Genomic DNA, 43187 nt, shown 5'->3' with positions numbered 1-43187 from the left:
TGCCCACAAGCTCCACAGCGCTCAATCCAATCGATATAAAATCCGGGAAAGTCAAAACCAAATCCCCGGCACCGGCCTTAGCTTATTCCTCCCCGGTGACTGTCCAAACGACCGGGACCACCGCAAAAACCGCTCGGACTTCATGCTGGAGGCCGCGTGTGAGCGTGCCCAAGCGGTGCTGCTCGACCAGGTTTTTTTCAAACTGGACGCGGACAAATTCGAACAGTTCGTGGCGCTGCTCGATGCCCCGCCTAAACCCAATCCGGGTCTTGAACGACTCATGGCCGTGAAACCCGTTTGGGAGACACCCCCCGCATGAGCCAGACGCTTTTGCCACCACAGCCTTTGGTGGCTGAGCACCGACTCGAGGATTTTTCTTGCTGGGAGCCGTCGCTCGATGAGTGGTTGCGACGCCGCGCATTGGTCAACCAAGCCACTGGTGCGAGCCGCACCTTTGTGGTGGCCAACGAATCGGGCCAGGTTCTGGCCTACTACGCTTTGGCAGCCGGTGCGGTCTCGCACCAGGAGTCCCCGGGCAGCATTCGTCGCAACATGCCCGATCCCGTGCCGGTCATGGTGCTGGCCCGCTTGGCGGTCGACCAGCGTTTGCAGGGCCAGCAAATCGGCGGTGCATTGCTCAAAGATGCTTTGCAGCGCGCCGTGTCGGTGGCGCAAAGTATCGGCGTACGTGCCTTACTGGTACACGCCATCAACGAAGGGGCCCGCCAGTTCTACAGCCATTACGGCTTTGTGCCGTCACCGGCCAACGCAGATCAAAAAGGTGATGGAATGGTAGATCGGGATAAAACGTGGTCTGTCCCCTATTGCTGCTATTGCTGGTTTGTCCCCTATTGCTGGTTTGCTATTGCTGGTTTGGAAGCTACGCGTGATGACTCCGTGCGCGCTTGCGGAAAATCCGGAACACATCGCCGCAAAGCAGCCCTGCGAGCGAGATGACGCTGGCGATGGGGAAAAGGAAGAGGCAACCGACGAGAAACCAGCTCTCCTCGCCATCCGTCTGTGGCGGCGAAATCAGCGCCAGCGAGATTGCGAGCAGATAGAACGCGCCGGTGCCGCCGAGAAAGGTGACAAGCCGGCCGACCCCCATGACTCGGAAAGCAAGTGCTGTAACGTATCCCGCGACCACCGGCATCCACTGTTGCCAGGAGCAACCGTTGATGGCGAAGGGCCAGGAAACCAGCTGGCAGACAAGACTGTCGACGATGAACATGTTCAGCATGACGGTGACACTGTGTTGATACGGTCAGTCCGGGAAAACGCGCTCGCCCGTGCATGGCTCGGGGTGGATCGCAGGCTTGCCGCCAACCGGATTGTCCTGCTCCGGCGGTAGCCAACCAATGGTATCGCAGCGTCTGTCGACACCGTCAATAGACGAATCGGTCGTCGCGTCCGGAAAATCGCCAACTGAGCGATTTTGTCCATGTTTTCACCGCCGGATGACAAGCCCGACGCTGACCCGAACCGACCGCATCGTTTGCCTGACGCGGCTCCCGGCGAAATCGACTGATGTCCTTGTTTCAGTTGTACTTTTGCAACACTGAAAACTATATTGAAAGTGCTTTCACAACAAAAAGAAGGAGTCGATCATGTTCAAGCGCATTCTCGTTCCGACTGATGGCTCCCTGTTCTCTCGGGACGCCGTTCGCAAAGCCGTTTCAGTCGCCAAGGACAACGGGGCGAAGATCTCTGCCCTGTACGTCAAGTTGCCGCCGCCAGCACACTATTGGAGCCACGTCATCTGGGTCAATCTGCCCGAACCATCGGCGTTCGAAGAGTTCTCGGAAAAAGAGGCGCAGGAAGCTCTCGATTTCGTCACCGGTATCTGCCAGGAAGAGGGCGTCGAGTGCACCAAGACCTCTGTGACGCACGAGCATATCTATCAGGCGATCATCGACCAAGCGGCCAAGGACAACTGCGACCTGATCTTCATGGCATCGCACGGCCGGCGCGGTATTGATGCCTTGGTGCTCGGCAGCGAAACGCACAAGGTGCTCACACATTCAAAGATACCGGTGCTTGTTTTCCGCTGAGAGCGATCCGCGGCCTCGGCAAAGGCCGGGGCTGACCACTCCTTCAGCCTGCCGGAAAAGGGTTTGCGTAACGTCCAGTTCCTCGCGAAAGCGCTGGTTGAGGCGCCTTAAGTTTGTGTAGCCGCAGGCGTCAGCGAGCGACTGGCCGTAGGTGAATTTCCGGTATTGACAGCCAGGTTACCGGCCTGTGGTTACCACCGTCCCTGACAGGGACCTTCTCTGAATATTTTTCACCCGCCCGGCGGCAACGCTCGGCGGGTTTCGATTATTTATCGGACAGCAAGCGTTCGATGGCGGATCGATACACGGCCTGGTCTTCGCGTTTAGCTACGGCCAACACCAAGACCACGAGCACATCGTCTTCCACCTGGTAGACCAGGCGATAGCCCTGTTTGAGCAATTTGATCTTGTAGCAATCGCGCAGCGCCCCATGCAACTCGGCACCGGGAACATGGGGTTGTTCCAGGCGCTTCTTGAGCAACTTGCGCAGCACGCTTTTGACACTGCCATCAAGTGCATTCCACTCGAAATCCAGGAGGAACTTATGCAAGACAAAACGGAGCGTGGCGTGATTGAAACCCTTCTTCGGGCGACTCAAGAAAAGCGGCTTTGGGGCGGGCGTTTGATGTCACCGGACGAGACTGCTCAAGCGCAAAGCGCTGGCCTTAGCAGGGATGCGAGAGTGACCGGCTGGTTTCTCTGTGGGACGGCGCATCCGGCAATGTTCAGGTGTTGCGCTACAGACGCGATTCACACGCAGCTGCTGCCGCTTGGCACGGGCCATAGGCTCCAGTTTATGGTCGTCGTGCAACAGTGCCGTGACTGGCAATCGCGAATGATTTTGCCGATGGTGGGCGCTATCGTGGAGTAGTTTCTTGAGACATTACGTCGCGGCGACGCGTTGCAAGTGTCGCTGGCCGACGGCGACAATGACGACGCGATTGTCAGTCAGTTGACCGTGGGGGCGAATTCTTCACTGACCGAGCTCAGCGCGATGCGTGTTCAAGCCGAGTTTGATACGAACGAGGTCGTTGCCTTGATGTCATCGCTGATTGACGAGCGTAGAAGCATTTCGCCACTCTGATAAATCATCTGGCCGTTCAGATAAGGACTGTTGTCGCGTCGCGCCTTAGAATTGCCCTATCAACCCGTAGCTCCGTGATCTCGTTTGCCGGCGTGGGTATTCCGGCCAGGAATCGGGTGGTTGAAAAAAGTTCATTGGACAGAATGGCGCCGTGGTGTGAGTGTTACGCTCGGCGCTCAGGTAGATCGGACAGAAAAGCAGAAGCCACAAACGGAAGAGGACGATATTGATCGAGTGCGCATGAGTGGAGTCAGGACTCATGGTTGTTCAACAGTTACACGCTAAACATCATCAGGAGAGAATCGGATGGCAACGCCCGTAATCATGCCGCGGCAGGGGCAGTCGGTGGAAAGCTGCATCATCGGCAAGTGGTACAAGAAGGTTGGCGACAAGGTCTCGGTTGGCGAAGACCTGTTTACGTACGAAACGGACAAGGCCGCCTTTGATGAAGCGGCGAAAGTGGATGGCGAGGTGCTCGCCATTTTCTTTGAGGAAAACGACGATGTGCCCTGCCTGACCAACGTCTGCGTCATCGGGCAGAAGGGCGAGGATTTCGGCGCGTTCGATCCGCGTGGTGCGTCGGCCGCGCCGGCGGAAGCTGCGCCTGCTGCCGCTGCTCCGGTGGACGCTCCAGCCGCCGCAGTGCCCGTTGCCGCCGCCGTTGCGGCGCCGGCCGCGACCATCGCCGGGATCTCGCCGCGCGCCAAAGCGACGGCCGAGAAGCACACGGTCGATCTGCGCCAGGTTGAGCCGACCGGTCCCAAGGGCCGCGTCATCGAGCGTGACATCTTCAAGCTGATCGACGAAGGCAAGTTCGCCACCGGCGCCGTCGGCAGCGACTTCGCCGCCGGTACGGTCGGCAGCGGCATCGGCGGCCGTGTTTCGACGGCCGACCTCGGCGCTGTACCAGCAGCCGCCGCCGCAGTTGCCACGGCAGCACCGGTCACCCCAGTCTTCGATACCACCACCGAAAAGCACAGCAACATCCGCAAGCTCATCGCCAAGTCGATGGTGAATTCGCTGTCGACGATGGCGCAGCTCACCTACAACATGAGCTTCGACGCCACCGACATCCTCGCTTTCCGCGCCAAGGTCAAGAAGGCCAAGGACGCCGGCCTGACCGAAAAGCTTGGCCTGCCGGACAGCATCACCATCAACGACATCATTCTCTACGTCGTCTCGCGTGTGTCCCTGAACCACAAGATGTGCAACGCGCATTACATGGACGACCACATGGTGTTCTTCAACACGGTGAACCTCGGCATGGCCGTCGATACGCCGCGCGGCCTGATGGTCCCGACGATCTTCAACTCTGACCGTTTATCGATCGCGGAAATCTCGCGCCAGGCCAAGGACAAGGCGGCTGCCTGCCAGAAGGGCACGATCTCGCCGGATCAGCTGAAGGACGGCTCGATCACCGTCACCAACCTCGGTTCGCTCGGCATCGAGTCCTTCACCCCGGTCATCAACCCGCCGCAGACCGCGATCATCGGCGTGAACTGCCTGACGACCAAGGTGCGCGACGTGAATGGCGTCGCCGTGCCGTATCCGTCGATGAGCCTGTCGCTGACCGCCGACCACCGTGCCGTCGATGGCGCGCCGGCCGCGCGTTTCCTGCAGGATCTGACCAAGGCGCTCGAGAATTTCTCCCTGTTCCTGCTCAAATAACAACGAGGGATCACGAACATCATGTACGACATCATCGTATTGGGCGGCGGTCCGGCCGGTTACTTGGCGGCGGAACGCGCCGGCCATGCCGGGCTGAAGACCCTGCTCATTGAAAAACGCGCGCTTGGCGGCGTCTGCCTCAACGAAGGCTGTGTGCCGTCTAAGGCACTGCTGAACAGCGCCAAAATCCTCGACTACGCCAAGCACGGCGACAAGTACGGCGTCATTGTTCCCAATGCGACCGGCGCCGCGATCGACCAGAAGGCGGTCATCGCGCGCAAGGACAAGGTCGTCAAGACACTGGTCGCCGGCATCAAGGCGCAACTCAAGGCCAACCATGTGACGGTCGTCAATGGCTTCGGCGAAATCGTCAGCCGCGAAGGCAACGTCATCACCGTGGCCGTCGGCGGCGAGAAGTACCAGTCGTCGAAGCTGCTGATCGCCTCCGGCTCGGAAGCCATCGTGCCGCCGATTCCCGGCGCCAAGGAAGGTCTGGAAGCCGGCCTCGTCATGACCAACCGCGAGATCCTCGACGTCGACGTGATTCCCGAGTCGCTGGTCGTCGTCGGCGGCGGTGTCATCGGCCTGGAAATGGCGAGCTACTTCAACTCGGTCGGTTCCAAGGTCACCGTGATCGAAATGCTCGACAAGATCGCCGGCCCGACCGATCGCGAGATTTCCACGATCCTGCAGAAGAACTACGAGAAGAAGGGCATCACCTTTCATCTCAAGAGCAAGGTCACCGCGATCACGACGAACTCGGTTGAATTCGAGAATGCCGAGGGTGAACGCTCCAAACAATCCGTGCCGGCCGCCAAGGTGCTGCTGTCGATCGGCCGTCGCGCCGTGACCACCGGTTTCGGCCTGGAAAACCTCGGCGTCCTCGTCGAGCGTGGCCGCATCGTCGTCGATGAGAAGGGCCAGACCAACGTGCCCGGCGTCTATGCGACGGGCGACGTGAATGGCGTCTGGATGTTGGCGCACGTGGCGTATCGCGAATCCGAGGTCGTCATCAACAACCTGACCGGCAAGAAGGACGCGATGCGCTACAACGCTGTACCGTCGGTGATCTACACCAACCCGGAAGTCGGGACGGTCGGCGAAACCGAAGAGTCCTGTGCCGCGAAGGGCATCGCCTTCAAGGTGGCCAACATCTCGATGAACTACAGCGGCCGCTACATGGCCGAGAACGCCGGCGGCGACGGGATCTGCAAGGTGATCGCCGACACTGCCAAGAACCGCCTCATCGGCTGCCACATCATCGGCAACTACGCGTCCGAAATCATCACCTCGGCGGCGATGCTGATCGAGTCTGAAATGAAGATCGACGACATCAAGGAATTCATCTTCCCGCACCCGTCGGTCGCCGAAATCATCCGGGAAGCCATCTTCCAACTGTAAAACTCCAGGTTTGACCTTTTATTTTTTGGGAAACGAACGAAATGACCAAGCACCTTCATATTGATCCGGACCAGATGCGCAAGCCGGGCTTCATCGAATTCAACAAGATTCCGGTCAACCAGTACAAGAAGACGATCGCCCAGGAGGAGAAGAACTTCTCGAAGGATGATTTCCTGCGCATCTACCGCGACATGCGCTACATCCGCGAATTCGAAACGATGCTGTACACGATCAAGACGACGAACGCGTACAACGGCATCGAGTACAACAATCCCGGCCCGGCCCACCTGTCGATGGGTCAGGAAGCCTCCTCGGTCGGTCAGGCCTACCTGCTGACGGTCGACGACTTCATCTTCGGCTCACACCGCAGCCACGGCGAAATCCTCGCCAAGGGTCTGTCGTCGATCCATAAGCTGTCGGACGCCGAACTGACCTCGGTGATGGAGCAGTTCCTCGGCGGCGATACCTACAAGGTCGTCGAGCAGTTCAACAAGGGCAAGGGCAAGTCGGTCAAGGATCTCGCCATCGACTTCTTGCTCTACGGCGCACTGGCTGAAATCTTTGCCAAGAACACCGGCTTCCACAAAGGCCTCGGCGGCTCGATGCACGCCTTCTTCCTGCCCTTCGGCATCTATCCGAACAACGCCATCGTCGGCGGTTCGGCCGACATCTCGGTCGGCGCGGCGCTGTACAAGAAGATCAACAGCAAGAACGGCATCGTCATCTGCAACATCGGCGACGGCTCGATGGCCTGCGGCCCGGTCTGGGAAGGCCTGATGATGGCCACCATGGATCAGTACAACAACCTGTGGGAAGGCGACATGAAGGGCGGCCTGCCGCTGCTCGTCAATGTCATGAACAACCAGTACGCGATGGGCGGCCAGACGCGCGGCGAGACCATGGGCTACGACTTCCTCGCCCGCATCGGCGCCGGCGTCAATGCCGACCAGATGCACGCCGAACGCATCGACGGCTACGATCCGCTCGCCGTCATCGAAGCGATGGGCCGCAAGCTCGAAATCCTGCGCGGCAAGAAAGGTCCGGTCCTGCTCGACACGCTGACCTACCGCTACTCCGGCCACTCGCCGTCCGACGCCGATTCCTACCGCACGCTGGAAGAGAAGAATGCGTGGATGGAGCACGACTCGATCGTCGCCTACCGCGCCAAGCTGATCAAAGCCGGCGTCGCCAGCCAGGAGGATTTCGACGCGATCGACGCGACGATCATCGAGAACGTCACCAACGTCGTGCAGATGGCTTCCGATCCGGTCATGTCGCCGCGCATGGACCTCTTCAAGACGCCGGGCGCGATCGAGGACATCATGTTCTCGAACCAGAAGGTCGCCAGGATGGAAGACCGCAAGCCGGACGTTAACCACGCCAAGGAAGAAAACCCGCGCGTGATGGCCATCGCCAAGAAGGAACGTTTTGCCTTCGACGCCGCCGGCAAGCCGGTCTCCAAGAACAAGGTTTACCAATACCGCGACGCCGTGTTCGAAGCGCTGATCGACAAGTTCTACGAAGATCCCACGCTGGTCGCCTACGGCGAAGAAAACCGTGACTGGGGCGGTGCGTTCGCCGTCTATCGTGGTCTGACCGAAGCGCTGCCCTACCACCGCCTGTTCAACTCGCCGATCGCCGAAGCGGCGATCGTCGGCTCGGCCGTCGGCTACGCCATGTGCGGCGGCCGCGTGGTGGTCGAACTGATGTACTGCGACTTCCTCGGCCGTGCCGGTGACGAAGTCTTCAACCAGTTGCCCAAGTGGCAGGCGATGTCGGCCGGCATCCTCAAGATGCCCGTCATCATCCGCGTCTCGGTCGGTTCCAAGTACGGCGCCCAGCACTCGCAGGACTGGACCTCGCTGTGCGCGCAGATCCCGGGCCTCAAGGTCGTCTTCCCGGTCACGCCGTACGACGCCAAGGGTCTGATGACCGCGGCGCTGAACGGCACCGACCCGGTGATCTTCTTCGAAAGCCAGCGCCTGTACGACATCGCCGAGCAGTTCCACGAGGGCGGCGTGCCGAAGGAGTCGTACGAGATCACCATCGGTGAGCCCGACATCAAGCGTGCCGGCAAGGACATCACGATCGTCACCATCGGCGCCACGCTGTACCGTGCGCTGGAAGCGGCGACCGAGCTCGAAGCCAAGTACGGCATCAGCGCCGAAGTCATCGACGCGCGTTCGATGGTGCCGTTCAACTACGAGAAGGTCGTCGAATCGGTCAAGAAGACCGGCCGCGTGCTGCTCTCGTCCGATGCTTGTGATCGTGGTTCCTACCTCTCCGACATCGCACGCAACATCAACGACCTGTGCTTCGACTACCTGGACGCGCCGGCCGTGGTGCTCGGCTCGCGCAACTGGATCACGCCGGCCTACGAACTGGAAGAGCACTTCTTCCCGCAGAAGGACTGGTTCATCGACATGATCCACGAGCGCATCCTGCCGATCCCCGGCTACACCCCGACGCGCAGCTTTACCGATGTGGAATTGATGCGCCGCTCGAAGTTGGGCGTTTAGGAAGCTAACCGCTTTTGACGCAGAGGGCGCAGAGACGCGGAGAACGCAGAGAACAGCAAGGCATTTTCTCTGCGCCTCCGCGTACTCTGCGTTGAAAGCGGTTTATCGAAATTCGACCAAGGAATCAGGAGAACACATGTCCAAAGAACAACTCGGTTCTTTGATCGAGCAACTCAACGCAGCAACCAAAGCGGAGCGCCTCGCCGCGCTGACCGCCATCCGCAAGCTGGTCGATAGCGGCGACATTCCGCAACCGGCGCGTGGCAAGGATGTGAACAACCACATCCACACCTTCTATTCCTTTTCGCCGTACTCGCCGGCCAAGGCCGTCTACCGCTCGTGGGATGCAGGTCTGGCGACGACCGGCATCATGGATCATGACTCGATCAGCGGTGCCGAAGAGTTCATCGAAGCCGGCCGCATCCTGGGCATCGCGACGACGGTCGGCGCCGAGTTGCGTGCGGATTTTTCCGGTACGCTGCTCGAAGGTCGCCGGGTCAATAACCCCGACCAGAACACGGTGACCTACGTCGCCATGCACGGCATCCCGCACACCGAGATCGCTGCCGTGAAGAAGTTCTTCGAGCCGATCGGCGTCGAGCGCGGCAAACGCAACCGTGCGATGGTCGAGCGCATCAACGCCGTGCTCAAGCTGCCGGCGATCGCCATCGACTACGACCGCGACGTCGTGCCGCTCTCGATGGCGCAGGAAGCGGGCAGCATCACCGAACGCCATTTGCTGTTCGCCGTCGCGAAGAAGATGAGCGCACATTTCGGGCGCGGCCAGGCCGTTCTCGATTTCCTGAACGATCAGCTCGGCATCCAGGTGAGCGGCGGCGCACGCGGTTTCCTGCTCGACGCCGCCAACGAGATGTACGACTACGACCTGCTGAACGTGCTCAAGGCGCAGCTGGTCGAGCAGTTCTACGTGCCGGCGACCAGCGAAGCGGTGCCGATCAAGGCCGTCGCCGATTTCTGCGCGCAGCACGGCGTCGTGCTCGCCTACGCCTATCTCGGCGATGTGGGCGATTCGGTGACCGGCGACAAGAAGACGCAGAAGTTCGAGGACGACTTCCTCGACGACGTATTCACGACGATCAAGTCGCTCGGCTTCAAGGCCGTGACCTACATGGCGGCGCGCAACAGCAAGAAGCAACTCGACCGCCTGCGCGCGATGTGCGTCGAGAACGCAATGTTCCAGATCAGCGGCGAAGACATCAACCAGCCGCGCCAGAAGTTCATCTGCGAGGCGATGCGTAATCCCGAGTTCGACAATCTGGTCGACGCAGCCTGGGCGTTGATCGGCCACGAGCTGAGCGCCACGCAGAACCTAGCGCAAGGCATGTTCTCGGCCGAGACGCTGGCGAAGATGCCGTCGCTCGACGCGCGCATCGAGTACTTCAAAAACTACGCGCTGCAGAACGCGGTCAAAAACTGACCGCCCATTAACGATCTCTTTTACGGATTCCAGCCATTTCCATGAATGCCCCTGAACAAGTCCAGCAACTGATCGAGATTTCCCGCCATTACGGTGTCGACAGCCGTTTCGTCATCGCCGGCGGCGGCAATACGTCGTACAAGAACGCCGAGAAACTGTGGGTGAAAGCGAGCGGCTCGTCGCTGGCGACGATTACCGAGGACGGTTTTGCCGTGCTCGACCGCGCCAGGCTCAAGGTACTGTCGGAGCGGACCTACAGCAGCGACAGCGCCGAGCGCGAGGAGCAGGTCAAGAACGATCTTGCCGCGGCCTGCATCAGCAAGGGCCGTCGTCCGTCGGTCGAGACGTCGATGCACAACGCCATCGACTACGCCTTCGTGATCCACCTGCACCCGACGGCAGCGAACGGCCTGATGTGCGCGAACAACGCGGAAAGCGATCTGCGCCGCCTGTTCGGCGAGCAGGCCCTCTACATTCCCTACACCGACCCGGGCTACGTGCTGTTCAAACTGGTCGACGAATCGATCGTTGCGTACCGCAAGGCGCACAGCGCCGAGCCGCAGGTGATCTGGCTGCAGAACCACGGTATCTTCGTCGCCGCCAATACGACCGACGAAGTGAAGGCAATCTACACCGACGTGCTCGCCAAGCTCGAAGGCGCGGTCAAGGAACCGCTGCCGGTCGGCGAAGTTGAACTTGCGCCGGCGATCCTGAAGACCGTCCCCGGTCTGCGCATGCTGCTCTCGACGCAAGGGCTGAAGACCCTGAAGGTGCGCGCCAACGCGCTGACCGCGTACTACAGCGAGAGCGAAGCAAACCAGAAGAAGATCGCGCGTCCGTTTACGCCGGATGCGATCGTCTATTGCAAGTCGAACGTGATCTTCATCAACGAGAGCGAGCCGGAAGCGATCCTCGCGCAGGCGAAGCAGGTCATCCCGGCCTTCGCCGAGAAGTTCGGTTACCTGCCGAAGGTGCTCGTGATCAAGGGCATCGGCCTCGTCGCCGTCGGCGACAACGCCGCGCAGTGCGACACCATCCTCGACGTCTTCGAGGACGCGATGAAGGTGGCCTGGATCGCCGGATCGTTCGGCGGCGAACACCCGATGACGCAGGCGCAGATCGACTTCATCGACAACTGGGAAGTCGAGAACTACCGCCGCGCCGTCGCCGCGGGCGGGGTGCGCGGCCGTGCCGAGAACCGCACCATCATCGTTACCGGGGCAGCACAGGGTTTTGGCGAAGGCATTGCGCGCTGCCTCGCACAGGAAGGCGCCAACATCGTCATCGCCGACATGAATGACGCGGTCGGCAGCGAAACGGCCAAGCGCCTCACCGCGCTGGCCAAGAGCAACCGCGTGATTTTTGCCAAGACGAACGTCGCCGATCTCGTCAGCCTCGAACAGATGGCGCTGGCCACCGTCGCCCAGTTCGGCGCCATCGACTGCTTCGTCAGCAACGCCGGCGTGCTGCGCGCGGGCGGGCTCGACGACATGACGCCGGAGAACTTCGAGTTCGTGACCAAGATCAACTACAGCGCCTATTTCTACTGCGCCAAGGTGATCTCGCCGGTGATGAAACTGCAGACGCGCTTTGCGAGCGAGGACTACTTCGCCGACATCATCCAGATCAACTCCAAGTCCGGCCTGCGCGGCAGCAAGGCGAACTTCGCCTACGCCGGCGGCAAGTTCGGCGGCATCGGCCTGACACAGTCCTTCGCGCTCGAACTCGCGCCGTTCCGCATCAAGGTGAATTCGATCTGCCCGGGCAATTTCTACGAAGGCCCGCTGTGGAGCGACCCGGTGAATGGCCTGTTCGTGCAATACCTCAACGCCGGCAAGGTGCCGGGGGCGAAAACGATCGACGACGTGCGCGCCTTCTACCTCGCGCAGGTGCCGATGAAGAAAGGCTGCTCGCCGGAGGACGTCACCAAGGGCGTGCTGTACCTGATGGATCAATGCGGAGAAACCGGCCAGGCGCTGCCGATCACCGGCGGCCAGGTCATGATCAACTAAGGCAGTCAAGGGGTAAATGTAGGAGCGCAGCTCGCTGCGCGATAACGGCGTTTCTTCGTGGAGACGCTGCCTTCGCCTGATAAAACCGGGCTCCTACGACAAACAAAGGTTTACGGAGAGCGCAAGATGTTAACCGGATGTCCTGGTCGTTCGCGTTTTTAACTTATTACGTCATTCAAGGTTGAACTCAAGATGAAAACTACTGCCGTCCGTCTCTACGGAAAAAAAGACCTCCGTCTCGAATCCTTCGAGCTGCCGCCGATCAAGGACGATGAAATCCTTGCCAAGGTCGTCGCCGACAGCCTGTGCATGTCCTCGTACAAGGCCTCTTCGCAGGCTACCGACCACAAGCGCATCCCCGACGATGTCGCCGATCACCCGATCATCATCGGCCACGAGTTCTGTGGCGAACTCGTCGAAGTCGGCGCCAAGTGGGCCGATAAATTCAAGGCGGGCGACAAGTTCTCGATCCAGCCCGCACTGAACTACGCCGAAGGCCCGGTCGGCATCCTCAGCGCGCCGGGCTACAGCTATCAGAACATCGGCGGCGACGCGACCTACGTCGTCATCCCGGCTGAAGTGATGCAGCAGAACTGCCTGCTTTCCTACACCGGCGAAGGCTTCTACCCAGCCGCACTGGCCGAGCCGCTCTCGTGCGTGATCGGCGCGATGCACGCCAACTACCACCTGACGCCCGGCAGCTATGTGCACAAGATGGATATCGTCGATGGTGGCAAGATGGCCATCCTCGCCGGCGTCGGCCCGATGGGGCTGGCCGCAATCAACTATGTGCTGCGCCGCGAAGATCGCAAGCCCAGCCTGCTGGTCGTCACCGACGTCGATCAGGCCCGCCTCGACCGCGCGGCGACGCTCTACACCGTCGAATTCGCGGCCTCGCGCGGCATCGATCTGCGCTATGTGAATACCGGAACGATGGCTGACCCGGTTGCCGAGTTGAAGGCGATCGCCGGCGGCGAGGGCTACAACGACGTCTTCGTCTTCGCGCCGGTCAAGCCCGTCGTCGAACAGGGCGACGCCATCCTCGCCTTCGACGGCTGCCTCAACTTCTTCGCCGGTCCGAGCGATCCGAAGTTCAGCGCGTCGTTCAACTTCTACAACGTGCACTACGGCTACACGCACGTCGCGGGGACGAGCGGCGGCAACACCGACGACATGGTCGAGGCGCTCGAAATGATGAGCAAGGGCCTTGATCCGGCGGGCTTGGTGACGCATATCGGCGGCCTCAACGCCGTCGCCGAAGCGACCAACCATCTGCCCGAGATTCCCGGCGGCAAGAAGCTGATCTATACGCACATCGACATGCCGCTGACGCCGATCGCCGACTTCGCCAAGCTCGGCGAAACGAATCCGCTGTTCAAGCAGTTGGCCGAAATCTGCACACGCAACAAGGGGCTGTGGAGCATCGAGGCCGAGAGCTACCTGCTCGCCAACTTCCCGCAAAAAGCCTGACGTCGGGCAATAGTCGTAACTCTCCTGCGGCCGCCTCCGGTTTGCTTTACCGGTGGCGGCCGTATAACATTTTTGCCTTTTCCAACAAGACTCAGGGGCGACCATGCTTGAACGAATCAAAGCGATTATCGAAGCCGAAGCAGCCGCGGTGCGCAGCATCCCGATCGATGCAAGCTTCGAAAAGGCGGTCGCAATCATCCACCGCCAGGTGCATGAAAAGGGCGGCAAGCTCGTCACCAGCGGCATGGGCAAGGCCGGCCAGATCGCGCACAACATCGCCACGACGTTCAGCTCAACGGGTACGCCGGCTGCCTATCTGCACCCGAGCGAAGCGCAGCACGGCGACCTCGGCATCCTGCAGCCGAACGACGTGATGCTGGTCATCTCGAACTCAGGCAAGACACGCGAGATCGTCGAGCTGATCGAACTCAAGAACGACCTTTACGCCGACGTCCCGGTCATCGTCATCACCAGCCAGGGCGACAGCCCGCTGGCCGGATGTGCCGACTGCGCGCTGCTCACGGGCAATCCCCCCGAAGTCTGCGCGCTCGGCCTCACGCCGACGACCTCGACGACGATCATGACCGTCATCGGCGATGCGCTCGTCGTCATGCTGATGGAGAAGATCGGCTTCGATGCGACCGAGTATTCCAAGCGTCACCATGGCGGTTATCTGGGGGCGAAATCGCGGAGCATTTCCGGGCGAGGTTGATGCGGCGCTGCGTCGAAATAGCAGAGGGGCGGCGATTTACGCACTAGATCGTCGTCTTTTGGCAAAAAAAGCAAAAAAGGACGTGCCAAAGCGCTTGGTGCGTGTAGCCCGCTCCCGGGAATGCTGCGAAAATCGAGGGCATTAGAACTCCTGCCATCGCCGCGCATCGACCGAGAACGAGCATGCCCAAAACCGTTGAGGAAATCGCCCGGGAAACCGGCTTTTCCATTACCACCGTCCGTTTCGTCATCAACGGTCAGTCTGAGAAATACCGGATCAGCGAAAAGACCCGCAAGCAGATCGAAGACTACGTCGCCATTCACGGCTATTCGCTCAATCACGCCGCGCGCAGCCTCAAACTCAAACGCAGCGATACTATCGGCCTCGTCGTTCCCGACCTGGCCAACGCCTTCTTCGCACGCTTCATGGCTGCCTTCGAGATTCGCTGCCGCAAGCGCAACCTGCTGCTGCTCACCGTCTCGTCGCACGACGATCCCGATCTTGAAAGCCGCGCCGTCACCAGCCTGCTCGCCCGCGGCGTCGATGGACTCGTCATCGCACCGTGTCAAGGAAGCTCGCAGCCGCAGCTGATCAAGAATCTCGATCGCAAGTCGATCGTCATGTTCGACCGCGACTACGGGACGCACCTCTTCCCGACCGTGATCAGCGACAACTACCAGGGGGCACTCGAAATGGCGCGGCGCATGCTGCGCGAGGCGAAGGGCCCGTGCTACTTCATGTGCGGTGACGCCGAGCGGCCGGCGGTCGAAGGCGTCATTCGCGGGCCGAGTATCAAGGAGCGCTTGCGCGGTTTCTTGGACGCGAGCGCGGAGGCCGGGATCAAGAACGGCGAAAGCCTCGTGCGCATGGCGACCGAAAGCAGCCCGGAAGCCGGTGCCGAGATGATGCACGAACTGATCGACGAGCTTGGCGCGCCACCGCACGCCTTCATGTGCTCGGCGCTCCTCCTGCTCGAAGGTGCCCTGCAGCAGATCCGCGCGCAAACGGGAAAGATCGACAAGAAGATCCTGATCGGCACCTTCGACGACCACACGATGCTCGACTTCCTGCCCAACCGCGTGTTCTCCATCCGCCAGAACGAAGACGCCCTCGCACGGCGTGTCTTCGAACGGCTGATCGAACCGCTCGGTAGCAGCAAGCGGTCGAGCGCGGTTGATACTGTCCCGACCGAGCTGATCTGCCGCAATTTGTAGGCTTCGACGGAACCCGTGGCGGTTCCGCAGCGTCAACCCGGCTCCGAAAACGCTGAGGATGAAAATGATCTCCGCTCTGCGCAGTTTGATGAAGCGAAACGTCGGCGCAGCTTCCGCCCGTTGGCGTTCGGCTTGCGCGGTATTTCTAGTGGTTGCCGCGCTGCCAGTGCTCAATGCATGTTCCACACAGCCGCCTGCCGGCATGACGCCAGTCAGCCCCTTCCAGATCGAACGCTATCTCGGCAAGTGGTACGAAATCGCCAGGCTGGATCACTCGTTCGAGCGCGGCCTGAGTGACGTGAGCGCCACCTATCGCCTGCAGGACGACGGCAGCGTGCAAGTCGTCAATCGCGGATTTGACGGCACGCGGAACGAATGGCGCGAGGCGGTCGGGCGAGCACTATTTACGGGCGACCCAACGCGCGCGTCGTTGAAAGTGTCCTTCTTCGGCCCGTTCTATGGCGGTTATCACGTCATCTCGCTCGATCAGCAGGATTACCGCTGGGCGATGGTCGTCGGTCCCGACCGCGACTACCTGTGGATTCTCGCCCGCGACCGCCAGTTGGCTCCGGAGGTTAGGCAACAGTTGCTGCGCCTAGCCCGCGAGTCGGGATTCGACGTCGCTTCGCTGATCTGGGTCGATCAGGCGAGGGATGACGGCTAGGCCGTCCTGACGCGGCTATTCGCAGTCTGCGTTCCCGTTTGGCAGAGGTAGCGAGTAGTGGCAAAGAATCTCCAGCGGGATGAGGACCTGCGTATTCTGGGGTGCTCCGCTGAGAATCGCGTTGAGTTGATCCGTAGCTTCAAGCAGCATGTGTTTCATGTTCTGCGTGATCAGGTAGTCCACCTCGTTTCTTCTGATCAAGGCTTCGGTGACCCGGTTGTACTCGTGTGTCACGAACAGCGTTTTTCCGGTCAAGCCGCCTTCGGCGAGCGCCATCGCTACGCCTTGGTTGCCCCCGGCGGTGTTGTAAACACCGTCAATCTTCGGATAAATCTCCAATAGCGACTTGATGGCCGCATGGCTGGCTTCGGCCGAGTCGCCGTGCTTGACTACCTCGATCACGTTGATAGCCGGAAAGCGCTGGCGCAGCACCGAGCGGAAGCCCATTTCCCTCTCTTCGTGGCAGCGATAGTTCATCGCCTCGACGACGACGGCGAGGTTGGCCGGCGCGTCGGCTGGCATATGCCTACCCATGAGAAAGCCGACGGTTTGGCCTGCTGCGCGGTTGTCTATGCCGACGTAGGCATGGCGCGCGGCGAGATCGAGATCGGTGTGCGAGGTGACGATCGCTTTGCCTTGTTCCCGGAACAGCGCGGCTGCATCGACAATTTCTGCAGAGTTCTTGGCAATGATGATGAGTCCGTCGGCATCGCTCTGCGCGGCGATGAGGCCGGCAACGCGCTTGCTTGGAATCCCAACGCACGGCAGCACTTCGAGCGTGCAGTTGCGTGCCGCCAGCGAAGGCGCCAGGCGGTCGGCCTCGTCGACGATCGACTGCGTAAAGGCATCACCGACCTGGATGATCGCCTTGTAGTGCTTGCGGCGATCTTCGCGATGCGCATGGAATGATGCATTGCTTGTCTCTCGCAGCTGTCGAAGTGCGGCATCTACTATCGCCTGCGTACGCGTATGTACCCCTTCGCGTTCGTTCAGTACGCGATCGATTGTCGCCCGACTCAGCCCGGTGAGACGCATGATCTCTTTGATTTGTGGTCTTTTCTGCTTCACTGAGCCCCCGCTATTTTCTCTAAGTGATGCAAATGCATCACGAAAAGAGTCATTGTATTTTACGGTTGTCTCAATTGCAACTCGACAAAATATCTTGAATTCAGCCTAGTAAATTGAAAATTAACAGATAGTTCTGGTGTTGCCTTGGTAGCGTGTTCAAAATCCATAATTTGTGGAAAATTTTTTCTAAAAATATTCGTTCTACGGTATTGCATTTTCGTTTTTGTTTTGATTCAATGTGAGCCATTGGTTCATGGTTATTTGCCTCACGTGAGTCAAAAGATTCTTTTGTGAGGTTCTGGCTGCTTGCTGAAGTGAGTGTCAGGTCCGTGAGCAAAGACTCGGGGTTGTCCGGAAGAAGCGTTAAAGCGCTCATGAGGCAGCCCGATTGGCAAGGGCGCAGTAACAACGATGGGGGCGGCACTTTCTATGCACGAGAAGCAAGATAGCGGCGGGCAGGGCGCTTACGTCCTGGAAATGCGCGGCATCACCAAGGCCTTTCCGGGCGTACTGGCTCTGGACAAGGTGAACCTGAAAGTCAGGCCGGGTTCGGTGCATGTGTTGGTCGGCGAAAATGGTGCCGGCAAATCGACGCTGATGAAGGTCTTGAGCGGCGAGCACGCGATCGACTCGGGCGAGATCTGGTTCAAGGGCGAGAAGCTCGACCACCAGGACACCAAGGCCGCGCTTGAGATGGGCATCTCCATGATCCATCAGGAGCTGAGCCCCGTCCTCGACATGACCATCGCCGAGAACATCTACCTCGGGCGCGAACCGATCATCGACGGCAATCCGCTGTTGTCGCCGTTCAAGACCTTCGTCGACTTCAACCGCATGTACCGCGAGACGCAGGCTCTGCTCGACAAACTCGGCCTCAAGTACAACCCGCGCATGCAGATGCGCGAACTCTCGATCGCCGCCATGCAGTTGATCGAGATCACCAAGGCCATCTCGCGCCAGGCCTCGCTCGTCATCATGGACGAACCGACCTCGGCGATCAGCGACACCGAAGTCGCCATGCTCTTCAAGCAGATCGACGATCTCAAGAAGAACGGCGTCGCGATCATCTACATCACGCACAAGATGGACGAGATCTTCCAGATCGCCGACGACATCACCATTATCCGCGACGGCCAGTACGTCGACTCGAACGTCGCCGCTGCCTACGACGAGAACAAGCTCATCTCGCTGATGGTCGGGCGCACCATCTCCAACATCTTCCCCAAGGAACATGCCGAGATCGGCGAGACCGTCCTCGAACTCAAGAACGTCACGCGTTACGGTGTCTTCAAGGACGTCAGCTTCTCTGTGCGCAAGGGCGAGATCCTCGGACTGTCGGGCCTCGTCGGTGCCGGGCGCACCGAAGTCGCGCGCGCCATCTTCGGCCTCGACCCGATCGACGAAGGCGAAATCCGCCTCGAAGGCCAGCCGATCAAGCTCAAGACCTCGTCCGATGCCATCAGCCACGGCATCGCCATGGTCTCGGAAGACCGCAAGGCAGAAGGGCTGGTGCTCTGCCGCTCGGTCAAGGAAAACATCTCGCTCGCCAACCTCAAGAAGTTTGCCCCCGGTCTGCTGCTCGATTCCGGCAAGGAGCAAACGGAAGGGATGCGCATGCGCGAGATGCTGCGCATCAAGACACCGAGCCTGATGACCGCCGCAGGCAATCTCTCCGGCGGCAACCAGCAGAAGATCGTCATCGCCAAATGGCTGCTCGGCGATCTCAAAGTCCTGATCCTCGACGAACCGACACGTGGCATCGACGTCGGCTCCAAATCCGAAATTCACAAACTGATGACCCAGTTCGCGCAGCAGGGGCTGGCGATCATCATGATCTCGTCCGAACTCCCGGAAATCCTTGGGATGAGCGACCGGGTCATCGTCATGCACGAAGGCGTTGTGCGCGGCGAGATCGAGCGCAAGGACGCTTCACAGGAAAACATCATGGCCTTGGCCACGGGAGGAAAGCAATGAGCAGCATGGCACAAACGACACCGGTCGCCGACAAGTCGGCATTCGCCAAGATCCGCGAGATGGGGTTTGCCGAGATTTACCGGCGCTACGGGACGATCCTCATCTTTGTCGGTATTTTTATCCTCGCCTCGCTGGTTAGCCCGACCTTCCTCACCGAAGGCAACCTGACCAACGTGCTGCGCCAGGTCGTCGTTGTCAGCCTCTTGGCCTGCGGCGTCACCTTCATCATCATCCTCGGCCACATCGACGTCTCGCTCGGCTCGGTGCTGGCGTTGACCGGAACGATCGCGGCGAGCGTCATGTCGATGACGCAGAGCTTGCCGCTGGCGCTTGCCGCAGGCGTCGGGCTCGGGATGGTCACCGGACTGATCAACGGCTTCGTCATCACCTACTTCCGCATCCCGGCCTTCATCATGACGCTGGCCATGACGACCGTGGCGCGTGGCGCGGTGCTGCTCTACACGGGTGGAGTGCCTGTCACCAACCTTGGCGACTTCAAGGTCATCGGCCAGGGTTCGCTCGGCATCATCCCGGTTTCGGTGGTGATCCTGTTCTTCGTCATCGGCGCGACCTGGGTCCTGCTCAACAAGACGAAGTTCGGGCGCTACGTCTATGCCGTCGGTGGCAACCCGAAGGCGGCCATCGCTTCCGGCATCAACGCTGACCGCGTGGTGATCAAGGCCTTCATTCTCAATGGCGTGCTCTGTGCCGTGGCCGGCATCGTCTATATGTCGCGCATCAACTCCGGACAACCGGCCGGCGGGCTCTCCTACGAGTTCGACGCAATTACCGCGGTCGTCGTCGGCGGCACCAGCCTGATGGGCGGTACGGGAACGATCACCGGCACCATCGTCGGCGCGCTGATCATCGGCGTCATCAACAACATCCTCAATCTGCTCAACGTCAGCTCCTACTGGCAGCAGATCATCAAGGGTTTGATCATCGCCGTCGCTGTCATCCTCGACGTCAAGACCAAGACGGCGAGAACGAAGAAAAAGGCATAAGTGGAAAGAAGCGTGCAGGGAAGAACGTAGCAATCGCAATCACTACAAGGAGGGCGCCATCAAAACCGAAGAAGTTGCAGCAAGTGTTTCATGTTGAACAGGCAGTGGTAGTCAAACAACAGGTCTTATTCACGCCCTGAAAAGGCGAAAACCACAGATGAGGATTCAATGATGAAAAAACTGACCAATTTGATCATGTCGTGTGCTGTTGCCCTGACCGTTATCCCGGGGAGCGCGATGGCTGCGAAATTCGTGGTTGGCTACACGAACCTGGCCGATACCGACGTCTTCACAATGAGCCGCAAGACGGCCTTCATCGAAGCGGCGAAGGGCGACCCGAACATCGACATTCGCTTCACCGATGCCAACGGCGACATCAGCAAGCAACTCGACCAGATCGACAACTACATCGCGCAGAAGGTCAATGCCATCATCGTCGTTCCGGTCGACTACCAGGGCATCGTCCCCGGCGTTGAAAAGGCTAACAAGGCGGGCATCCCCGTCATCGCGCTCGGAATCGAATCGGCCGGCGGCAAGTACACCTTTGTCGGCTCGAAGAATATCGATGCCGGTCGTCTGCAAGGCGAGTTCATGAAGGCCAAGTTGCCGAAGGACGCCAAAATTCTCTATCTCCAGGGGACGCCTGGCCTCTACCACTCGCAAGAGCGTCTGCAGGGCTTTACCGAAGCGTGCCTGAAGGCACGGCCTGACGTGAAGGTTCTGGCCAACCTGACCGGTAACTATGACCGCGCCGAAGGCATGAAAGTGACCGAGGACTGGGTGCAGAGTTTCAAGCAGTTCGACGCGATCATCGCAGCGAATGACCAGATGGCGCTCGGCGCATTGCAAGCCCTGAAAACGTCGAACCGCCTCAAAGGCGTGATGATCTCCGGCATCGACGGCACGGGTGACGCGCTCAAGGCGATCAAGGACGGCGAGATGTCGCAGTCGATCTTCCAGAACGCCCGCGGCCAGGCCGAAGGCGCCTACGCTGTCGTCAAGACGATCATGTCGGGCCAGCCAGCGCCGGATGAACTGTTGATTCCGTTCGAGTCGATCGTTGCTGAGAACGTCGACAAGTACATGAAGAAGTAAGGATCTGCTGCAACACGCTTGACCAATCCGCGTCGCACCGGACTTCGTCTGGCAACCGACCGGCTTCTGATGGAGCAGCGAATATCCATCAGGAGCCGTCGGCAGCACCGAAGCGAGGCGGCGGGTGGTGTGAATGATCAAGGCGCTTCACGCGGAGAAGCCAAAGAACACGAAGACTGGGTTGAGTCGTTCCGGAATTTCCGAGAGATCGGAGCCCCGGGCAGGGGACGCCTGCGCCCAGTGTTTGAGATGAATTGAAAAACTGAAACGTAAGGGAAGACCACCATGACTCTGAGAATCGGCGTAATCGGCTGCGGCGCCATCGGCCAGGATCACGCGCTGCGCATCACGCGCAAGCTGACCGGCGGGCGCATCGTCGCGCTTAACGACATCAACAAGGAACAGACCGAAGCTTTTGCCAAGGCGGCGGGACTCGACGCCAAGGTCTATGCGAACCCGCATGACCTGATCCAGGCCAACGACGTCGATGCGATCCTCGTCGCCTCGTGGGGGCCTTCGCACGAAGAGTTCGTGCTCGCCTCGATCGCGGCCGGCAAGCCGGTCTTTTGCGAAAAACCGCTGGCAACGACAGCAGCCGCCGGCCTGCGCATCGTCGAAGCGGAAGTGAAGCACGGCAAGAAGCTCGTGCAGGTCGGCTTCATGCGCCGCTACGACGCCGGCTACCGCGCGCTCAAGAAAACGCTCGACGCCGGTACGATCGGCGACGCGCTGATGGTGCACTGCACGCACCGCAATCCGTCGGTTCCCGAGATCTACACCGGTGACATGAACATCACCGACACCCACGTGCACGAGATCGACGTTCTGCGTTGGCTGCTCGATGACGACTACGTTACGGCGCAGGTGATCGAAGGACGCAAGACGCGCAATGCGCACGCCGGCCTGCACGACCCGATCATGGTCCTGCTGGAAACACGCAAGGGTATTCGCATCGACACCGAGATCTTCGTCGCCTGCCGCTTCGGTTACGACATCCAGTGCCAGGTCGTCGGTGAGATCGGTACGGCGAATCTGCCCGACCCGGCGAGCGTTCCATTGCGCCTCGCTGGTCGCGCATCAACCGAAATCCTCATGGACTGGAAGCTGCGCTTCATCGACTCGTACGACGTCGAACTGCAGGAATGGATCGACTCGACGCTACGCGGCGAAGTCAACGGCCCGACCGCGTGGGACGGTTATTTCGCGTCGGCGACCGCCGAAGCCTGCGTCGAAGCGCGCGTCAGCAAGAGCATCGCGCCGGTGCGCATCGCGGAGCGTCCGGCGTTCTACGGCCGGTAACTGGATTGTGGCCCGGCGGCTGTGAGCTAGCGGCCGTCGGTGGCGCGTGGCGAAGACAGAGAGAGCATCGCGACGCGTCCTTGGCTGAAGGTGTTTTTCAGTGTCTCTCCTTAATCGGAGTTCGGCGCGGTTCGCCGGAATGACGAACCGCGCCACCTTTTTCCCGAATGAGGAACAGCTGTGGCCGATGTTCGCCCGGACATCGGAGGCATTGAAGTTGAACAAATGGATAGTGAAAGGATCGCGCCATGAAAATCGCCCTGGACCCCTACATGCACCGCCATCTTGATCTGCCGGGCATTTGCCGGCTGACGAAAGAGCTTGGCTACGACTACATCGAACTCTCCCCGCGTGCCGACTTCCTCGAATGGTGGTCGATGCCGCGCGTCTACCCGGAACGCATCGCCGCCTTCAAGGAAGCGCTGAAGGAGTACAACGTCGGCCTCGCCACCTTGCAACCGATGTACCGCTGGGCCAGCCCGCTCGAAGACGAACGCCAGATCGCCATGCGCTACTGGAAGAAGGCGATCGAAGTCGCCGTCGAAATGGGCTGCGACACGATGATCTCCGAGTTCGGCCGCGGCGGCTCAGCGGAAAGAACGGTGGGCAACCCCATCAACAACAAGGAATCCTGCGAAGCTGCCTGGTGGCGTTCGATGGACGAACTCGTCCCGATCTTCGAGAAGGAAGGCATCGTCCTCTCGGTCGAACCGCACCCGGAAGACTGGGTCGAGACCTTCCACCCGGCGGTCGACATCATCCGCAGCATAGGCTCCAAGTTCGTCAAGATGTCCTACATCGCCCCGCACACCTTCTACTACGGGGATGACATGGCCGCCATGCTGAAGGAAGCTGCCCCGGTCCTGCATCACGTGCGGGTGGCCGACACCTACAACCACAAGGCCTCGTCGCAACTCAGGTATATCGTCAATCCACCGGGTTCCAACGTGCGTGTGCACCAGCACCTCGACATCGGCCAGGGCGAAATCAATTGGGATCTGTTCTTCAAATCCCTAAGCGAGATCAAGTTCGACGGCGTGCTCTCCTCCTGCGTCTTCGCCTGGGAGGACCGCGCCGAGGACTCCTCGCGCTTCATGCGCACGGAGATTCAGCGCTACCTCGACAAGTATCGCAGCTAGGTGGCGGGCAAGGCGAAGGCAGCAGAGAAGCGTCGATGAACTCCACGATTATTCAGCAAGCGTCGTTTTGCGCGAGCGGCTTCACGAAACTGCTCGCCACACAATCCGGTGCCAAGGGCGCGAGTGGCGAAAGTGACGATTTGCAGGCCCTACGAGCGTGGTTGGTGCAGTATTCGGCGAATCCATCGACGCTCGCCTGCTATCGCCGCGAGGCCGAGCGCCTGCTCTTCTGGGCCTTGCTTGATCGCCAGAAGCCGATTTCCTCGCTCACCGCCGAGGACATGGCGGCGTATCCGTCCTTCCTCGCCAATCCGATGCCCTGCACGCTATGGGTTACCGAGCGCGGGCGGCGGGTCGCCCGCGACAGCCAGGGTTGGCGTCCGTTTGCCGGACCTTTGTCGCCGAACAGCGTTCAGCAATCGCTCGCCGTTGTCAACCGCCTGTTCGCCTGGTTGTCGGACACCGGCTATTTGTCGCGGAACCCGATGCGCGATCCGGCCGAGGCTGCAGGATCACCATCGGTGCTCGCCGTCGAACTGATGCGGGAGGATTTTCTGCGCATCATCAAGGTCGTCACCCGCGCTCATCCCGCTGCGACGGATCGTGAACGCGAACGGATTGAGCGGTCGCGCTGGCTGTTCTCACTGATGCATTACGGTGGGCTGCGCATTCCCGAGATCGCTCGGCACACGATGGGCGTTTTTCGTGTACGCCCACTCGGCGATTCGGGTGAGTGGTGGATGGTGCTTGACGAAAGCCGGGGCGTCAGGCGCCGCAAGCCGGCATCGCCCGAGCTTATGAAGGCGCTGATTCGCTACCGAATGTCGATCGGCCTGACGCCACTACCCGATACGCACGAATCGACACCGCTGGTGCTGCCGATTGGCGGGCGCCACGAGCATCTCAAGCCACGGGTTCTGCATGAAATCGTGAAGACGCTGTTCGACGCTGCGGCGCGTTTTGCTGACGAAGTGGCAATGGCCGGCTCCGGCATTGATGACGGCACACGATTGAACTGCGGCGGCGGACGACGGTTGCGGCAACTCGCCGAGGCGTTTTGCCTGGCGGAAGCCGACGAGTCTGCGATCGCCGCCGCCTCGTGTGATGAAGTCGATGCCATGGCGCTTGCGATAGCGGGTGCCGAACAGCGTATCGATTGTTCTGCGCATGAGTTGCGCGTCCTCGCGCCGACCGCAGTGCCTCGATGCGCCGACGCACGTCCAAGGTGTCGGTCGGATGGGTACCGGTTCGAAACGAAGGCCGGATGTGGCTGTAAACCATTCAGTGGTGAGGGGTGCGGGGGCAGAACTGCGCACGAAAGAAGCGAAGGAAAACGATACGAATGAAATTTCCCCGGATCTTGCCGCCTGATCCGTCCTGTTTTGGCTAAATCGCAGCAACTCTTTCTCGGAGAACCAACATGAAACTCGCAATCTGCACCGACGTCTATGGCAACCTTCCGTTTCCGGAAATGCTCGACAAGGTCAAGTCACAAGGCATCACTGGCGTCGAAATGACCGCTGGCGGCTGGGGCGGCTGCCCGCACGTACCGACTCAGGCACTACTCGCCGATCCCGCCAAGCTCACTGCTTTCAAGGCCGAGTTGGTCAAGCGCGGCATGGAAATTGCCGCCCTCAACTGCTCTGGTAACCCGCTCTGCCCGGGCGAGATGGGCGAGAAGCACACGAAGTCGACCTACGACACGGTGGTTCTGGCCGGCAAGCTTGGCGTCAAGAAGATCGTCATGATGTCCGGCTGCCCGGCCGGCGCACCTGGCGACAAGACGCCGAACTGGATTACCTCGACCGTATCCTGGCCCGATTACATGGCCCCGGCACTCGAATACCAGTGGAACGAAGTCGCCATCCCTTGGTGGAAGAAATTCGTTGAGCACTGCAAGGCGCACGGCGTCGAACAGATCGCCATCGAGGAATTCCCCTGCATGCTCGTCTACAACCCCGAGACGCTGTGGAAACTGCGCAACGCCGTCGATTCCATCGTCGGCATCAACCTCGATCCGTCGCACCTGATGGCGATGGGCGCCGACCCGATCGCCTCGGCACGTGCCTTGAAGGGCGCCATCTTCCACATCCACGGCAAGGACGCCCGTATCGAACGTGGCCTGGCCGACGTCAATGGCCTGCTCGAAACCAAGCCGGTCACCGACAGCGAAAACCGGACCTGGAACTACGTCGCCGTCGGCTGCGGCAAGGATCTGCAGTGGTGGAAGGAGTTCTTCTCGGTGGTCGGCATGATGGGTTACCAAGGCTGGGTCTCGCTTGAGATGGAAGACCTGACCATGTCGGTCGATGCGGGCGTGACGACCTCGATCGCTGCGTTGAAGCAAACGATCAGCCAGTAACGCCTGACAGGCTCATGGTCTCCGGCAGGCGTGGAGCTTGCCGGCCGAACCAGTGATTCGAAAGGGAACCTCGCCATGTACAAGTTTCTGATCACCATCCAGTTGCAGCCCGGCACTCGCGACCGGATTCTCGAGGCGGCGGCGTCCGTCCAGAAACAGACGCGCGCTGAGCCGGGTTGCATTGCCTACGACTTCTTCACCTGCACCGATGACCCAGACCTGCTCGTGTTCATCGAGTGCTTCCAGTCGAAGGAAGCGCATGAGCAGCATTGCGCGCAGGAATACACCAAGCGCTTCATCGCCTTCCATGAGCAATTCCACCGTTCGCTGACCTTCGAGATCGTCCATGTGGCGCAGCCGACTTGACGAAAATTCGTCAAGATTTTGATGGCATATCGGCGTGAGCGGTCTAGTCTGGTTCGGCTGCTATTTCCTCTCGACCAACCCAGGAGCAATCCCATGAAGAAAACCCTGATCGCCGCACTTTTGGCGACGCTTGCGGCGAGTCCCGCCGCGTATGCCGAGAAGATCGGCGTCACCATCGCCAACTCGAATCCCTGGCTGACGCTGGTGCGTAACGGCATGCAGGCGAAGGTGAAGACGATGAAGGGTGTCGATGCGCAGTTCGAAGACGCGCAGGACGACATCGGCCGCCAGCTTAACCACATCCAGAACTTCATCGCCCAGAAGGTCGATGCCATCGTCGTCGTCACCGTTGACTCGCAGGCGACGCCGAAGATGACCAAGATGGCGACAGACGCGGGCATCCCCCTCGTTTACGTCAACCATCCGCCCGGGGACAAGACGCTCCCGGCGAAGGTTTCGTTTGTCGGCTCCAACGAAGTCGACTCAGGAACGATGCAGACTAAGGAAGTCTGCCGGTTGCTCAAGGGCAAGGGCGACATCCTGCTGATCATCGGCGACCTGTCGAACGAGTCGGCGCTGCAGCGCACGGAGGACGTCAAGGACGTCATCGCCAAGCCGCCGTGCGACGGCATGAAGATCGTCGACGCGCAGGCGGCAACGTGGAGTCGCACGCAGGCGGCCGATTTGATGAACAACTGGCTGTCGGCCGGCCTCAAGTTCGACGCCGTGATCTCGAACAACGACGAAATGGCGATCGGTGCCATCCAGTCGCTGAAGGCCGCCGGCAAGATGAAGAAGGACACGATCGTCGCCGGTATCGACGCCACGCGTGACGCGCTGGCGAGCATGAAGGCCGGCGAACTCAAGGTTACCGTCTTCCAGGATGCCTACGGGCAGGGCGGCGGCGGCATCGAGGCGGCGGTGAAGATGGCGCGCGGCGAGAAGGTGCCGGCGAACGTCTGGATTCCGTTCGAACTCGTGACGCCGGCGAACGTGGATAAGTATCTGTCGAAGAACTGATCGCCGTCGCAACAGGCCGTCATGTCACTCAGGCCCGGCGCCGCCGCCCCGCGGGAATTCCGCGCGACGCGGGCGTCGGGCCTTTCCTTGTGCGGTCGGCAGGGCAGTCCTCCTGTTATCATTCGGCGCTGGCTGCGCCGCGTCGCTGGGCAGCGAAGATAACCTGAAAAACAAGGATAAGAGGCATGCCGCGCAACCGCCCCCCGCTCAAGGACATCATGCGTCTCACCGGTTTGAGCCGCGCGACCGTCGACCGCGCCTTGAACGCGCGCGACGGTGTGCGGCCGGCGACCTTGGCGGCCATTGAAGCAGCGGTGGCGAGCCTGCAGCAGGCGGAAGCGAGCGGGACTCCCGCGGTCACAAGAACGTCGTCGCGGCCGAAAAACTTCAAGTTCGTCATTCAGGCTGATGACGAGTTTACCCAGTCGATCATCGAGCAGACGGCGATTCTCGGCCCGGTCTTCGCAGCCAAGGGCTGCCAGCTTGAGGTGATCCCGTTTTCCAATCGCGGCGCTGACCTGGTTGCCCCCGTTATCGCCGAACAGGCGTTGTCCGACGGGGTGGCAATTCTCGTCGAGAACTCGTTCGCTGTCTCGCGCGTTACGTCGGCGCTCAAGGCGCGCGGGGTGCCGGTCGTCGCGACGAACACCGACATCGATCTCGCGGCACGCCACGCATTTGTCGGCATCGACAACCGGGCCGCAGGGCAGACGGCCGGTTTCATGATGGGACGCCATCTGTGCAACCAGCCGAGCGCGAACGTTGCCGTCGTCGTCGAGACGCTTTCGTTCCGTTGCCATGAGGAGCGCGAGATGGGGTTCCGTGCGGTGATCCGGCAGCGCTTTCCGTCGATCAACATCATCGACGTTGTGCGCTGGGACAGCAGTCGTCACGGCACCTACGAATCGGCAAAGAGCCTGCTCAAGGACTGGCCGGAGATCGACGGCATCTACAACACTTCCGGCGGCAACCACGGTCTTGCGCAGGCGCTGGAAGAGAGCGGCCGTCTCGGCAAGACGTTGTTCATCGCGCACGAAATCAACCCGGTGACCGAGCCGCTGGTCCGCGCGGACGCGCTTGACTACCTGATCACGCAGAACCTCAAGGCGCTACTCACTGGCACCGTCGATGAACTGCTGCTTGTCGCCACCGGTGGCCAGCCGAGTCCGAACCGCATGCTGCGCCCGGAGCTGCTGTGCAAATACACCTTGCCGCTCTGGGTTGAGTAGCGCAGTACTCCGAGTTCGCGTTACCGCCCCGGCAGCGCCAGATACAAGGCGAGCGGGACGAAGACGAGCGAGGCGATGTTGCCGCAGACCACGATAGCGGCGACGAGCGCCGGCTCCTGGCGGTACTTCTCGGCGAGCACGTAGTTGAGCACGGCGGGCGGCAACGCGCCGTAGAGCAGCAGGATGCCTTGCATCGGTTCGCTGAGCGGGAGGATGCGGGTGAGCGGCCAGGCGACAAGCAAGCCGGCGATCGGGCAGAGCAGTGCGCCGACAAGGCCGATGCGCCAGCGGTCGATGTGAAAGCTGGCGAATCCGACGCCAAGCGAGAACAGCCCGAGCGGGATCGCACTTTCGCCGAGCATACGGGCGCTGATGCCGAGCCACGGCGGCAGGGCAAGCCCGAACAGGCTCATCAGGAGCCCGGCCAACATCGCCCACAACATCGGCCCGCGCAGGATGCCGCCGAGTCGTGCCTTCGGGTCGAAGATGCGGATGCCGACGGTGAAATGGCCGAGGCTGAAGACGATGAACAGGGCGACCGCGGCTGGCAAAAGGTCGGCGCCGAAGGCGAACAGCGTGAGCGGAAAGCCCATGTTCGAGGTGTTCGTGAATACGACCGGAGGTATGAAAGCGTGCGGGTTGTAGCCTAGCAGGCGTGCGACGAGCCAGCCTGCCAGGCCCGAGCCGAGCATGACGAAAAGACCGCAAGCGATCAACGGCAGATAACGGACGAGATCGAAGTCTTTCGACGCCATCGAGGAGAACACGAGCAGCGGTGTCAGGAGATCGACGTTCAGCTGATTGATCGCTGACATGTCCGGCTTGCGCAGCCGGCCATAGACGTAGCCAATCGCCGCGATCAGCAGGACAGGCGTGATGATGCCGACGATGCGTAGCGCGGTTTCCACTCGAGGATTTTCGTAGATGGCCCCGGACGGTGCCGGGGCCGTTGATCAACGATAGCGGTTGATCAGGTCGCGCGTCTCGACGGCGGCCTTGCGCGCGGCGGCGGCGAAGTTCTCGTCCTTGCCGGCGTAGAGGATGGCGCGCGAGGAGTTGATCATCAGGCCCGTCTTGGCAACCGTCTTGCCCGCGTTCAGCGTCGCCTCCACGTCGCCGCCCTGCGCGCCGATGCCCGGTACCAGCAGCGGCATATCGCCGACGATCTCGCGCACGCGGGCGATCTCGCCGGGGAAGGTGGCGCCGACGACGAGCGCGCATTGGCCGGTGGTGTTCCACTGGGTGGCGACGAGTTCGGCGACGTGCTCATACAGCTTCTTGCCGCCAACGTCGAGAAACTGCAGGTCGCTGCCGCCGGGATTGGACGTGCGGCAGAGCAGAATGACGCCCTTGTCGGCGTAGGCGAGGTAGGGCTCGACCGAATCCTTGCCCATGTACGGATTGACCGTCAGCGCGTCGGCCTGGTAGCGCTCAAAAGCTTCGATCGCATATTGCTCGGCGGTGCTGCCGATGTCGCCGCGCTTGGCATCGAGAATGACCGGAATTCCGGGATGCGCGGTGTGGATGTACGCAATCAGATCCTGCAGCTGGTCTTCCGCACGGTTGGCGGCGAAGTAGGCGATCTGCGGCTTGAAGCAGCAGGCAAGGTCGGCGGTGGCGTCGGAGATCGACTTGCAGAACTCGAAGATCGTGTCCGGCCGGTCCTTGAGATGCGCCGGGAACTTGGCGGGGTCGGGGTCGAGGCCGACGCAGAGCAGCGAGTTGTTCTTCGCCCAGGCTGCGGTGAGCGATTCGATGAACGTCATGCCTTGCCTCCCCAGGAATCCTTGAGCGTCACGGCGCGGTTGAACACCGGGGCGCCGGCCTGGGTGTCGACGCGGTCGGCGACGAAGTAGCCGTGACGTTCGAACTGGAAGCGCTGTTCGGGTTTCGCGTCCTTGAGGGCCGGTTCGAGCTGCGCGGTGATGACCTTGACGCTGTCCGGATTGAGGTCGTCGAGGAAGTTGCGCTCCAAGCCTTCCGCGTCGCCCTCGCGCCGGTTGCCCGGTGCCGGGTAGGCGAACAGGCGGTCGTACAGGCGCACTTCGGCGGCGTAGGCGTGGGCGGCGGAGACCCAGTGCAGGTTGCCCTTGACCTTGACGCTGTCCGCACCCGGTGTGCCGCTCTTGGTGTCGGGCAGGTATTCGCAATGCACGGCAATAACGCTGCCAGTCTTTTCGTCTTTTTCGCAGCCGATGCATTTGACGACGTAGCCGTGGCGCAGGCGCGCCATGTTGCCGGGGAACAGGCGGCGATAGCCCTTGCTCGGTACCTCCATGAAGTCTTCACGCTCGATCCACAGTTCGCGCGCGAACGGCATGATGCGCGTACCGAGTTCGGGCTTGAACGGGTGGTTATGCACGACGCAGTCTTCGCTATGGCCTTCAGGGTAGTTGTCGATGATCAGCTTCAGCGGGTCGAGCACGGCAAAGCGGCGTTCGTCGGACTCGTTCATCACCTCGCGCATGCAGTCTTCGAACAGCACGTAGTCGATCAGCGAATCGGCCTTGGAGACGCCGATGCGTTCGGCGAAGAGGTGGAAGCCCTCCGGCGCGTAGCCGCGGCGGCGTGCGCCAACGAGCGTCGGCATGCGCGGGTCGTCCCAGCCGTTGACGTGTTTCTCCTCGACGAGCTGGATCAGCTTGCGCTTGGAGAGGATGACGTAGGTGAGATTCAGTCGCGAGAACTCGATCTGCTGCGGCACCGGGCGCTGCAGCAGGCCGCCCTCGGCGAGGTGGTCGAGCAGCCAGTCGTAGAACGGGCGCTGGTCCTCGAATTCGAGCGTGCAGATCGAATGCGTGATGTTCTCCAGCGCGTCCTCGATCGGATGCGCGAAGGTGTACATCGGGTAGACGCACCACTTGTCGCCGGTGTTGTGGTGCGTGGCGTGGCGGATGCGGTAGATCGCCGGGTCGCGCAGGTTGATGTTCGGCGAGGCCATGTCGATCCTGGCGCGCAGGATCAGCGCGCCGTCGGGGAATTCGCCGGATTGCATGCGCCGGAAGAGCTGCATGTTCTCTTCCGGTGTACGGTTGCGGTAGGGCGAGTCCTTGCCCGGCTCGGTCAGCGTGCCGCGGTTGGCGCGCATTTCCTCGGCGCTCTGGCTGTCGACGTAGGCGAGGCCGGCCTCGATCAGGTATTCGGCGCTGGCGATCATCCAGTCGAAGTAGTCGGAGGCGTAGTAGAGGTTGTCTTCCTTGTCGTCCTTCCACGCGAAGCCGAGCCAATGCACGGCGTCGACGATGGAGTCGACGTATTCCTTCTCTTCCTTCTCCGGATTCGTATCGTCGAAGCGCAGGTGACAGCGGCCGCCGTAGTCGCGGGCGAGGCCGAAGTTCAGGCAGATCGACTTGGCGTGGCCGAAGTGCAGGTAGCCGTTCGGCTCCGGCGGAAAGCGCGTGCGAATCTTCGCCGGATCGAGCGGGCCGGCAAGCTGCTGCTCGGCGAGGCCGGGCTGGCCCGACCAGCGGCGCTGGGCGTGCTTGCCGGCGGCGAGTTCGGCGTCGATGATGTTGCGGATGAAGTTGGTCGGCGCGGCCGGGGCTTTGGCGGCGTCTGCGGGGGCGGTCTTGTTGTCGTTGGTGGCGTTGCTCACGGCGCTGTCCTAGGTTCCAGAAGAGCGCCATTTTAACCGGAGGATGCGCTAAAGCAGAGCGCTTGCCGGCCGAAAACCAGAGATTTGCCGGCATTTGTGCGGGCTGCGGCGGCTGCGTTTCCGCTGCATCGGAATCTTGCGATTCATCGGTCATTTCCTGTTGCGCCATCGGGGCAACGCACGCTACGCTCTGTCGTGCAAGCACGCGAGAAACGGAGGCGTTCTCGGCGTTTGAATGTCTATCAGGAGAGAGTTCGACCGTGACGACCGAGAAACGCAGCGCAGCGGGCGAAACCGCGTACGCGCAAACGGATGATGTGGACGGCTTTCCGGTCAAGGAGGCCATCCGTCGACTGGGGGCCACCGAGGATATCCGCGCCTACGTGTATCGAACGCTGATCGACATCATGCCGGATCGCATCTACGCCAAGGATCGGCAAAGCCGTTTCATCCTTGCCAATCGCTCCGTTGCGCGGTTGATGGGCGAGCGCGGCCCTGAAGATCTGATCGGCAAGACCGACTTCGACTTCTATCCGCCGGAAATGGCGGCTGAGTACATCGCGGTCGAACGCGACATCTTCCAGACCGGCGAGCCGCTGATCGCCATCGAGCAGTTCGTCCCGAACCTGCCCAACGGCGAACCGGAATGGTTGCAGACGACCAAGGTGCCGCTGCGCGACTTTGAGGGCGAGGTCATCGGTCTCGTCGGCATTGCGCGCGACGTGACGCAGCGCAAACTGCGCGAGGAAGAGTGCCGGCGACAGCGTGAAGAACTCGCGGAAAGCAACGCGAAACTGAGTTTCGCCTACGAGCAGCTCTTGCGTTTCGAGCAACTGGCGGGCGTGGGGCACCTGGCCGCCGGCGTCGCCAACGAGATCAGCGAACCGCTGGGGAAAGTGCTCAATGCCTTCAGCGCGATCGAAGCGCGGCTCGATGAAGTCGGCGCGATGCTGAGGACATTGGCCGCGGCGTCTGCGCAGGAGTGCAAGGCACCCGAGGTACCACACGCGCTGCGCAACCTCTGCGCAAAGGCCGATCTGGGCGATCTGCTGAGTGAGACGCGGGGCGGCCTGGCGCGCGTGAGCAAGATCGTCCAGGACCTCCGGGAGTTTTTCGACACGAATACCGCCGCCGAGCCGGGCGAGATGGATCTCAATCACGCAATTGATTCGGCGCTCAACATCCTCGCCCGGGAGATTCGGCAAAAGGCCGACGTGGTGACCGAGTTCGGTGATGTGCCTGTCGTGGCGTGCGTCGTCTCGCAGATCCATCAGGTGATCGTCAATCTGCTGACCAATGCGGCGCAGGCGATCGGCGAAGCGCGAGGCACGATCACGGTGCGTACCGGGATGGAAGGTGACGACGTGTGGTTTGAAGTGAGCGATACCGGTTCGGGCATCGCGCCGGAAGTGCTGGAGCGGCTCTTCGAACCGTTCTTTACGACCCGGCCCGCGGGTCAGGGCGCAGGCCTCGGTTTGCCGCTCAGCAACGGCATCGTCCAGCGCCATCGGGGGCGAATCGAAGTCGAGAGCGAGGTCGGGCGGGGAAGCGTCTTCCGCGTCTATCTGCCGGTTGGAAAAGCCAGAAACTGAGAGATTTTCCCGCGCTTGCCGGCGAGCGCGGGCGGCGGCTGCTAGACTCTCTGGTCTTTCCTGTTGCCGTGCCTCGCCCCATGTCCGATTCTGCAAAGACCCTGCCGCTGTCTTCTACCGCCGCCTCACGTACCGGGCTCGCCTATGCGCTGCTGGCCTTCGTCATGTGGGGGCTCTTTCCGCTCTACTTTCATGCCCTGGCCGATGTGCCGTCGATCGAAGTGCTCGCCCATCGCGTCATTTGGTCGGCGCTCCTGCTGATCGGCTGGGCGGCATGGCGCGGTCGTCTCGGGCCGATTTTTGCCGAATTCGGCAAACCGCGTCGCATGGGCTTCTATGCATTGACGACGGTACTCATCTCGGCCAACTGGTGGATCTTCATCTGGGCGATCCAGAACGGGCGCGTGCTCGAAGGCAGCCTTGGTTACTACATCAACCCGCTGGTGAACGTACTGCTCGGCGTCGTCTTCCTGCATGAGCGCCTGAATCCCCGCCAGTGGCTGGCGATCGCCATCGCCGCCGGCGCCGTGCTCTGGCTGGTGGCGATGAAAGGCGTCGTGCCCTGGGTCTCGCTCAGCCTCGCGCTGTCGTTCGGCAGCTACGGCCTGATCCGCAAGATGGCCGGCTTCGACGCGATGCTCGGCCTGACCGTCGAAACCCTGCTGCTCGCACCGCTGGCGCTGGCCGGCATGGCGTGGTGGATGAGCACCGGGCAGGCGGCCATGGGGCGCCTCGGCCTGACGACCGACCTGCTGCTGCTCGTCGCCGGCGTCGTCACCGTCGCGCCGCTCCTGTGCTTTCTCGAAGCCGGCCTGCGCCTGAAACTGGCGACGCTCGGCATCGTCCAGTACATCACGCCGACCATGCAGTTCCTGATCGGCGTCTTCGTCTTCCACGAACACTTCGACCACGAGCGCGGCATCACCTTCGTCCTGATCTGGGTCGCTTTGGTTATCTATACGCTCGATGCCTTGAGGCAACATCGTATGCGCCCGAGCGCCGGCGAGGCGGAGTAGGGCGGGCCAGCCTTAAGCGCGCGCGTCGACGTAAACCCAGGCCGTGCGGCCTGACGCCAGCGGCGCGGCGACGCGCTTGTAGTCGGCCACCTCGTACTTGTCGGCGTTCGCCAGTTCCTCGTCGCTGATCTCGAACACCATCCCGGCGACGCGGTCGGTCGCGATGCCGGTCTGGCGCACGATCGGGTGATGCGTCTTGCCGCTCGTCTTCACCACTTCGGCGTCCTCGATCTTGACCATCGACCGGGCAAACCCCACCAGCGCATCCGCCGCACCGCGCAGCTCGCGGCCAAAGGTCGCCAGTTGCACGTCGCGCTGCTGCAGCGTGCCGTAGGAAAAGAGGAGCTGGGTCATCGAGTAGCCTCCGTGAGGTCTGCGAATCAGGCGTTCACCACGCCAAGAATATGGTGGTGCAGCATCTCCAGCGCCCGCTCGTTCTCGAAGCCGGTGGGCACGATGAGATCGGCCCAGCGCTTGCTCGGCTCGACGAACTCCAGGTGCATCGGACGGACGGATTCCAGATATTGCTCGATGACGCTTTCCAGCGTGCGACCGCGCTCCACCGTGTCACGCTGGATACGCCGCAGGATGCGGATGTCCGCGTCGGTGTCGACGAAGATCTTTACATCCAGCTGATCGCGCAGCTCGGGCAAGGCAAAGAGCAACAGCCCCTCCAGCACGACCACGCGCCCCGGCAATACCGGCTCGCTCCAGCCCGTGCGGTCGCTGATCGAGAAATCATAGACCGGCTTCCTGATCGCTTGCCCGCGCTTGAGCGTCGCCAGATGCGTCGCCATCAGTTCGAGGTCGAACGCATGCGGATGGTCCCAGTTGATCGGCCGCCCGCCGAACCGCCCGCGCACCACCTCCAGCGGCGCATAGTAAGCGTCCATGTCGAGCAGCAACGTTTCAACCTGCGCCTGACCAAGACGCCGAATCAGCTCATGCGCGATGGACGTCTTGCCGCTCCCGCTCCCGCCCACAATCCCGATGAGCAACGCCTCTTTTAACGGGTTTAACGGGGACAGACCACGTTTTTTCATCGCTCAAACATCTCCGGCAAAGGTTCGTCATCCTGTTTGCGTGGCCCCCCCGGCCTGCCGCACGTATTCCTTGAGGCAAGCCAGGTAGATGGCGTAGTCGTCATCGGCGAAGAAACACACCCGCCGGTTGTTGCCGCGCTGAATGACGTGCATCGGTACGTTCGGCAACGTCAATCGAGCGCGACGCGGCATGAGAGCCCCTGAGTCGGAACGGGACATGGCGAAGTAGACTACCAGAAAACGTGGTCTGTCCCCCATGGCAGTTCCCCCGTCCCCCATGGCAGTCCGCCATGGCAGTTCCCCCCACGCAGGGCGCCAGATGCTTGAGCGCGCGGCGCAGACTTTCGTCGCTGATGATCTGCGTCATGCCCAGGATCTCGGGCGCGACGCCATCACCGCGCAGTCCAGTGATGTGTGCATAGCGGCGCTGTCCATCAAGGATCGATAGCAGCCAGGTGCCCAGAACATCACGCACGTCGGGCGCATTGTTGCTGGTGTAGCTCATGGGACAACCGACGACCCACCGCTCGAACAATCCACTGACGTCGAGAAACTCGGCAAAGAACGCCAATTGCCCAAGCGCACTGGCGTTGCCGTTCTCATCCCAACGTACTTGAAACCGACCGCCGGGCGTAATGACGCGTAGATCGCCGCTTCCTCGCTCGGCAAGCGCGCTATCCACCGCTTCGGCCATCGCCGTTTGCTCAAATGTCATTTCACCCATCGGGTGTTTCTCCATGTCCATTGCAAACCCTTGCCACAGCAAAGTTTGCACGGGTTTCGAGGCGGCCAGCTGAGGAAAATAGGATGATGACATTCTGCAAATCCAGACTTGCCTGAAGCCGGGCACTGCGCGGCTTGGCCGCACCGGCCGCGCTCGTTTTGAGGCGGCGGGCGATCGGTTTATAGTTACGCCTATGTCACTCAAGATCGCAATCGCCCAAATAAACGCCACCGTCGGTGATCTCGCCGGCAACGCCGCGCGTATCCTCGACTTTGCCCAACGCGCCCAGGCGCAAGGCGCCGACCTCGTTCTGACGCCGGAACTCGCGCTCTGCGGCTATCCGCCGGAAGACCTGCTGTTCCGGGAAGATTTCTACGAGGCCTGCGAGCGCGAACTCGAGGCGCTGGCCGCACAACTCACCGGGATTTCGCTCCTTGTCGGGCATCCGGTCGCGCGCGACGGCAACTGCTACAACGCCGCCACGCTGGTCAGCAACGGCGTGCGCGTCGCGACTTACCACAAGCAGCGCCTGCCCAACTACGAGGTGTTCGACGAAGAGCGCTACTTCGAGTCGGGTGATGCGCCGTGCGTCGTGACGATCAAGGGCGTGCGCTGCGGCATCAACATCTGCGCCGACGTCTGGGAAGCCGGCGCCGCCGATCTGGCGCGCGACGCCGGGGCCGAGATTCTCCTGGTGCTCAACGCGTCGCCCTATCACATCGGCAAGCAGGAACTGCGCGCCCGCGTCCTGCGCGAGCGCATCGCCGCCACGGGCCTGCCCGTCGTCTATGCCAACCTCGTTGGCGGGCAGGATGAACTGGTGTTCGACGGCGGCTCGTTCGCGCTCGATTCGAAAGGCGAGATTCGCTGCCAGCTGCCGAAGTTCGACGAGGCGCTCGCGCTCGTCGACATCGCCGCCGGCGAACCGCTGCCCGGCGACGTCGCCGCCGAGTGCGCGGTCGAGGAAGAGGTCTACCGGGCGCTTGTGCTCGGCGTGCGCGACTACATCGGCAAGAACGGTTTTCCCGGCGCGATCATCGGATTGTCGGGCGGGATCGACTCGGCCCTGACGCTGTGCGTGGCGGTCGATGCACTTGGCGCCGACAAGGTGCGTGCGGTGATGATGCCATCGCCGTACACCGCAGAAATCAGCCTTGCCGATTCGCGCCAGATGATCCGCCTGCTCGGCGTGCGCTACGACGAAATCGCCATCGAGCCGGCGATGCAGACCTTCGCCGCGATGCTCGAAAAGGAATTCGCCGGCCTTCCCGCCGATACGACCGAGGAAAATCTGCAGGCGCGCATCCGCGGCATGATCCTCATGGCGCTCTCCAACAAGAGCGGTTCGCTGGTGCTGACGACGGGCAACAAGTCCGAGATGGCCGTCGGTTATTGCACGCTCTACGGCGACATGGCGGGCGGCTTCGCGGTGATCAAGGACATCGCCAAAACGCTCGTGTACCGGATCTCGAACTGGCGCAACACGGTGTCGCGCGTGATTCCCGAGCGCATCATCACGCGTCCGCCGTCGGCCGAGCTCAAGCCGGGGCAGACCGACCAGGACAGCCTGCCGCCGTACGAAGTGCTCGACGCGATCGTCGAGGGCTACATGGAGCAGGACCTCAGCCCGCGCGAGATCATCGCCAAGGGCTACGCCGAAGCCGACGTGCGGCGTGTCGTCCGCTTGCTCAAGATCAGCGAATATAAGCGACGCCAGGCACCGGTCGGCATTCGCGTAACCCAGCGCGGTTTCGGTAAAGACTGGCGCTATCCGATCACCAACCGCTACCGCGACCCCTTTTGAGTTGTAACGAGTAAGTCATTCCAGACCAAGACTAAATTCACCTGCCGTTTTCAAGACCCTCCGGAGCTCTAGCAATGAAGAAGATCGAAGCCATCATCAAACCCTTCAAACTCGATGAAGTACGCGAGGCCTTGTCGGACATCGGCGTTTCCGGCCTGACCGTCACGGAAGTGAAGGGCTTCGGTCGGCAAAAGGGGCACACCGAGCTCTATCGCGGCGCCGAGTACGTCGTTGATTTCCTCCCCAAGGTGAAGATCGAGATCGTCGTCGCCGACGACGCGGTCGAAGGCGCGATCGACTCGATCGTCAAGGCGGCGCGGACCGGCAAGATCGGCGACGGCAAGATCTTCATCTCCAACGTCGAGCAGGTCGTGCGCATCCGCACCGGCGAGACCGGCGAATTGGCGATCTGAGCATAAGGTTTCGCGCACAAACGGCTCGCGCCCAAACGCGAGCCGTTTGCTTTGGTGCGCCCGGCACGGGCGCACTCCTGTGGGTGCAAGTCCCGCCGTAAGTTGATCACAGTGAACGAAGTGAAGCGCAACTGCGTGAGGGTGACCGAGTGTGGGGAGGAAGCGTGGATCGTAATCTGCGGGCAGATGGATAACGGATCGACTGATCCAGCAGCGTCTTCGGACGAAAGTTTCCTGGTTTCAGTTTCTGGGCCGCGCCGAAAGGCGAGATCAAATGCACGGTGGCGGCGAAGCCGCTGGCGACCTACAAGCAGCGGATCAGGCAACTGACCCTGCGCCCAGGCGGTCGCAGCATGGCAGAAGTTGTCGAAAAGCTGCGCCCCTACGTGTTGGGCTGGAAAGCCTGCTTCCGGTTATCGCAAACGCCGAAAGTCCGGCGCACGCTGGACGAATGGATGCGACATCGGTTGCGGGCGATCCAACTCAAGCACTGGAAGCGCGGCACGACAATGTATCGGGAATTGAAAGCCCTCGGTGTGCCGGAAGTTGTGGCGTGCAGGGTGGCTGGAAATGCGCGTAGCTACTGGCGAAACGCCGATCGGCTACTGAAAACGGTACTGACCATTGCCTACTTTGATCGACCCGGAGCTCCTCGTCTCTCATGACCTCAACGTCTCGAACCGCCCGGTGCGGACCCGCATGCCGGGTGGTGTGGCAGGGGCGCAGCCTGGAAGGGCTGCCCCCTATGCCGATCCGGTGGCGCTGCCTGAACGATTACTTGACGCTGTGCTCCTTGATCAAGCCCTCGCGATAAGCGTGCAGCAGCGCCTGCAGCTCATCGATCTGCGCCTGAATCTCGCGTCCACGATCCGTATCGCGCACGCGCATGCGGTAGGAATGCGAGTGGATGACTTCCATTTCGGAATCGATGTCGAGTTCCTCGGAGACCGCCTTCTGCGTTGATTCGAACGGCTGGTGCGCGGCGAGCAGCAAACCGCGCGAGTTCGAGATCAGCGTGTAGCCGGCGATGCCGGTCTGCTTCTGGTAGGCGCGCGAGAAGCCGCCGTCGATAACGATCAGGCGGCCGTTGGCCTTGATCGGGCGCTCGCCTTTGACCACCTTGACCGGTACGTGGCCGTTGACGATGCGGCCGGTGTCCGGATCGAGACCGAATTCCTTGAGGATCTTGCGCGCGGCGTCTTCGGTGTCACGCAGCGCGTAGTAGGCGTTGCGCTTTTCGGCGTGCGTCGCCTTGTCGGCGATGAAGTAGCGCTCGAAGGTCGTCATCTTCTCCTTGCCGAAGAGCGGCGACATCGGCGCGCACCACAGGAACCACATGACGTCCATGCCGTAGCGCTTTTGCTCCGGGTTGTCGGTGGCGAAATAGCCTTGCCGTGCGAGGCGGTCGACGCGGTCGAGGAAGGCCTTGCCGGCGAATGACTTGCCGTCGACGTTGAAGGCGCGGAACTCGGTGTTGTCATCCATCGCGATACAACCGTGGTAGAGCAGGTTGCCGTCGTGCGCGAGGTAGATGCTGCCGGTGGAGAACAGGTAGCGTACGTGCTGCTGCAGCTTCTTGCTGTTGGTGAAGGAGAGCACCAGCCGTTCCATCACGGCCTGTTCTTCCGCCGTCAGTACTTCGGGATTCTTCGGGTCGATGGTCGGGAAGAAGGTGTCAAGCAGCGGGTATTCGTTGCCATTGAGCTTGATCACGCCGCGTTCGTAGTCGATCTTGTCGAGCAGCAGGCGGTCGTCCATCTGGTAGTGCGGCCGGCGTTTGATGACCTGCGCCTCGACCTTGAACTGGATGATCGCCATCGCCTTCTGCATCTGCGCCATCAGGCGGATTTCCTGCGCGGTAAAGCCGCTGTCGGCCGGAACCTTGGGAATGAACAGCTCGCACGGGTCGTCCTTGTAGGTTTCCAGCGCGAACGAGGCGAGCGGCAGGATGCTGATGCCGTAGCCGTTCTCCAGCGTCTCCATGTTGCCGTAGCGCAGGCTGGCGCGGATGACGTTGGCGATGCATGCCTCGCTGCCTGCCGCCGCACCCATCCACAGGATGTCGTGGTTGCCCCACTGGATGTCGACCTGCGGGTGTTCCATCAGCATGTCGAGGATGATGTGCGCACCGGGCCCGCGATCGTAGATGTCGCCGATCACGTGCAGACGCTCGACGGCGAGGTGGCGGATCAACTCGGCGAGGCAGGTGATGAAGGTCAGCGCGCTGCCGGTCGTGACGATGGTGTCGATCTGGCTCTGGTAGTACGCCGCCTTGTGCTCGACGCCTTCCTGATCGTAGAGCAGTTCCTCGATCGTCTCCGAGACGGCGGGTGGCAGGAACTTGCGGATCGCCTCGCGGCGGTACTTTGAACTCAGGCGGCGGCTGAACTTGACCAAGCGCACCAGCGCCAGCCGGCTCCACTCGTCCTTGTCGGGCACGCTGTTCAGCATTAGCGGCGCTTTCAGCTCCGGGTAGTAGATGAGCGTCGCGAGGTTCCGCCGTTCCGACTTCGACATCGAGTTGGAGAACATCTCGTCGATCTTGCGCAGGATCGAGCCGGCACCATTGCGCACCACGTGCTGGAAGGCCTCGTGCTCGCCGTGAATGTCGGAGAGGAAGTGCTCGGTGCCCTTGGGTAATTGCAGCAACGCGGAAAAGTTGATGATCGCCGTCGATGCCGCCTGGATCGACGGGTATTTCTCGGAAAGCAGTTGCAGATACTTCAACGGGTGGGTTTGCATGGAGATCTCGTCTTCGCTAGTTGGGTTATGCCGGCCTGCGTTCGGAAGTGCCGCGCCTCGACGTTGCTCATGGCATCGTCAGCGCGTCGGGTGCAAGTCAAAAAGGTTCTGCTGCTCATCCTGTGGTTCTTATAGTGTTTTGAGCGACCTGCCGGCTTCCGCGATCACCGCCGCCGTCAGCGAGTTGAGGACGGCGGAATCGAGGTTCCAGCAATGCCAGTACAAACTGACCTGCAAGACCGAAGTCGGGGCCAGGTTGATCAAACGCCCCTCTTCGAGCATCGGACGCACGAGAAGTTCAGGCACGACGCTCGCCCCCCAGCCGTCGAGCACCGCGCGCACTTGCCCCTCGGAACTCGGGACGAAGCACTGGTTGAGGTGTACCTGCTTCAAGCGGAAGGTGCGGCTGATGAATTCCGTCTGCAGATCATCCTTCCGGTTGAAGGCGATGAACGGCATCTTGCGGAAACTGTGCTGCGTAAAGCCATCCGGGCAGTATTTCTGGATCGCCTCGCGGCTGGCCACGGCGACATAGTCCATCGCCCCCAGCGAGACGACCTTGCAGCCGCGCAGCGCCTTCTTCAGCGTCGTCACGCAGCCGAGCACCTGGCCTTCGCGCAACCATTCCTGCGTGAAGTCCTGGTCGTCGACGATGATTTCCAGCGGCAGCCCCGACTTGATCAGTCCGGCAAAGGCGGGCAGCGCCCAGGTGGCGATGCTGTCGGCGTTGACCGCGATCGATACGCGGTCCTCGGTCTGCGTCGTACCGGTCGTGCTCGGGCTCAGCTTGCGCAGATCGTGTTCGAGATCGGTGTGCAAAAGGCGCATCTGCATCGTGTGCTTGAGCAGCAGGCGGCCTGCGGGCGTCGGTTTGAGCGGCCGCCCGCGCACGATGAGCACGGTGCCGGTCTGGGTTTCCAGCGTGCGCAGCCGTTGGGAAACGGCGGACTGGGTGATGGAAAGGCGTTTGGCGGCCTTCTCGAAGCCGCCTTCTTCAACAATTGCGGCAAGGCATTCGAGCAGGTCGGGGGTGATCGGGGTCATGAAGCAGTCTCGGAGCGGGGGTGAGAAAGGTGCGAATTTTGTTAAGCAGTACAACTTATTTTTAAGTTATCCTCAGCGCGTTTTTCTGTACTGTACGCGCTGGATTCTGGCTCTTTTGCCGAAAGATATTAGCAAAACTGATCTTTATCAAATAATTTTAATGTCTTTGTGCCTCCCGTGTCGCATGAGAATCAAGCGGCCACGCGGCTTTGAGACCAGGCGGTACTGAAAGTGGGGGCGGGCGGCAAGTTTCTTTAATCGCAAGTAAATGACAACAGGGAGCTTCATATGAATTGGTTAGCAATCTCCGCGGCGACAGACGATTTTTTCTGGAGCCAGATCATGATTTACGGCTGCTTGTTGGCCGGGGTGTATTTCTCGCTGCGGATGAAGTTCCCGCAGGTCCGGCTGATCAAGGACATGGT

The 43187-nt window shown here is 61.2% G+C and carries 39 protein-coding genes; 28 read left to right on the top strand and 11 right to left on the bottom strand.

Annotated elements, in window-relative coordinates:
• Positions 1–319: DUF1778 domain-containing protein (locus KBA32_RS05080; protein WP_294356140.1), on the top strand; the 319-nt coding region annotated here is incomplete at its 5' end.
• Positions 316–957, top strand: coding sequence for a GNAT family N-acetyltransferase (locus tag KBA32_RS05075; protein ID WP_294356138.1), 642 nt, complete (start codon positions 316–318; stop codon positions 955–957). The genes KBA32_RS05080 and KBA32_RS05075, both read left to right, overlap by 4 nt.
• On the opposite strand, the gene KBA32_RS05070 is transcribed toward KBA32_RS05075, so the two are convergent.
• A complete protein-coding gene (locus tag KBA32_RS05070) occupies positions 881–1240 on the bottom strand; it encodes a hypothetical protein (protein ID WP_294356136.1) in 360 nt (119 codons plus the stop codon). The two genes, KBA32_RS05075 and KBA32_RS05070, sit on opposite strands and share 77 nt — an antisense overlap.
• 367 nt (positions 1241–1607) lie before the next feature.
• On the opposite strand from KBA32_RS05070, the gene KBA32_RS05065 reads away from it, so the two are divergent.
• On the top strand, positions 1608–2051 hold the full coding sequence (locus KBA32_RS05065; protein ID WP_294356134.1) for a universal stress protein: 444 nt from the start codon (positions 1608–1610) through the stop codon (positions 2049–2051).
• 265 nt (positions 2052–2316) lie between these two features.
• Here KBA32_RS05065 and KBA32_RS05060 read toward each other — a convergent pair whose 3' ends face one another.
• On the bottom strand, positions 2317–2601 hold the full coding sequence (locus tag KBA32_RS05060) for a type II toxin-antitoxin system RelE/ParE family toxin (RefSeq protein WP_367113744.1): 285 nt from the start codon (positions 2599–2601) through the stop codon (positions 2317–2319).
• 357 nt (positions 2602–2958) lie between these two features.
• On the opposite strand from KBA32_RS05060, the gene KBA32_RS05055 reads away from it, so the two are divergent.
• From KBA32_RS05055 to KBA32_RS05010, 10 genes are all read left to right on the top strand, one after another.
• Positions 2959–3135: a hypothetical protein gene (locus KBA32_RS05055; RefSeq protein ID WP_294356129.1), complete on the top strand. Its 177-nt coding sequence runs from the start codon at positions 2959–2961 to the stop codon at positions 3133–3135.
• A 306-nt stretch (positions 3136–3441) separates the two neighbouring features.
• Positions 3442–4803 (top strand): dihydrolipoamide acetyltransferase family protein, encoded by a 1362-nt coding sequence (locus tag KBA32_RS05050; protein WP_294356127.1) that lies wholly within the window; start codon positions 3442–3444, stop codon positions 4801–4803.
• Between the two features lie 21 nt (positions 4804–4824).
• Positions 4825–6204 carry a dihydrolipoyl dehydrogenase gene (gene lpdA, locus KBA32_RS05045; protein WP_294356125.1) on the top strand — a complete coding sequence of 460 codons (1380 nt, stop codon included), beginning with the start codon at positions 4825–4827 and terminating at the stop codon, positions 6202–6204.
• 41 nt (positions 6205–6245) lie between these two features.
• Positions 6246–8723, top strand: coding sequence for a thiamine pyrophosphate-dependent enzyme (locus KBA32_RS05040; RefSeq protein ID WP_294356123.1), 2478 nt, complete (start codon positions 6246–6248; stop codon positions 8721–8723).
• A 136-nt stretch (positions 8724–8859) separates the two neighbouring features.
• A complete protein-coding gene (locus KBA32_RS05035) occupies positions 8860–10161 on the top strand; it encodes a hypothetical protein (protein ID WP_294356120.1) in 1302 nt (433 codons plus the stop codon).
• Between the two features lie 41 nt (positions 10162–10202).
• Complete coding sequence (locus KBA32_RS05030) at positions 10203–12173, top strand: SDR family NAD(P)-dependent oxidoreductase (RefSeq protein ID WP_294356118.1); 1971 nt, start codon at positions 10203–10205, stop codon at positions 12171–12173.
• 192 nt (positions 12174–12365) lie between these two features.
• Complete coding sequence (locus tag KBA32_RS05025; protein WP_294356116.1) at positions 12366–13643, top strand: zinc-binding dehydrogenase; 1278 nt, start codon at positions 12366–12368, stop codon at positions 13641–13643.
• Positions 13644–13746: 103 nt separating this feature from the next.
• Positions 13747–14355: an SIS domain-containing protein gene (locus tag KBA32_RS05020; RefSeq protein WP_294356114.1), complete on the top strand. Its 609-nt coding sequence runs from the start codon at positions 13747–13749 to the stop codon at positions 14353–14355.
• 182 nt (positions 14356–14537) lie between these two features.
• Complete coding sequence (locus KBA32_RS05015; protein ID WP_294356113.1) at positions 14538–15569, top strand: LacI family DNA-binding transcriptional regulator; 1032 nt, start codon at positions 14538–14540, stop codon at positions 15567–15569.
• Between the two features lie 202 nt (positions 15570–15771).
• Complete coding sequence (locus KBA32_RS05010; protein ID WP_294356111.1) at positions 15772–16233, top strand: lipocalin family protein; 462 nt, start codon at positions 15772–15774, stop codon at positions 16231–16233.
• 15 nt (positions 16234–16248) lie between these two features.
• On the opposite strand, the gene KBA32_RS05005 is transcribed toward KBA32_RS05010, so the two are convergent.
• On the bottom strand, positions 16249–17268 hold the full coding sequence (locus KBA32_RS05005; protein WP_294356109.1) for a substrate-binding domain-containing protein: 1020 nt from the start codon (positions 17266–17268) through the stop codon (positions 16249–16251).
• 462 nt (positions 17269–17730) lie between these two features.
• Between KBA32_RS05005 and KBA32_RS05000 the strand changes: the two genes are divergently transcribed.
• The 10 genes from KBA32_RS05000 to KBA32_RS04955 all read left to right on the top strand — a co-directional run bounded on the left by KBA32_RS05000 (position 17731) and on the right by KBA32_RS04955 (position 28789).
• The gene (locus KBA32_RS05000; protein WP_294356107.1) at positions 17731–19275 is read left to right on the top strand and encodes a sugar ABC transporter ATP-binding protein; all 1545 of its coding nucleotides are present in this window, start codon (positions 17731–17733) and stop codon (positions 19273–19275) included.
• Positions 19272–20279 carry an ABC transporter permease gene (locus KBA32_RS04995; protein WP_294356105.1) on the top strand — a complete coding sequence of 336 codons (1008 nt, stop codon included), beginning with the start codon at positions 19272–19274 and terminating at the stop codon, positions 20277–20279. Before KBA32_RS05000 ends, KBA32_RS04995 begins: the two co-directional genes overlap by 4 nt.
• Positions 20280–20450: 171 nt before the next feature.
• Positions 20451–21374 carry a sugar ABC transporter substrate-binding protein gene (locus KBA32_RS04990; protein ID WP_294356104.1) on the top strand — a complete coding sequence of 308 codons (924 nt, stop codon included), beginning with the start codon at positions 20451–20453 and terminating at the stop codon, positions 21372–21374.
• Positions 21375–21659: 285 nt separating this feature from the next.
• Positions 21660–22673 carry a Gfo/Idh/MocA family oxidoreductase gene (locus KBA32_RS04985; protein WP_294356102.1) on the top strand — a complete coding sequence of 338 codons (1014 nt, stop codon included), beginning with the start codon at positions 21660–21662 and terminating at the stop codon, positions 22671–22673.
• Positions 22674–22921: 248 nt separating this feature from the next.
• Positions 22922–23812, top strand: coding sequence for a sugar phosphate isomerase/epimerase (locus KBA32_RS04980; protein ID WP_294356101.1), 891 nt, complete (start codon positions 22922–22924; stop codon positions 23810–23812).
• 35 nt (positions 23813–23847) lie between these two features.
• The gene (locus tag KBA32_RS04975; protein WP_294356099.1) at positions 23848–25158 is read left to right on the top strand and encodes a hypothetical protein; all 1311 of its coding nucleotides are present in this window, start codon (positions 23848–23850) and stop codon (positions 25156–25158) included.
• 74 nt (positions 25159–25232) lie between these two features.
• Positions 25233–26174 carry a sugar phosphate isomerase/epimerase gene (locus KBA32_RS04970; protein WP_294356097.1) on the top strand — a complete coding sequence of 314 codons (942 nt, stop codon included), beginning with the start codon at positions 25233–25235 and terminating at the stop codon, positions 26172–26174.
• A 75-nt stretch (positions 26175–26249) separates the two neighbouring features.
• Positions 26250–26540 (top strand): putative quinol monooxygenase, encoded by a 291-nt coding sequence (locus tag KBA32_RS04965; protein WP_294356094.1) that lies wholly within the window; start codon positions 26250–26252, stop codon positions 26538–26540.
• Positions 26541–26633: 93 nt separating this feature from the next.
• The gene (locus tag KBA32_RS04960) at positions 26634–27560 is read left to right on the top strand and encodes a sugar ABC transporter substrate-binding protein (RefSeq protein WP_294356093.1); all 927 of its coding nucleotides are present in this window, start codon (positions 26634–26636) and stop codon (positions 27558–27560) included.
• A gap of 185 nt (positions 27561–27745) precedes the next feature.
• A complete protein-coding gene (locus KBA32_RS04955; protein WP_294356091.1) occupies positions 27746–28789 on the top strand; it encodes a LacI family DNA-binding transcriptional regulator in 1044 nt (347 codons plus the stop codon).
• A 20-nt stretch (positions 28790–28809) separates the two neighbouring features.
• Here the strand turns inward: KBA32_RS04955 and KBA32_RS04950 are convergent, their stop codons facing one another.
• From KBA32_RS04950 to KBA32_RS04940, 3 genes are read right to left on the bottom strand one after another with little or no spacing between them, the layout of a single operon-like run.
• Entirely contained in the window at positions 28810–29697 is an 888-nt protein-coding gene (locus tag KBA32_RS04950; RefSeq protein WP_294356089.1) for an AEC family transporter, read from the bottom strand.
• A gap of 45 nt (positions 29698–29742) precedes the next feature.
• Positions 29743–30555 (bottom strand): orotidine-5'-phosphate decarboxylase, encoded by an 813-nt coding sequence (pyrF, locus tag KBA32_RS04945; protein WP_294356087.1) that lies wholly within the window; start codon positions 30553–30555, stop codon positions 29743–29745.
• Positions 30552–32384: a glutamine--tRNA ligase/YqeY domain fusion protein gene (locus KBA32_RS04940; protein ID WP_294356085.1), complete on the bottom strand. Its 1833-nt coding sequence runs from the start codon at positions 32382–32384 to the stop codon at positions 30552–30554. The genes pyrF and KBA32_RS04940 overlap by 4 nt, the downstream gene beginning before the upstream one ends.
• Positions 32385–32644: 260 nt before the next feature.
• Here KBA32_RS04940 and KBA32_RS04935 point away from each other — a divergent pair, with 260 nt between their 5' ends.
• Positions 32645–33976, top strand: a complete 1332-nt coding sequence (locus tag KBA32_RS04935; protein ID WP_294356083.1) for an ATP-binding protein — start codon at positions 32645–32647, stop codon at positions 33974–33976.
• A gap of 80 nt (positions 33977–34056) precedes the next feature.
• Positions 34057–34992 carry an EamA family transporter RarD gene (gene rarD / locus KBA32_RS04930; protein WP_294356082.1) on the top strand — a complete coding sequence of 312 codons (936 nt, stop codon included), beginning with the start codon at positions 34057–34059 and terminating at the stop codon, positions 34990–34992.
• A 12-nt stretch (positions 34993–35004) separates the two neighbouring features.
• Here the strand turns inward: rarD and KBA32_RS04925 are convergent, their stop codons facing one another.
• The 3 genes from KBA32_RS04925 to KBA32_RS04915 form a co-directional block, all read right to left on the bottom strand.
• Positions 35005–35346, bottom strand: a complete 342-nt coding sequence (locus KBA32_RS04925) for a gamma-glutamylcyclotransferase family protein (protein WP_294356080.1) — start codon at positions 35344–35346, stop codon at positions 35005–35007.
• Positions 35347–35372: 26 nt separating this feature from the next.
• Positions 35373–36035: a uridine kinase gene (udk, locus tag KBA32_RS04920; protein ID WP_294356078.1), complete on the bottom strand. Its 663-nt coding sequence runs from the start codon at positions 36033–36035 to the stop codon at positions 35373–35375.
• 100 nt (positions 36036–36135) lie between these two features.
• Complete coding sequence (locus tag KBA32_RS04915) at positions 36136–36852, bottom strand: hypothetical protein (protein WP_294356077.1); 717 nt, start codon at positions 36850–36852, stop codon at positions 36136–36138.
• A 100-nt stretch (positions 36853–36952) separates the two neighbouring features.
• On the opposite strand from KBA32_RS04915, the gene KBA32_RS04910 reads away from it, so the two are divergent.
• The 3 genes from KBA32_RS04910 to KBA32_RS04900 all read left to right on the top strand — a co-directional run bounded on the left by KBA32_RS04910 (position 36953) and on the right by KBA32_RS04900 (position 39641).
• The gene (locus tag KBA32_RS04910) at positions 36953–38563 is read left to right on the top strand and encodes an NAD+ synthase (RefSeq protein WP_294356075.1); all 1611 of its coding nucleotides are present in this window, start codon (positions 36953–36955) and stop codon (positions 38561–38563) included.
• Between the two features lie 74 nt (positions 38564–38637).
• On the top strand, positions 38638–38976 hold the full coding sequence (locus KBA32_RS04905) for a P-II family nitrogen regulator (RefSeq protein ID WP_294356073.1): 339 nt from the start codon (positions 38638–38640) through the stop codon (positions 38974–38976).
• A gap of 281 nt (positions 38977–39257) precedes the next feature.
• Positions 39258–39641: a group II intron maturase-specific domain-containing protein gene (locus KBA32_RS04900; RefSeq protein ID WP_294356071.1), complete on the top strand. Its 384-nt coding sequence runs from the start codon at positions 39258–39260 to the stop codon at positions 39639–39641.
• 109 nt (positions 39642–39750) lie between these two features.
• Here KBA32_RS04900 and KBA32_RS04895 read toward each other — a convergent pair whose 3' ends face one another.
• Together KBA32_RS04895 and KBA32_RS04890 are read right to left on the bottom strand one after the other, a co-directional pair.
• On the bottom strand, positions 39751–41718 hold the full coding sequence (locus tag KBA32_RS04895; protein WP_294356069.1) for a fructose-1,6-bisphosphatase: 1968 nt from the start codon (positions 41716–41718) through the stop codon (positions 39751–39753).
• Between the two features lie 129 nt (positions 41719–41847).
• Positions 41848–42762: a LysR family transcriptional regulator ArgP gene (locus KBA32_RS04890; RefSeq protein WP_294356067.1), complete on the bottom strand. Its 915-nt coding sequence runs from the start codon at positions 42760–42762 to the stop codon at positions 41848–41850.
• Between the last annotated feature and the right edge of the window lie 425 nt (positions 42763–43187).

Source organism: Propionivibrio sp. (assembly GCF_017995515.1).
GTDB lineage: Bacteria > Pseudomonadota > Gammaproteobacteria > Burkholderiales > Rhodocyclaceae > Propionivibrio.
Note: the sequence above shows the minus strand (reverse complement) of the source record. Positions and strands in the feature narration are given on the sequence as shown.

Bases quoted from the DNA above. Each gene is read 5' to 3' on its own strand.
- rarD (WP_294356082.1), top strand. From the start codon at position 34,057: ATGTCCGATTCTGCAAAGACCCTGCCGCTGTCTTCTACCGCCGCCTCA.
- KBA32_RS05050 (WP_294356127.1), top strand. From the start codon at position 3,442: ATGGCAACGCCCGTAATCATGCCGCGGCAGGGGCAGTCGGTGGAAAGC.
- KBA32_RS05065 (WP_294356134.1), top strand. From the start codon at position 1,608: ATGTTCAAGCGCATTCTCGTTCCGACTGATGGCTCCCTGTTCTCTCGG.
- KBA32_RS04960 (WP_294356093.1), top strand. From the start codon at position 26,634: ATGAAGAAAACCCTGATCGCCGCACTTTTGGCGACGCTTGCGGCGAGT.
- KBA32_RS05030 (WP_294356118.1), top strand. From the start codon at position 10,203: ATGAATGCCCCTGAACAAGTCCAGCAACTGATCGAGATTTCCCGCCAT.
- KBA32_RS04975 (WP_294356099.1), top strand. From the start codon at position 23,848: ATGAACTCCACGATTATTCAGCAAGCGTCGTTTTGCGCGAGCGGCTTC.
- KBA32_RS04925 (WP_294356080.1), bottom strand. From the start codon at position 35,346: ATGACCCAGCTCCTCTTTTCCTACGGCACGCTGCAGCAGCGCGACGTG.
- KBA32_RS04995 (WP_294356105.1), top strand. From the start codon at position 19,272: ATGAGCAGCATGGCACAAACGACACCGGTCGCCGACAAGTCGGCATTC.
- KBA32_RS04980 (WP_294356101.1), top strand. From the start codon at position 22,922: ATGAAAATCGCCCTGGACCCCTACATGCACCGCCATCTTGATCTGCCG.
- KBA32_RS05020 (WP_294356114.1), top strand. From the start codon at position 13,747: ATGCTTGAACGAATCAAAGCGATTATCGAAGCCGAAGCAGCCGCGGTG.
- KBA32_RS05025 (WP_294356116.1), top strand. From the start codon at position 12,366: ATGAAAACTACTGCCGTCCGTCTCTACGGAAAAAAAGACCTCCGTCTC.
- KBA32_RS04970 (WP_294356097.1), top strand. From the start codon at position 25,233: ATGAAACTCGCAATCTGCACCGACGTCTATGGCAACCTTCCGTTTCCG.
- pyrF (WP_294356087.1), bottom strand. From the start codon at position 30,555: ATGACGTTCATCGAATCGCTCACCGCAGCCTGGGCGAAGAACAACTCG.
- KBA32_RS04985 (WP_294356102.1), top strand. From the start codon at position 21,660: ATGACTCTGAGAATCGGCGTAATCGGCTGCGGCGCCATCGGCCAGGAT.
- KBA32_RS05070 (WP_294356136.1), bottom strand. From the start codon at position 1,240: ATGCTGAACATGTTCATCGTCGACAGTCTTGTCTGCCAGCTGGTTTCC.
- KBA32_RS04910 (WP_294356075.1), top strand. From the start codon at position 36,953: ATGTCACTCAAGATCGCAATCGCCCAAATAAACGCCACCGTCGGTGAT.
- KBA32_RS04965 (WP_294356094.1), top strand. From the start codon at position 26,250: ATGTACAAGTTTCTGATCACCATCCAGTTGCAGCCCGGCACTCGCGAC.
- KBA32_RS05010 (WP_294356111.1), top strand. From the start codon at position 15,772: ATGACGCCAGTCAGCCCCTTCCAGATCGAACGCTATCTCGGCAAGTGG.
- KBA32_RS05075 (WP_294356138.1), top strand. From the start codon at position 316: ATGAGCCAGACGCTTTTGCCACCACAGCCTTTGGTGGCTGAGCACCGA.
- KBA32_RS05000 (WP_294356107.1), top strand. From the start codon at position 17,731: ATGCACGAGAAGCAAGATAGCGGCGGGCAGGGCGCTTACGTCCTGGAA.
- KBA32_RS05040 (WP_294356123.1), top strand. From the start codon at position 6,246: ATGACCAAGCACCTTCATATTGATCCGGACCAGATGCGCAAGCCGGGC.
- udk (WP_294356078.1), bottom strand. From the start codon at position 36,035: ATGAAAAAACGTGGTCTGTCCCCGTTAAACCCGTTAAAAGAGGCGTTG.
- KBA32_RS04915 (WP_294356077.1), bottom strand. From the start codon at position 36,852: ATGTCATCATCCTATTTTCCTCAGCTGGCCGCCTCGAAACCCGTGCAA.
- KBA32_RS04990 (WP_294356104.1), top strand. From the start codon at position 20,451: ATGAAAAAACTGACCAATTTGATCATGTCGTGTGCTGTTGCCCTGACC.
- KBA32_RS05005 (WP_294356109.1), bottom strand. From the start codon at position 17,268: ATGCGTCTCACCGGGCTGAGTCGGGCGACAATCGATCGCGTACTGAAC.
- KBA32_RS04890 (WP_294356067.1), bottom strand. From the start codon at position 42,762: ATGACCCCGATCACCCCCGACCTGCTCGAATGCCTTGCCGCAATTGTT.
- KBA32_RS05035 (WP_294356120.1), top strand. From the start codon at position 8,860: ATGTCCAAAGAACAACTCGGTTCTTTGATCGAGCAACTCAACGCAGCA.
- KBA32_RS04955 (WP_294356091.1), top strand. From the start codon at position 27,746: ATGCCGCGCAACCGCCCCCCGCTCAAGGACATCATGCGTCTCACCGGT.
- KBA32_RS05015 (WP_294356113.1), top strand. From the start codon at position 14,538: ATGCCCAAAACCGTTGAGGAAATCGCCCGGGAAACCGGCTTTTCCATT.
- lpdA (WP_294356125.1), top strand. From the start codon at position 4,825: ATGTACGACATCATCGTATTGGGCGGCGGTCCGGCCGGTTACTTGGCG.
- KBA32_RS04895 (WP_294356069.1), bottom strand. From the start codon at position 41,718: ATGCAAACCCACCCGTTGAAGTATCTGCAACTGCTTTCCGAGAAATAC.
- KBA32_RS04905 (WP_294356073.1), top strand. From the start codon at position 38,638: ATGAAGAAGATCGAAGCCATCATCAAACCCTTCAAACTCGATGAAGTA.